The sequence below is a fragment of the Zeaxanthinibacter enoshimensis genome (assembly GCF_004362865.1).
GTDB lineage: Bacteria > Bacteroidota > Bacteroidia > Flavobacteriales > Flavobacteriaceae > Zeaxanthinibacter > Zeaxanthinibacter enoshimensis.
In genome coordinates this window covers 173,014-230,684 of record NZ_SNYI01000003.1, presented here as the reverse complement: position 1 = coordinate 230,684, position 57,671 = coordinate 173,014, and the positions used below count along the sequence as shown (strand labels likewise).

Genomic DNA, 57,671 nt, shown 5'->3' with positions numbered 1-57,671 from the left:
TAGTAAGAGGATAGGTATCCTGGCTACAAGCATACTTTGGCGGTGTTACCCGATAAAGGTACTAAATCTTACAGGATAAGGGAATAGTCCCGAAACAGCAGGTTTATTAAATGATCTCTGCATTAAGACCAGCTTGCAGCAACTTACTGCAACGAGGTTTCAGATCGGTGTATTCGCCGGTTTTAACAGTGCATTTCCCGTTGTAGTGAACGATCAGGGAGCATTGCTCTGCCTGTTCCGGGGTGTGGTCGCAAACACTGATCAGGGTATCAATCACATGATCAAATGTATTTACGTCATCGTTAAAAAGGACGATCTCGTTCTGTTTCAGGGTTTCTTCCTCGAGTAATAATTCTTCTAAAAGTTTTTCCTTGGTACTCATAGCACGGACTTTATTCACTTCCTAAATTACATATTTAGCTGAAACCCAATTGTTTTTTAAAATATTTTTTTGATGATTTAGCCCAAACTCGGCACACCTGCCGGTGATATCGTCCAGGTCTTCTTTGTAGAACCCGCTCAATAATAATATACCGTTTTCCTTCAGGCAGGAGGCATAGACGGGGATATCCTGCAGAAGGATGTTCTTATTGATATTAGCAAAGATAAGATCGTACAGCTTCTCCCCTAACAGCTCTGCATCGCCATGAAGAACACGGATATGTTCCTGCCCGTTGCGTTCTGCATTCTCCCTTGCATTTTCATAACTCCACGAATCAATATCAATGGCATCAATTTCGGCTGCACCTTTCATCGCGGCAATAATAGCCAACACGCCGGTACCACATCCCATATCTAAAACGGATAATCCATCAAAATCTACCTCCAGAGCCCATTGCAGCATCATGTAGGTAGTTTCGTGATGCCCTGTTCCGAAACTCATCTTCGGGGCGATCTCTATATCGTACTTGACATCCTTTTTTTCATGAAACGGAGCCCGTACCCTGCAAAGGTCGCCCAGCTCTATGGGATGAAAATCCGCTTCCCATTTGGCATTCCAGTTTTGCTGGGCAACACGTTTATAATTGTAGTTGATCCCTGCAGCGGCTTGTTTGAGGATATGAATTCCTGACAGTATATCCTTATGCCAGCTATCAGCCTCGATATAGGCCAGCAGGCCATCTTCATTTTCAACAAAACTGTCAAACCCCAGCTCGGACAGTTCGGCCACCAGTATATCCGAATACGGCTGTACAGGTTTCAGACTGAAGCTGTATTCAATAAAATATTCCTTTTCCATGATCTATTCCCTGTTTCCTTATCTCAATTTTTCCAACATCACAATGGGGAATCTTTAAATAGCCTCCACGATGGCCATGAAATCATCTGCCACTAAAGAGGCACCGCCAATCAATCCCCCGTCAACATCAGGTTTAGAGAAGATCTCTTTAGCATTCCCGGGTTTTACACTCCCCCCGTAAAGGATTGATATCTTTTCTGCCAGTTCTCCGTTATACTTGTCGGTGATCACTTTACGGATAAAAGCATGCATTTCCTGTGCCTGTTCGGGGCTGGCAGTTTCCCCTGTCCCGATAGCCCAAACCGGTTCATAAGCCAGGACTATCCTGTTCCAGTCATCGGCCTCCAGGTTGAACAACGCGTTGCGGAGCTGACTTTCCACAAGCTCAAAGTGTTTCCCGGACTTACGATCTTCCAGTTCTTCTCCGAAACAAAAGATCACCCTCATATTCTTTTCAAGGGCAGCGGCTACTTTTTTCGCCAGCAGTTCGTCAGTTTCACCAAAATACGCCCGTCTTTCCGAGTGCCCAAGGATCACTGTATCTATCCCGATACTGTTGAGCATTGGCGCCGAGATCTCGCCGGTAAAGGCCCCGTTATCGGCGTAGTGCATATTCTGTGCAATAACCTGTATGGTAGAGTTTTCCAGTAAACGCACCGCCTCCTGCAGGTTGACGAAGGTAGGTGCCACCATGACCTCGGCCGTGGTATCCGGAAGCTTAGCTGCCAGTTCTGCCAGCAGGACTTCAGTTTCTTCCCGGTCTTTGTTCATTTTCCAGTTCCCTGCTACTATCTTGTTTCTCATAAGTCTCGTATTAAAATTATATTCCCGCTAAACTTACTCCTACCCGTTTGATTGCCGGGTTGATTTAGCTCCTTATTTTTTAAAAGTCAGTTCATCAATATCGTTATGGTGCTTCTTCTGCACCACCGTTCCCTTATGCAACACCAGGATACCCGGGTTAGAACGGATAATGGTCTTCAGGGTAGTCTGGTCTGTAAAATAGAATTCGAAATCCAGGCCGTATTTCTTCCTGACAGTGGCCGCCTGTTCCTCATCGGAAGCCGACATCCCTATCACCTTGTAACCGGCAGATTTTGCCTCCTTAGCCATTTCGCGTACTTCCGTAAATGCATGCAGATTGCTTTTGGCCAGGTCGTAAGCGATCACCATAACCAGGCGATCTTCCTGCAACATGTTTGCCGCAAAGTCTTGCCCACCCTGCTCTATGGTAAAATCGTGGATAGGGGGTTCATAACCTTCCTGTATCTCGGTGGTTTCTACCCCGATAAATTCCCCTTCCACGCTTGGATATTCTCCCTGGGTGACTACGATCTTTTCCTGCCCGTCTACATTGAATTTCCAGGCGTACTCGTAAATTGGTTTGGGCGCATCTTCGGGAACATTCATGCCGTCCTCCAGGTTAGCACCTAGCTTATAGGGCCGGAAGTCCACCACGGGGAGATGGTTCAACACGTAATTGGCGTAGATTACTGAGGCAACCAGGGCCAGCAGGCACACCAAGCTTCTTACTTTATAGGTTGCTACTGCTGATATCAGGTCCCGTTTCACGAACAGGAATACGATGAGTATCAGCAGGATAATATCTTTAGTAAAGGATTCCCAGGGGGTGAGTTTGATCGCATCCCCGAAGCAACCACAATCAGTCACCTTGTTATAATATGCGGAATAAAAAGTCAGGAAGGTAAAGAAGATGATCATCAGGAGCAGGCTCCAGACTGTAAATTTCACCCGGAACCTAACCAGTAGCATCACCCCAAGTAAAACCTCCAGGATGACCACGAATAGAGAGATCGCCAGGGCATAAGGAGTTAAAAAATCCAGGTCCAGGACAGCAGGGCTGAAGTATTCTTCCAGTTTAAAGGAGAACCCCACAGGGTCGTTCAATTTGATGAGTCCACTGAAAATAAAAAGGATTCCAACAATCCATCGGGCTGCGCCCACCAGATATTTCATATCAGATATTTGCTTTTGAGTTTAGGTGGATCATGGCAAATACAGCGTAATTGACCATATCCTGGTAGTTTGCTTCAATCCCTTCACTTACCAGTGTTTTCCCCTTATTGTCCTCTATCTGTTTAACCCTGAGCAATTTCTGAAGGATAAGGTCTGTGAGGGAACTCACGCGCATCTCGCGCCAGGCCTCCCCGTAATCATGGTTCTTGTCTTCCATGAGCCGCTTGGTTTCCCCGACCTGTTTGTTGTAATGGGAAAGGGCCTCTTCTTCATCAAGGTCCGGTTGTTCCGCAATTCCTAATTCGAGCTGGATCAGGGCCATGACCGAATAGTTGATGATCCCGATAAACTCTGATCGCTCATCTTCGTCGATCTTGCGTACAGCGTTTTGCTGCAAACCACGGATTCGCTGTGCTTTGATAAACACCTGGTCTGTAAGCGACGGCAACCGGAGGATCCGCCAGGCACTGCCGTAATCCTTCATTTTCTTTTTAAATAACTCCCGGCACGTATGGATCACCGCGTCGTATTGTTCCGAAGTTTGCTGCATGTAGTTACTGGTAATTTGCGTAAATTTCGCTAAAATAATGAAATGTTCAAAAGTAGGGCTTTTAGAGGTCCGAAGCGCAAGAGAGCTGCACAAACTTCCACGAATATGACCCTGAATTGCCGAGGTGAACTGCTGGACCTCACCCAACCCAAGGTGATGGGAATCCTGAACCTTACGCCCGACTCCTTTTACGACGGGGGACGCTACAATGACCAAGAATCCATAGTATTACAGGCAGGTAATATGCTCAATGAAGGGGCGACCTTTATAGATCTGGGCGGCTACAGTTCCCGGCCCGGGGCTGATGAAGTGCCTTTGGAAGAAGAAATACAACGCGTGATCCCAGTGATCTCACTGCTTCGCGAAAATTATCCCGGTGTCTTAATATCTGTAGATACCTTCCGGTCTGAGGTTGCACGGAAGGCATTGGAAGCAGGAGCCGCGATGATCAACGATATCACCGCAGGCAACGGTGATGAAAAGATGATGCAGGTGGTGGGTGAGTTCCAGGCCCCGTATGTTATGATGCATATGCGGGGAAACCCGAAAACCATGCAGGAACTCACTTCTTACGACAACCTGTTCACTGCTATCGGGCACTACTTTTCGGAAAAAATAGCAGAGGCCCATGATCACGGGATAAAGGACTGTATCCTTGACCCGGGTTTTGGTTTCGCGAAGACCCTGGACCAGAACTACCATTTACTCGCCCAGCTGGAGGTTTTATCAGAATTCGGATTCCCCGTCCTTGCCGGGTTAAGCAGGAAATCCATGATCTATAAATTTCTAGGGGTGGATCCGGATCAATCCCTGAATGGCACTACTGTCCTGAATACCTATGCCTTGCAGAAAGGAGCATGTATTTTAAGGGTACATGATGTTCAGGCAGCAATGGAATGCATCACCCTGCACGAAAAGCTGAAAGAAAGCTTAACTGCTGTAAATTAACAGCTTACGACAGCGCATTTCATAACAACTCAAATTATTTTAACGGGTAAAATCTCAAATCCCTACATTTATGCGTGTAATTGCTAAATTTACCAAAAACGGCACGGATTGGATTTTCTGAACTTTCTTGATTTTAAGATCACGGACCTGATAGATATCGTCCTCGTCGCTATTCTACTTTACTACGTGTACAAGCTGGTTCGCGGTACGGTAGCCATCAATATTTTTATCGGGATCGTGATTATCTGGGCTTTCTGGAAAACCACCGAACTCCTGAACATGAAGATGATCAGCAGTATGGTGGGCGGCTTTATGCAAGTGGGACTTATCGCGCTGATAATCGTATTCCAACAGGAGATCCGGAAATTCCTGCTCATGATCGGCTCTACCAATTTTGCCAACAAGAGGCAGTACCTGCGTCATTTCAAATTCCTGAGAGAAGAGACGATCAATACCAAGGTAGACCTGGATGCCATCCTCAGCGCCTGCGAAAAAATGGGCAAGAGCAGAACCGGTGCAATCCTCGTATTTGAGCGGAGCAACTCCCTTGATTTTGTCAAGTCGTCCGGGGACAAGATGTACGCCGAGATCAACCAGCCCATCCTGGAAAGTATTTTTTACAAGAACAGTCCGCTCCACGATGGGGCAGCGATCATCCAGGACAATTATATCGTGGCCACCAGGGTTATCCTTCCTATTTCCAAAGAGAAGAATATCCCTCTCAGGTTCGGGCTACGCCACCGGGCAGCTGTGGGCATTACAGAAAAGACAGATGCTTTGGTACTCGTGGTCAGTGAAGAATCCGGGCAAATATCCTATATCAAGAACGGGGAATTTGTACTGTATAAGGATATCCCTGAGTTAACAGAGATGCTGAAGAAAGACCTGCTTTAAATTTCCAGTTAATGACCTGTAAAAATTGTTCTGCCCCACTTGAGCCCTCCAGCAATTTCTGCAACAAGTGCGGAGCAAAGGTTATACGTAACCGGTTGAATTTTAAAAACCTGTGGCAGGATATAGCAGAGCGCTATTTCAACCTTGATAACTCGATCACCCTCACCTTCATTCATTTGATCACCCAACCGGAAGTCGTAATCTCGGGATATATCGGGGGGCTGCGGAAGAAATACCTCAACCCTATCAGTTACCTGGGTATCGCCCTGACCCTGGCCGGTTTATTGCTTTTCCTGCTCCAGAAATTTTTCCAGGACCAGATGTCTTATGACATTTTTAATTCAGGAGTCAGGGAGGAAACCATGAATAAGATGATGGATGTGGTCATGGATATTTCCAGTTTTGTTTTCCTGCTGTATATACCGGTATTCAGTATTGCAGGCCGGTTGACCTTCAATAAAAAAGATTATGTGCTGACAGAACACATCATCACCTTTCTATATATCATGGCTCAATGGAGTATCCTATCCTTCCCCGTAAGTCTTGCCATTCTTATTTTTTCTCCTGACACCTATATGAAGATGGGTATTCCCATGATGCTGACGATGTTGATTTATTCTTTTTATGTACAACAAAGGATCCACCGCTATTCCACTACCGCATTCGTGGGTCGGGGCCTGTTGTTCAGCCTGCTGGCTTTTATGGGTTATATCGGGTTGATTATGCTGATGATGGTGTTCTTTTTCGCCAGTGGAATACTTTCGCTCAGCGATTTCAGACCTGCCTGAACTCAGGCAACCTCTTCGGCCAGGAACTGGGCTTCGTACAGGTTGCTGTAATACCCTCCTTTTTTCAGAAGTTCCTTATGGGTCCCGGTCTCTACGATCCGGCCGGCATCCATCACTAAGATTTTATCCGCTTTTTTAACCGTCGCAAGGCGGTGAGCAATGATGATGGAGGTACGACCTTCGGTCACTTTATCCGTGGCTTTCTGTATCAGCCGCTCTGTATAGGTATCCACGGAGGATGTTGCTTCGTCAAGAACCAGGATACTGGGGTTGCTCACATAAGCCCGCAGGAAAGCGATCAGCTGCCGCTGTCCGCTGCTAAGCATGGTGCCCCTTTCCTTTACATTGTACTGGTAGCCCCCGGGAAGGGTACTGATGAACTCGTGCACTCCGATCTGCCTGGCCGCCGCCTCGATCGTTTCCGGGGTTATATTGGGATCTTTCAGGGATATATTATTGGCGATGGTATCCGCAAAGAGGAATACATCCTGCAGGACAATCGCGATATGACTCCTCAGGGAAGCAAGCTTGTACTCCCGGGCATCGATGTCATCCACACAGATACTGCCCGACTGGATCTCGTAAAAACGGTTGAGCAGGTTGATGATCGTTGACTTACCAGCTCCGGTAGCACCAACTATGGCCATGGTCTGACCGGCCTTGACTTCGAAACTGATCCCTTTCAGCACCTCTTCATCAGGCAAGTAACCAAATCGGACATCCCTGAAGCTGATATCTCCTTTAACCTCTTCCTTGACCAGGGTCCCGGCATCCTCGATATGACTTTTGGTATCAAGGATCTTGAATACCCTGTTCGCGGCAACCATACCCATTTGGAGGGTATTGAATTTATCTGCAATCTGCCGCAATGGACGGAACAATTCACCGGAGAGCATAATAAAGGAAAAGATCATCCCGTACTCCTCCACATTAACATTGGTCACGTTCAATAACCCACCGTACCAGACGATCAGACCGACGGTTATGGAGGAAACAATATCGGCAATAGGAAAGAAGAAAGAGTTATACCAGACCGTTTTAAGCCAGGCATCCTGGTGTTTCTTATTGATTTCCCTGAACTTCCTGCTTTCAATTTTTTCACGGGTAAAGAGCTGTACGATCTTCATCCCGGTGATACGTTCCTGAACGAATGAATTCAGGTTGGAAACCTGTGCCCGCACATCGATAAAGGCCTTCTTCATGGCTTTCTGGAAAAGCCGGGTGGCATAGATGATCAGGGGCAGCAGGCTGAAAACGATCAGTGATAATTTCCAGTTGATCACAAGCATCGTAATGGCCACTACTAACATTTTCAGCAGGTCTGCCACGATCACGAAAAATCCCTGGCTGAAGATCTCCCCGATTCGCTGCAGGTCAGCCACAGACCTGGTGACGAGTACCCCGATAGAAGAATTGTCAAAATATTTCATCCGGAATCCCATCATATGACGGAACAGCCGGATCCTTACATCGCGGATCACTGATTCCCCGAGCCAATTCGCGTAGTAATTAAATAGCAATTGACTGATAACCTGGCCGATCAATACTCCTCCCAGGGCCAGCACCAGGTTAAGGAGTTCTTTCGCATCTTCCTGTTTGATGGCTTCGTCTACGATATCACCTACAAGGAGCGGGGTAAGAACAGCAAAGCCAGATATCAGGATAGCTGCCAGGGCAACACCGTAAAAGGTAAGTCGATAGGGCTTTGTATGCTCCATCAGCCTGTTAAATAACCTTAAATCAAATGCTTTCCCGCCTTCCTGGTCCATAAAAGAATATCGTCAATATGTGCTTTAACTGTGAGATTTGCCCGCCTGATCATCGCGGTAAATCATCAATGACTCCGGGTAATCGACCCGGGTCAAATATAATCCTTTTGCAGCTACGGAGGCTCCTGCCTCTCCCCTATCCTTACTTTTTATAATTGCATTAACATCTTCTTTCCCGATCTTCCCCATCCCTACCTGCAGCAAGGTACCAACTACTGCTCGCACCATGTTCCGGAGGAAACGATCGGCGGTTATATGGAATACCAGCTTTTGTTCTTCCTGTATCCATTCCGCCCTGCGGACGTCACAGATAAACGTTTTGACATCCGACTGCGACCTGGAAAAACATTCAAAATCCCGGTGTTCCAGCAACAGTTCAGCGGCCTTGTTCATCGCCCTCACATCCAGCTCCTGTTTTACCCAGAGCGCATGATCCCTCAGGAAAGGATCTTTCTGGTAACTGACCCAGTATTCGTAAGACCTTCCCGTGGCAGAAAACCGGGCATGTGCCTCGTCGGGTACCGGGAAAATTTCCCGAACCCCAATATCCTCAGGTAACAGGGAATTTAACCTGTATACCAATTGCTCACTGTCTTCTAACTTCTCTGTCTCAAAATGTGCATACATCTGCCGCGCATGTACCCCTGCATCTGTTCGCCCCGCTGCCGTAAGGGGCGTGTCTTGCCGCAGCAAGGTGCTCACAGCACCTTGCAGTACCTGCTGCACCGTAAGTGCATTGGGTTGCATCTGCCAACCGTGGTAAGCCGTACCATCATAAGAGAAGTGTATAAAATATCTCAAGGGTTATCGTTATTTTTGTGAGCCACAAAGATACCTGAATCTTTTATTTACTAACCCATCCTGGCTATGCCGTTGCTTTCCGGAAACAGTGGCACAGAGCATTTTTTAAAATATCCTGAATCAATGACCAACATCCTTCTTCTCTCCGATACCCACGGACACATGGATAAGACAATCCTTAAATATGCAAAACAAGCCGATGAGATCTGGCACGCCGGTGACATAGGCACGTTGGAGGTAACCGACGCGCTAAAGGAGCTAAAACCAGTGAGGGCCGTCTACGGCAATATCGACAACCACCAGATCCAGAGAGAATTCCCGCTGCACAACCGTTTTAAATGTGAAGAGGTTGACGTGTGGATCACCCATATCGGGGGATATCCCGGGGCCTACAATTACAGGATCAGGGAAATGCTGACCCAGGACCCCCCAAAATTATTTATTTGCGGCCACTCCCATATTCTTAAAGTGATGAACGACAAAAAATTAGGCTTGCTGCACATGAACCCCGGTGCCTGCGGTAAACAGGGATTTCACCAGGTAAGGACGATGTTGCGTTTTTCCATATCGGGAAAAGACATCCGGAACCTTGAAGTGATCGAATTAGGCAAGCGGGGCTGAAACGCAAAAAACCCTGACAAGCAATGCTTATCAGGGTCTTACGCACTAATACTACTAAGATGTTAGGTTTAACGTAAGCGATCAACAGATTTTACAAGATCTTCATCCTTCTTTATGGACTTGTTGGCCAAGACCAAGAAAACGATAGAAAATACAGGAATCAACATCCCAATACCCTTCTCTGAAACCGAAGTTTCTCCGGATAAGTTTAGCGATCGGTAAACGAAAAATCCCAGTAAAAAAAGATTCAATATGATATTAAAACGGTTTGCAATAAACTGTTTTTTTCGAAACTTGTAAAGGGAAATGGCAACTATGGCCAACAGGGCCGATCCAAAAAAGGCCGCTGAGATGAATACATCATCTTTTGCGAACATAGCATTACCATCAGCATCAGACCACAGGTTGAGCCAGAAAGGAAGTACACCTCCTAAAATCACAACGATCAGTAAATATAAGCTCTGAATTCTTTGGATCATGGTCTAAATGGTCATTCGAAGTGCAAAAATACAGGTCTTTTTGAATTTTACAGGGCAAATATTGAAAATTATTTGTAATATTGCTTTGTTATTAGATGCAACACTTACCGACTGGGATATCATTCCCTCGTAACACCCACAATAACATTACTTCATAGACTTTTTTACCAAAGTATAACTTATTCAATACTCGATGTTTGAGATTTCAGATTTAAAAGCAAAGAAGCTTCCCGAGCTTCAAAGCATTGCTAAAGATTTAAATGTTTCCAAGTACAAAACCCTGAAAAAACTAGACCTGGTCTACCAGATCCTCGATGTTCAGGCCAGCAATCCTAAAGCTGTGCAGGAAACTGTAGCTGCTGCTCCAACCGAGAACAAGGACTCTCAAAGCAAGGACTCCCAGAACAAGGAACCTCAGAACAAGGATTCCAGGAACAAACCTAAGAGAGCACGTGTCAGCAAGGACAATCCAAAGGACAGCCGCAGCAATGACAGCGCTTCACAGCAAAAATCTGAAGCTCCCACTGCCAAAGCTGAAAAACAGGAGAAGCCTGAAGAGAAACAACAGGACAACAGGCAGCAGAATACCGGTAACCGCAATAATCCCCCACAGAAATCAAGGGATAAAAGAGGTTCCCACCCTAAAGGCAACAGGGAAAAGAAAGACAATAACAATTTTGACAAAGACCTGAAGAACAAGTACAAGCAACCCGAGTACGAGTTTGACAGCATTATCGAAAGCGAAGGAGTCCTGGATATTATGCAGGATGGTTACGGGTTTTTAAGATCCTCAGATTACAATTATCTGTCTTCCCCTGATGATATTTACGTTTCCCAATCCCAGATCCGACTTTTTGGTCTGAAAACCGGGGATACTGTTTTAGGGAACGTCAGACCACCTAAAGAAGGTGAGAAGTATTTTCCACTGATCAAAGTGAACAAAATTAACGGGATGGATCCGCAGGTAGTAAGAGACCGCGTATCCTTTGAGCATTTAACCCCGTTATTCCCAAGAGAAAAATTTAAACTGGCCGAGCGCCAGAGCAATATCTCTACCCGTATCATGGACCTGTTCTGCCCTATAGGGAAAGGACAGCGTGGTATGATCGTATCCCAGCCTAAGACGGGTAAGACCATGTTGCTGAAAGATATCGCTAACGCTATCGCGGCCAACCACCCGGAAGTATACCAGATCATCCTTCTAATCGATGAAAGACCGGAAGAGGTTACGGATATGCAACGTAATGTACGCGGTGAAGTTGTTGCTTCTACCTTTGACAAAGAAGCTACAGAACACGTAAGAGTAGCCAACATCGTACTGGAGAAGGCAAAACGCCTGGTAGAATGCGGCCATGATGTCGTCATCCTGCTCGATTCCATTACTCGTTTGGCACGGGCTTACAACACGGTTCAGCCTGCATCCGGGAAAGTTCTTTCCGGAGGTGTGGATGCCAATGCGCTTCACAAACCAAAACGCTTCTTCGGAGCTGCCCGGAATATAGAAAACGGTGGATCCCTATCTATTATCGCGACAGCACTGACCGAGACCGGCTCTAAGATGGACGAAGTTATCTTCGAGGAATTCAAAGGTACCGGTAACATGGAATTACAGCTAGACAGGCGTATCAGTAACCGCAGAATTTTCCCAGCCATAGACCTGATCTCCTCATCAACCAGGAGAGATGACCTGTTACTGGACGAGAATACCATTCAGAGAATGTGGATCATGCGCAAATACCTTGCAGACATGAACCCTGTAGAAGCGATGGAATTCATGGAACAGCGTATTAAGCAGACCAAGAACAACGAAGAGTTCCTGATGACCATGAGTCAGTAAAACAGGATTCTTATAAAAAACTGATCCCGGTACTGTATGGTACCGGGATTTTTTTTATCCTGTAATATCAAAAATACAGACATATGAAAATAGTGATCATAGGAGGTTACGGAACTATCGGGAAAAAGGTTGCAGACCATTTCTCCCGTTCGCACGAGGTGATCCTGGCCGGCCGCAACAGCGGGGATGTTCAGGTTGACATCAGCAAGACCGAAAGTATCGAGAAAATGTACCGGGAGGTCCAGGATATAGAAGCTGTAATTTGTATTGCCGGGGAGGCAAAATGGGCGCCTTTCTCGGATATGGATGAAGCGGATTACACCATAGGACTACAAAGTAAATTAATGGGGCAGGTAAACCTGGTACGGTATGGTGCCAAATACCTCACAGAGGGATCATCTATTACCCTGACCACGGGAATACTGGCCGATGACCCGGTACCTATGACCACTAGTGCAGCTATGGTGAACGGGGGTATTCACAGTTTTGTAAAGGCCGTGGACCTGGAAATAAAAAAAGGAATACGGGTAAACGCAGTATCGTCAGGGCTGGTGGAGGATGCCGTAGAAAAATATGAATCCTATTTCCCGGGTCACAATCCTGTTCCCATGGATAAGGTAGTGAGGGCTTATGTCCGCAGTGTGGAAGGGAAAGGCAGGGGAGAAATTATTCGAATTTACGAATAGCTATAAACAAAAAAATCCTGGCCGAAAGGCCAGGATATATGCTTTGATATAATTTCCTTAATTAAAGGGTAGCAACCTGCTTCATCAGCTTGCTCTTAAGGTTTGCAGCCTTATTAGCGTGGATGATATTGCGCTTGGATAATTTGTCGATCATACTGACCACGGTTGGCAACAAGGTCTCGGCAGCCTTCTTGTCAGTTTCGCTACGCAATTTTTTGATCGCGTTACGGGTGGTCTTGTGCTGGTACCTGTTACGAAGGCGCACAGACTCGTTTCTTCTTATCCTCTTTAATGCAGATTTGTGATTTGCCATCTTTCTTCCTCTTATAATTTTTTCCGTCGCAAAAAAGCGAACTGTAAACTTGTAGCCCGTAGGGGAATCGAACCCCTGTTACCAGGATGAAAACCTGGCGTCCTAACCCCTAGACGAACGGGCCAATAAATAACTCCAAGTACCGCGAGCTGCAGTCCTTGGAAACTGCTAGTAGCCCGTAGGGGAATCGAACCCCTGTTACCAGGATGAAAACCTGGCGTCCTAACCCCTAGACGAACGGGCCAATAAATTACCGCTTAGCGGCGCCTAATTTTTTTCGATTAGGTGGGTGCAAAAATACAATTATTTTTTACTACCGCAAGAGGTATAGAATTTTTTTTAGTGACTTTAATACGCCTTGGCAAAAAGCACCCTCCTGGAGGAAGGTTTACCACTGATTATACACTCCCCTTCTTCCTCTTCCGCATCAATTGGAATACAACGAATGGTCGCTTTGGTCTCCTCCTTAATACGATCTTCCGTTTCCGTGGTTCCGTCCCAATGGGCTGATATAAATCCTCCCTTATTCTTCAGAACCTTTTTAAATTCCTCGTAACTGTCTACCCGGGTAATATGTTCGTCCCGGTAAGTTCTCGCCTTCTCAAAGATATTCTTCTGAATGTCTTGCAGCAGGAACTCGATCCTGTCGACAACTTCTGATGCAGCAACGGTCTCTTTGCTGAGCGTATCACGTCTCGCCACTTCGTATGTGCCGTTCTGCAGGTCTCTCTGCCCTATCGCCAGGCGGATCGGCACCCCCTTTAATTCGTATTCGTTGAACTTAAATCCGGGCTTATGGGTGTCTCGTTTATCAAATTTGACAGAAATGCCCTTGGCCCGCAATTCCTTTACCAGTGGATCTACGGTTTCCGCGATCTCATCCAGCTGCTCTATTCCTTTATAAATAGGAACAATTACTACTTGTATAGGCGCCAGCGTTGGGGGCAGTACCAGCCCGTTATCATCGCTGTGCGTCATGACCAGTGCACCCATCAGCCGGGTAGATACTCCCCAGGAAGTAGCCCAGACATGTTCCTGTACCCCTTCTTTATTAGCAAATTTTACATCAAATGCCTTGGCAAAGTTCTGTCCAAGGAAATGGGAGGTTCCTGCCTGCAATGCTTTCCCATCCTGCATCAATGCTTCTATGCAATAGGTTTCCACTGCCCCGGCAAAGCGCTCGCTCTCGGTCTTGGTTCCCTGTATTACAGGCACTGCCATATGCTCTTCTGCAAATGTGGCATAGATGTTCAATATGGTCTCTGCTTCCTCAATGGCTTCCTGTTTGGTGGCATGAGCCGTATGCCCTTCCTGCCATAGAAATTCTGCCGTCCGCAGGAAGAGCCGGGTACGCATTTCCCAGCGTACCACGTTCGCCCATTGGTTGATCAGCAGGGGAAGGTCCCTGTAAGACTGTATCCATTTGCGATAGGTATCCCATATAATGGTCTCGGAAGTGGGCCTTACAATAAGCTCCTCTTCCAGCTTGGCATCCTCATCTACGATGATACCACTGCCATCCTCTGCATTCTTCAGGCGATAATGAGTTACCACGGCACACTCTTTGGCAAAGCCTTCCACATGGCTGGCTTCTTTACTCAGGTATGATTTTGGAATAAACAGCGGAAAATATGCATTCTCATGCCCTGTTTCCTTGAACATTTTATCCAACTGTGCCTGCATCTTCTCCCAGATCGCGAATCCATAAGGTTTGATGACCATACAACCCCTAACCCCTGAATTCTCAGCCATATCGGCTTTCACAACGAGTTCGTTATACCATTTGGAATAATCTTCGCTGCGTTTTGTTAGATTTTTACCCATTAGCTATACTTTGGCATAAAACTTGTGACTTCCTTAACGGAAATAGTTCGGTAAAACTAACTATTTTTAATTGTTCAACAATATTAAATTTATCACCATGATACAATCCATACAACGCCCCATCCCACAGATACTGCTGCCAGTGGTCCTGCTAGGACTGTTGCTGCAATCCTGTGGTTCTTATCAACAGGCTTCCTATTACGACTCTGACGGTATTTATGCTGATGGAGGGGAGACTGTCCGAATTGAAAAAGGACAGCGACAGCCGGAAGTGGTAAGGAATGATACTAATGTATATGGTGACTATTTCGGGCAAAAAGCCGAGGAATACGATGAGATCCTTGAAAGCGAGGTTTTCACCGATATCGATTCCTATTACAGTGATTCCGAACAGGACAGCCTTGGTGTGGATACCAGCTATTATGCCACTGACAATACCTATAATGGTTATGGCGGCTGGGGAGACAATGCAACCAATGTAAATATCAATATCTACGATGATAACTGGGGCTGGGGCGGCTTTGGTTATGGATTGGGATTCGGCCTGGGATACCCCTGGGGATATAACAGGTTCCGCTGGGGCTGGGGATGGAATAACCCCTGGTATTACGGCGGGTTCTATGATCCTTTCTGGGGTGGTGGCTTTTACGGCTATGGATATGGCTGGGGCTGGGGTGGACGATTCTACTCCCCTTATTACTACCCGTATTACTACAATAACTATTACAGGAATTTTTACAACTGGCCATATCGCGGCAATACTTATGCCTACAACCGCACAAGGCGTGGCATCTACAGGGATTCGCGTTCCGCTACTGAACTCAGGGGACGATCTAACCTCCAGGGACGATCTGACAGCAGGTACAGGAGCAACAGTGGGAGGTCTAACCAGGACAGGTCTGCGGTATACAGGGATTCACGTAATTACCGCAGCGGGGCTACAACCCGTAGTTCCAGCCGGTCTGCCGTAGAACGGAACCGAGCCTACAGGTCTAGTCGCAGTACCCGAACTGCCCCTAAATACAATGGTAATACCCGGAGCCAAAATTACCGTAGCACCCCCCAACGCAGCGGTTCGTACCGACAAGGTACCAACCAGCGGACTTATCGCAGCACTCCCCAAAGGAGTTCCCCACAGCGAAGTTCGGGTTACAGGGGTTCTACCCGTAGCAGTTCCCGCAGTTCGGGATACCGCAGCTCTGGCCGTAGCAGCGGGAGCAGCAGGAGTTCCGGAACCATGAGAAGCTCTTCCCCGAGCAGATCGTCTTCCGGCACCAGGTCTTCCGGTAGTTCACGAAGTAGTGGCAGGCGTAATTCATAACCTGCGTGTTTCATCACCTTAATTTGAAAAACATGAAAAGAGTAAGTTTCTTATTCCTGGCTCTGCTTTGCGTTACGGCAAATGGCCAGAACATAAACGATGTGCTGCGATACAGTGGCGAAGACCTGCAGGGAACCGCAAGGTTCCAGGCGATGAGCGGTGCTTTCGGTGCCCTGGGAGGTGACCTTTCTGCCCTTAATATTAACCCTGCGGGGTCTGCGGTTTTCAGCTTCAGCACCTTTGGCGTTACAGCGAGTAACTATAACCGCGATAACCGGGCTACCTACTTTAACAGCACCAGTACGGATGAATCAAATTTCCTTGAGATCAACCAGGTAGGTGGAGTTTTTGTATTCAATAAACGGTCCGGTTCCTCTGATTGGAAGAAACTGGCCCTGGCGATCAATTACGACCTGGTCCAGAATTTTGACAATGAAATCTATGCCACGGGGAACAGCACCCAGGGTATTGACAATTATTTCCTCGAGAGTGCAGCAGGTGTTCCTTTCGGACAACTATTACTGCGTGATGGGGAATTTATAGAGGATGCTTACCTGGATATAGGTTCAAGCTTAGGATTTACGGAACAACAGGCCTTCCTGGGATATTACGGGGGAATCATCGATCCTGCTGATCCGGATGATGATAACAACACGACTTACCTGTCTAATGCCTCTTACAGTTCTGTGAACCAGGAATTCTTCCAGAGAACTTCAGGTTACAACAGTAAATTCACGCTGAATATGGCCTCCCAGTACAGGGAGCAGTTGTACCTGGGCGCATCCCTGAACTTCCATACTGTGCTGATGGACAAGGTTACCTTCTTTGATGAAAGAGGATATGATGCCGACTCGGAAATCCAGTTTACCACTTTTGATAACCTGCTGCATACCGAAGGATCTGGATTTTCATTCTCCCTTGGAGCCATTGCAAAACTCTCTGACCAGATCAGGGTTGGCGGTAGTTACCAGTCTCCCACCTGGTACAGGCTGACCGATGATACAGCCCAGAGGATCAATTCTGACCTGGCTGATACGGATATCGGGTTCATCGATTTTAATATTGTCAACCTCTTCGAGGCTTATACCATTAAAACTCCGTCTAAACTGACCGGAAGTGTTGCCATGGTCTTTGGAAAAGAAGGTTTGCTGAGCTTTGATTACGGCTACCAGGATATGTCCCAGGCAGAATTACGACCTTCTGCTGATCCCTTCTTCAGGGCGCAGAATGATGACATCCGGAACCTTCTTGGAGCTGTAAACAGTTACCGTCTCGGCGGGGAATACAGGATAGACCAGGTAAGCTTAAGAGCCGGGTACCGATTTGAAGACAGCCCGTTTGTAGACGGGAGTACTATCGGTGAACTGACAGGCTATTCCGCAGGTATAGGGTATTCTTTTGGCCCCAACCGACTGGACCTCGCTTTCAGTCGGTCCGAGAGAGACAGCAGCCAGCGATTCTTTGATATCGGGCTTACGACCCCTGCCAGTATTCAGGCGGTGAATACCAACGTATCGCTGGGATACACCCTGAACTTTTAATTTACCCAGATCTTATATACAGAAGAAAGCCGGAACCATCCCGGCTTTTTTTTATCGCCTCAGGCTGAAGTGAGATTGCAGTACTTGTGGTGTAGGGGTACCATTGAGATCGGCAGTGTATTCCAGGCGAAACCAGTAATCGGTAGAGGGCAGCCTCCGGCCATTGAAAGTACCGTCCCATCCCAGGGTAATATCATCCAATTGCTTTAGCAGCTTTCCATAGCGATCAAAAATATACACCACCGGATCCTCCAGGGTTTCTATCCCGAGGATATTCCAGAAATCATGGATTCCATCCCCGTTCGGGGTAAAGTATTTGGGATAACCCACGACTAAAAATTGTTCCGGTCCTACCGAACCACAACCATCCTTATCATTGATCAGTACAGTGTTAAGGCCGGGGGGGACATCCTGGAAGATCGGGGAATCTTGTAATTCACCCCCGTTGACAGCGTATTCGTATCTCCCGTTACCCTGCACAAATACCTGCACCGTATTGTTATCGGATAATTCGCTCAGCACTTCCACCCGGTCAAAAACAGGCGGTCCGTTAAAGGTGATCAGGATATCATCCATATAACTCTGCCCTGCAGTATTCTCCACGACTACGAAATAGCGCCCTGAATCTGGGCTGCTTACGGTATACTCGGTTTCAGTGGGTCCATTTGCCACAACGACCGGGTTGCCGTCATCATTATCATCATAGGACCAGGTAATATTGGCGATATCCGGGCCGGCGGGAGAGTTACTGACACTTAGTACAATATCGGGATCCCCTTCGCAAGCCGTAATATCCAGTCCCAGGAATTCATCCCTGATGGTACAGTCCAAAGCGTTGTTCTGGTCTGCATCCACACTGCTCCCCGTGAATGTGAGAGAATAGGGTTCCGGGTCCCCGTTAAAATTAGTATTGAAATTGTTGATCAGCAGGTAGTATACCTCCCCTGCCCTGACTTGCAGCCATTCGTCATAGGTGTTCTGGTTCTGGGTCAATGGTGGTTCACCTGCCTGGCCATTTTCTGGATTTACTCCAACCCCTGTAAACCTGGTATTATTGGTCTCGTAATTACAGCGAATCGGCTGGGCACTGCCATCACTGATCTCGGCACAGCTAACATCGGGACCGTAAAGGGCAAAATCCCATTCGGCCGTCACCGTATTTCCACTGGCCGGCAGGGCTTCAATATCAAACCCGATCTGGCCATCAGTCCCCGCACGGAAGACATACCAGGAAGTATTGTTTTCAATATTGTCAGAACTTACACTCCCTTTTTCCAGGCAACCGGTCTGGTTGATTAGGGCAGGATCAAAATCTTCTATATCTCCCATTCCATCTGCCGCAGCAAAGGTGGGAGCATCAGCACATACAGGAATAGCAGAGCGGCAATCAGCCGAATTCTGGGCACATAGGCCCCATATACTGCAGAAAAATAGGAGTAGGCTTCCCAGGTAAGTGCGCATGGAGATCGGAGCTAACTTGTTCAAACAATTTTATAGTATAACTAGCCCTTTTGACTATTTATTATGTTCAGAGGGCTTTTTTCGAGCAAGTAACAGGGTGCATTTCCTGAACTACCAAACAATCAGCGGGTTAGTGAAAAATGAGCATCCAGGTATTTGGCTTCCACCCTCTGACCCCTGGGGTCGGTATAAGTAAGCCGGAACCAGTAGTCGGCCGCCGGAAGATCGTGCCCCTGGTATGTACCGTTCCATCCGGTACTATTTTTATCCATTACCCTGAGTACTTTCCCATAACGGTCAAAAATCTGCAGCTCCGGATCCTGCAGGGCATCAAGCCCAACGATCTCCCATTCGTCGTTTACCCCGTCCCCATTAGGGGTAAAGAATTTAACATAGCCTACCACGGTGATGGTTTCGGTGACCTGGCCACATCCTTTGATGTCATTGATGGTCACCGTGTGAATGCCGGGCACCACGTCGGTAAAGCGACCATTGGGCTGGAAGGGTCCGTCATCCATTTGATATTCGAATTCCCCTGTAATGTCTGTAATTATCTCCACGGAATTCTCGGGCCTGAGGTCATCGATGATCACCTCGGTGATCTTTGGTGCAAGGGAAACTACAACCTCTACAGTAGCTGTAGTCTCACAGCCGAGCCCATCAGCCGTATTGGTAATAAGTACACTGTATGTTCCTTCGTTGGTGATACCTATAGCGGGACTGTTTTCCCCTGTACTCCAGGAATAACTGTAATCCGGGTTTGGATCCAGGTCTCCAATAACGATCGCATCCCGGCTTTCGCAGATATAGACATCGGTCTCGAAATTTATTACCGGGCTGCTCCCTACCGTCAGCTGGAACTGCGTGGAAGCGTCAAAGCAACCGGAATTCTCTACGGAGGTCGTGCGGGCAAAGATGGTCTCTGTCCCGATCATCAGGGGATACTCCCTGGGCAAAGCATTGATCCCGTCTACAGCTTCGGAGAGGCTCCGGTGGTAACTCACCCGGACCTTTTCAGGATCTTGTGTACCTAGAACTTCACTATCCTTCATTGACAGATCAAAATACAGCTCGCCGGAGCAAAGGGTTTCATCGGTTGCAGGGAAGGCTGTGGGGGCTTCGGTAAAAGCAACCTGTACGTCACTCACTAAAGAACTACCGTCATCCAGGCTCACTACCACCCTATACATGGCAGATTCGGTCACTTCATAAACTGATGTTGTCTCTCCTTCCAGCAGCTGGTATCCTGCCCCGGTATCCCTGTACCAGGCATAGGTATCAGCGTTCTCAGTTTCGGCATCGATCTCAAAAGTTTCGTTATCACAAGCGACTACGGGAGGCCCCAGCAGGTTGTCAATGATAGAACAATCCAGGGCATCATAAGGATTGGTTTCAAATATCCTTCCTGTAAATTGTATGGAAAAGCCGGAGTTGGTGTTGCTGAAATTATTGATAAGCAGGTAATAATCTTCCCCGGGTTCTACCTGCAGCCATTCCTCGTAAAGTACGGTTTCCGGGTTCCCGGTCGGGTCTTCCCCTACCCCCATATAAGCCTCCTCGTCACTGTTGTCGAAGAAATTACAGCGAACAGGTTCCCCGAGAGAACCGCAGTCGGATGCTTTATACAGTGCAAAATCCCAGTCCTCAGTGGTATCGAAGCCAATATTAAATCCGAGCTCCCCGCTTGCCCCGGTTCTGAACCGGTACCATGCAGAATTAGACTCGATCGCCCCGCTGGTCGTCTCCTCCAGGCAGCCCGTCTCCGAAGCACCGTTAAAGTCATCTGTTCCAAAACCCTGGGTGCCGCCGTTTACAGGGGTATCATTACAAATAGGGATAGCACTCGCACAATCCGCAGAAACCTGTGCTGACAGGTTTTGGATTGCGAGTATGAGGCTCAATACAAGAAGCGCACATTTCCCCTTCATAAACGGTTGGTAATCATGATATGCGTTAAATGTATGCAGGGGACAGGGTTAACACTAATTTATGTTGTGAAGGCCGTGTTTAGGGCTATAAAGTGCCATATTATGTATATCTTTGGCTTTTGAAAAAGTCTATTTGACCAATGAAAATTGAAAGCCAATTGGAAGAGCAACTGGAAAGCATGGGAGACGATCATGAATCATCTACCGGTGAGACGCCATTAAGGAAAGACGCCTTTGATCTCAGTGATGAGGAAAAGATCTCCAAGATACAGGAGAATGTAAGACAGATCATGGAAACCCTGGGGTTAGACCTTACGGATGACAGTCTCCGTGGCACCCCGCTGAGGGTCGCAAAAATGTATGTTCAGGAAGTATTCGGAGGCCTGCACCCAAAACGCAAGCCGAAGGCATCGACCTTTGAGAACAAATACAAATACGGCGAAATGCTGGTAGAGAAGAATATCACTGTATATTCTACCTGCGAACACCACCTGCTCCCAATAGTTGGGAAAGCCCACATCGCCTACATCTCTAACGGGACCGTGGTAGGTCTTTCCAAGATGAACCGTATCGTGGATTACTTTGCCAAACGCCCTCAGGTACAGGAACGAATGAACAAGCAGGTCGTAAAGGCATTGCAGGAGGTCCTCGGAACAGAAGACGTCGCCTGTGTCATTGATGCCAAACATCTCTGCGTGAATTCAAGGGGAATCAGGGATGTGGAATGCAGTACCGTTACCGCTGAATACGGTGGTAAATTCAAAGAGGACGCCACCCGCAGGGAATTCCTGGACTATATAAACCTGGATACCAACTTTTAACCGCCTACATTCCGGATGCAACTATACAAGGATCAGACTTTAAAACTTTACAACTCCCTCAGCAGTACTAAAGAAGAATTCAGACCCCTGAACGAGGGTCACGTGGGCATGTACGTCTGCGGACCGACCGTTTACAGCAATGTGCATCTGGGGAACTGCAGGACCTTCATGTCTTTTGATATGATCTTCCGCTACCTGAAACACCTGGGGTATAAAGTTCGTTACGTTCGCAATATAACCGATGCCGGACACCTGGAAGATGATGCAGAACAGGGCGAGGACAAGATCGCCAAGAAAGCCAGGCTGGAGCAGATAGAACCAATGGAAGTGGTTCAACGGTATACCGTGGATTTCCACAATATCCTGCAACAATTCAATATGCTTCCTCCCAGCATTGAGCCTACTGCTACAGGTCATATCATAGAACAGATAGAGATCATAAAAGACATCCTAGAAAAGGGATTTGCCTACGAGCGTAATGGTTCTGTATATTTTGACGTGAAGAAATTTAACGAGGAACACGAATACGGCAAGCTCAGCGGCAGGAAGCTGGAAGATATGATCGCTAATACTAGGGAACTGGCAGCCCAGGATGAAAAGAACAGTCCCCAGGACTTTGCCTTATGGAAGAAAGCAGAACCCCAGCATATCATGCGTTGGCCCTCTCCATGGGGAGACGGTTTCCCCGGGTGGCACCTGGAGTGCACGGCCATGAGCACCAAGTACCTGGGAGAAGAGTTTGATATACACGGAGGTGGAATGGACCTGAAATTCCCGCACCACGAGTGCGAGATCGCCCAGGCCGAAGCCAGCAACGGGGTGAGCCCGGTCCGGTATTGGATGCATGCCAATATGCTTACCCTGAACGGGAAAAAAATGGCGAAATCTACCGGTAACAACGTCTTACCTACAGAGATCTTTACCGGGGAGAACAAGATCTTCAGTAAACCCTTCAGCCCTTCAGTGGTGCGTTTCTTTATGCTGCAGGCACACTACTCCAGTATCCTGGACCTGAGTGACACAGCCTTGTTAGCTTCTGAAAAGGGCTACCACCGGCTGATGGAAGCCATTGAAGCCATAGAATGGCTGCCGGCATCCGATCAATCGGATTTTGATGTTGCTGCCTGGAAGCAACAGTGCTACGATGCTATGAACGATGATTTTAATACCCCCGTGTTAATTGCACAATTGTTCGAAGCGGTAAAACATATCAACCAGATCAAGGAGCGCAAGGAGACGATCAGCCAGCAGGATAAATCACTGCTGCAGGAAACCATGAATGCATTTGTGTTTGACGTGCTTGGACTGGAAACTAAAGCCGGAAGCCAGGGCGAATCCGATAAATTACCCGGGGTAGTGGAATTACTCATCTCTCTTCGTAACGAAGCGAGGGCCAATAAAGATTTTAAGACCTCAGACAAGATCCGGGATGAACTCGCTGCCATGGGCATACAGTTGAAAGACGGGAAAGAAGGCACTACCTTCAGTATGAACTGAAAATCTTATCCAGATATAGCCGCCCTATGAAAAAGATCCTGATAGCTCCGTTCGTCCTGCTGGTCAGGTTTTACCAGCGGTTTATCTCCCCTTTAACCCCTGCCAGCTGCCGCTATGCCCCCACCTGTTCGCAGTACACCCTGGAAGCCCTGCAGAAGCATGGCTTATTCAAGGGAGGATGGTTATCCCTGAAACGTATATTCAGCTGTAATCCCTGGGGTGGACACGGCTATGATCCCGTCCCCTGAGAAGGGATCTTATCCTGGCCGGCAAGTTCTTTTCCCCCATAGCTGATAGCGGCAATATATCCCCTTTCAACACCCGTTTCCCTCTGGTCAATTTTATTATCTTAGGGCCTTAAAACAACCAGCATGTACGCATTAGGTTTTACCTGGAACCCCGACGACACCCTATTCAGCTTAGGATTTATCCAGATCAAATATTATAACCTGCTATGGATCATAGCCTTCGGTTTGGGATGGTACCTGATGAAGAAGATCTTCCAGAACGAGAAGAAGACCATGGAGCAGCTGGATTCTCTCTTCATCTATACCGTAGTGGCCACCATGTTGGGAGCACGGCTGGGACACGTTTTCTTTTATGACTGGGCTTATTACCAGGATCATCTCATGGAGATCCTCCTCCCGATAAGGGAAACCGCTGATGGTTATACCTTTTCAGGCTTTGCCGGACTGGCCAGTCACGGCGCGGCCATTGGTGTGATCATCGGGATGTGGTTATATACCCGAAAATACCCGGACATGAAATTACTCTGGATACTGGACCGGCTCGTGATCCCGGTTTCCATCGGCGCCTTCTGCGTGCGACTCGGAAATTTCTTCAACTCGGAGATCAACGGGAAAGAAGCGGATCCGTCTTTTGCCCTCGCTACCAGGTTTGTCAGGGATTCTGATGACATGCCCGCTTACCGGGCCATGGAAATAACCGGCGAAAGAACAGTGAATGCTGCCTACCACGCCCTGGAAAACAAGCCCCAGTTCTCGGAATACCTCCAGGCAATTCCCTTTCGCCACCCGGCACAATTGTACGAAGGCATCTGTTATATTTTCGTCTTCTTCCTCTTGTATTATTTTTACTGGCATACGGATAAAAAGAATAAATCAGGTTTCCTTTTCGGAACCTTCCTGGTTTTACTCTGGACGGTGCGTTTCTTCGTAGAGTTCGTGAAGAAGAGCCAGGGTGGTTTCGAGGAGTCCCTGGGCCTGCTCTCCACCGGGCAGTGGCTGAGTATACCTTTTATCATTATCGGGCTTTATTTTATGTTCCGTAAAAACCGTTTAAACAAACTATCCAATGGTTAGAGGTTTAATATTACTACTGGTTCTTTGTCTTGCTTTATCATGCAAGGAAGAGCCTAAAGCAAAAGTGGTCAGCAAAACGATCAGTTTTACCAAAGAAGGTGAATTACAGGTATACCGGAATTCATCAGACAGTCTTATCGGTAATTTTGACATCGAGATCGCTGACAATGAATATGAAACCCAGACCGGGCTGATGTACCGGGCATCCATGGAAAAGGACAGGGGGATGTTGTTTATATTCCCGGATGAACGTATTCACAGTTTTTATATGAAGAACACCCAGATCCCACTTGATATATTATACCTGACCAGCGATATGAAAGTGGCATCGATCAAGGAAAATGCCGAACCCTATAATGAGACCAGTATCAGTTCCGGCGTTCCTGTACAGTACGTACTGGAGATCAACGCCGGCCTGAGCCAGGAACTGGGCATTGAGGCAGGCGACAGTATCGCTTTCAGGAAGACGGCTCCCTAGACCGGTTCACTTCTTGAAACTTTAGAATTACAGCGTGCCGGCACTTAATGCTTCAGAATATGAGCAGACTTCCACATTGGGCTGTATTTACGGATAATAATTCCCGGAAAGGAGAATTTATTTCTTCCCTGATGGATGGTGAACCCCCGGAGGATTTTAAACCTTTTGCAGGAAAAGAAGGAGCCCTGTTTTCCAAAAGTGCAGTGGACCATTTCCTGGAAGAAGAAGCCCGGCACGATCAGCATATACTATCCGGCCCGGACCAGCAGGAGCTGAGAACCATGTCTAGCGGGGAACGTAAAAAGGCCTTGCTAAACTTCCTGCTCAACAAGCAACCGGACTACCTGATCATCGTAAATCCTTTTGACAACCTTGATTCTGACTCGGCCCGTTCCCTGGCAGATCTCCTGACCGAATTGTCTGCGGAATTACCCCTTATACAGGTGTTGAGCAGAAGATCAGATATGCTCCCCTTTGCTTCCCACCAGGCTTTTTTGGAAGGCGACCGGCTGGTAAAGATCGAAAATCAAGAATATGGAGCATCCACAGGAGTGAAGCCAGCTGCTCAGAGTAAGCGAAGAATCCCTCCACCCCCTGCTCGTTCAGACCTGGAGAAGGAGCTCCTGGTTCGATTTAACAAGGTATCGGTGGCCTATGGAAAGAAACCTGTGTTGAATAATATCTGCTGGGAGATCAGGAAAGGAGAATACTGGCAACTCAGCGGGAAGAACGGCAGCGGGAAATCTACTTTATTATCAATGATCAACGGGGATAACCCGAAAGCATACGGAGAGGACATAGAGCTGTTCGGGTACCAGAAAGGAAGCGGGGAAACGGTTTGGGACCTGAAGGAGCATACGGGCTATTTCAGCCCGGCCATGGTTGATCGATTCCGGGGATACCACAGTCTTGAAAATATGATCATATCAGGGCTGACCGATTCTATCGGGCTGTATACCCAACCCTCGGCAGCACAACAGCAACTGGCACGGGAATGGCTTAAATTCCTGGAGCTCGAGTCCCATAAGGATGATTATTTCCACGAATGCTCAGAGGGGGTACAACGACTGGTCATGTGTGCCAGGGCAATGGTGAAGCATCCACCCTTATTAATACTCGATGAACCAACTGCCGGATTGGATGACCAGAGTGCTGAACTGTTGGTACGATTGGTCAATACCATGGCACAACAGAGCAGCACCGCGATCATTTACGTCTCCCACAGGAAAGAAGAAGGCTTGCGTCCTGAAAAGATTTTTGAGCTCACCATGACCCCGGCGGGCTCAACCGGGAAAGTAATACTTCCCTGACCTCATAAAAAAACCGCCGTTCCCCAGGGGCACGGCGGTTTTATTTATATCTGAAAAAGAGGTTATTCTTTTACCTTTCCTTCCCTCACTTTAGCATTAAGAGTATCGAACATCACAGGAGTTGCGATGAACAAGGAAGAATAAGTACCCACAATGATACCTACGATCATTGCGAACATAAATCCTCTTAACGATTCTCCACCAAAGATAAAGATAGAGAGTAGTACTACCAGGGTAGTAAGCGAGGTGTTCAGGGTACGGCTTAAGGTACTGTTCAGTGCCAGGTTGGTGTTCTCACCGGCTTTCCAGCCTCGCTCCCCGATGATCTCACGGATCCTGTCAAACACTACCACCGTATCGTTCAGGGAGTATCCTATCACCGTCAGGATAGCCGCGATGAACGCCTGGTCTATTTCCATGCTAAAAGGCATAAACTTGCTGGTCAGGGAGAAAATCCCCAGTACGATCATCACATCGTGGAATACCGCTGCAACAGCACCCAGTGAGAATTGCCATTTACGGAATCGCAACAGTATATAAAGGAATACGACTGCCAATGAACCGATCACTGCAAGTAATGCGTTTTTCTTGATGTCATCCGCAATGGTAGGACCTACCTTACGGTATTTCATCACCCCAATATTATCGTTGGTACCACCAGGAACAAAATCCTCGTATGTTGCACCATCCGGAAGGTACTTCTGCAGGGAATTGAAAAGAAGTCCAAGAATTTCATTGTCTACTTCAGTACCCTGTACGTCTACCTTGTATTTTGTGGTCACCATGATCTGGTTGGCGTCCCCGTAGGTCTTAGCACTAGCGCTTCCCAACACCCCGGTAAGTTCACTGGTAATTTCTGACGGACTCACCGGGTCTACAAAACGGATCTGGTAGTTTCGTCCACCGACGAAATCAACCCCCTGGTCCAGTCCCTGGGTAACGAGAGAAACCACACCGACAACTACCAGGATAGAAGAGACTACGTATGCAATCTTTCGTTTTGCCAGGAAGTTTACGTTGATATTCTTGAACAGGTTCTTGGTCAGGGTAGTGCTGAAATCCAGGGAACGTCCTTTCCCGGAAATATACCAGTCTACCAAAAGCCTGGTGATAAAGATCGCTGTGAATAAAGAGGTAAGAATACCAATGATCAGGGTCGTAGCGAATCCTTTGATCGGTCCTGAACCGAACACTAACAGGATAAGCGCGGTAAGACCGGTAGTAATGTTGGCATCAAGGATAGAAGAAAGTGCATTCTCAAAACCATCGGCTATGGCCTGTCCTTTTCCTTTTCCTTTGGCAAGCTCTTCTTTAATACGTTCAAAGATCAGTACGTTCGCATCCACAGACATACCGATTGTCAGTACGATACCAGCGATACCGGGCAGCGTAAGCACAGCCCCGAGGCTGGCCAGTACTCCGAAAATGAGCACAATGTTGAAGACCAGGGCAACATCAGCAAAGGCACCTGCCTTACCATAGTACATGATCATCCAGATTAGTACCAGTACCATCGCGATCAGGAAGGATGTAAATCCGCTGTCTATAGCCTCCTGTCCCAGGGATGGTCCTACTACGAAAGAATCAATGATATCTGCAGAAGCGGGTAGTTTACCTGCCCTGAGTACGTTTGCGATATCCTTGGTCTCGTTTACCGTAAAGGTACCGGTAATCTCTGAACTTCCCCCTGAGATTCCTCCAACTTGCGATACGCCGGGAGCAGTATATACTTTATTATCCAGGACAATGGCGATCCCTGTATTGTTCAGGTTGGCCTCGTTAGTCAATTTTTCCCATTCCTTGGCTCCACGAACGTTCATATCCATTCCTACTGCAGGGCGGTTGAACTGGTCAAACTGGGCACGGGCATCACTAACCACATCACCACTGATGCGGGGCTCGTTGTCCCTGTTAGATTTAAGTGCGTATAAGGAAGCTACTTCAGCACCCTGGGTTGGGCGTTCCCAAAGGAACTTTGTGAATTGCACTTCGGCAGGTAATAATCTCCTGATCTCAGGCATTCTTAACCACTCACCTATCTGTGCAGTATCCTTCACCGCCGCTACACCAATGGCATAACCAGGAGCATTCAGCTGTAATTTCTCGAATAAAGGATTGTTCTGCGATCCAAGGTCCAGTGTATCCTGGGCTACATCAGACAAAAGTGAATCGATCTCTGATTCTTCCTTTACTGTTTTAGCTTCCGCATCACCCACGATGTTCTTTAACCGCTCGTTAGCTTCGATAAAGAAGCCGATCAAAGCCTGGTTACCGGGCTCGTATGTTTCCCAGAATTCCAGTTGGGCAGTACTTGAAAGCAGGTCCTGTGCACGGGCGATATCCCTTGCACCAGGTAATTCTACCAGGATACGACCGGAGGTTCCTTCACGCTGGATGTTTGGCTGGGTCACCCCGAAACCATCGATCCTCTCGCGCAGTACCTCGAATGCAGATACGATAGATTCGTCAATTTTCCTTCGGATGATTGGCTTAACCTGGTCATCGGTCATCTGGAAATTAACTTCGTCACTCAGTCCCTTATTGGCAAAGATATCAGGGGATGCCAGTTTGGTATCTCCTTTGATCTCGTCAAATGCATCAAAGAACAGGTTCAGGTAAGTATCATCACTGTCTTTAGAAGCAGCATCGGCCATAGCCAGCGCCTTATTAAAAACAGGATTTTTAGTGTTGTCTGCAAGTCCTTTCAGAATGTCCTTGACAGAGATCTGGAGAGTTACGTTGATACCACCTTTCAGGTCGAGTCCCTTATTCAATTCTTTTTTCTTGGCCTCTTCGTAAGTCGTATAACCCAGGACAGGCTCAGAGCTGATGGAATCCAGGTAACGAGCCTCCAGCGACTCTCGTTTGGCAACGTAATCTTCTTCGCTTGCCGGGATCACTGAAGCTGCATAATCTGCTGCCTCGTTTTCCACCTTACTGGTAATAAATGTGTAGGAAAGTTGGTAAATACTTACAATCCCGAACAAAAAAGCAAAAAGCTTTATCAGACCTTTATTCTGCATGGGTCACTCGTTTTTTTTATTAGATGGTGTTGGTAAATAGCGTGCAAATATATGATTTACACCAAGAATTGACAATTTATTTATTTTGCTTGCGGTCGAAGATAATATTTTAACACTATGCTTAAGTGGTCACCTTATATAATAAGGTATTAATTGCACTGAAAAGTGTATCAAATTGAGCGATTTTCGACAAAAAAAGCCGGGATTTGACCCCGGCTTCCTTATTTTATTATTTCTGGAAAATCAGAATTGCAGCAGCTCATTTACTTTGCTGACACCTTCTGCACTTTCTTTCATCTTCGCTTTTTCAGCCTCATCCAGTTCTATCTCCACGATCTTTTCAATACCGTTCTTCCCGAGAAGCACAGGTACCCCTATACAGATATCGTTAAGTCCGTATTCCCCTTCAAGGAAGGCCGAACATGGGAACATTTTCTTCTGATCGCATGCGATGGCCTGTACAAGTGCAGAAACGGCTGCGCCTGGAGCATACCATGCGCTTGTACCCAGTAACTTGGTCAGGGTCGCTCCTCCTACCTTGGTATCTTCAGCGACCTGGTTAAGCCTGTCTTCTGAAAGGAACTCTGAAACTTTTACACTATTCCTGGTGGCATGCCTTGTCAGCGGTACCATCCCGGTGTCACTATGACCACCGATCACCATCCCGTCTACATCAGAAATAGGCGCTTCCAGGGCTTGTGCCAGCCTGTATTTGAAACGTGCACTGTCCAGGGCACCACCCATTCCAATGATCTTATTCTTTGGGATATCTGTGGTTTTATGGACTAGGTAAGTCATGGTGTCCATAGGGTTACTCACAACGATAAGCGTAACATCGGGGGAATGCTCTAACAGGCTGCTTGCCACAGATTGGACGATCCCGGCATTGATCCCGATCAGTTCTTCCCTTGTCATCCCCGGTTTTCTTGGAATTCCCGAAGTGATCACTGCGATATCACTACCGGCAGTCTTGGAATAATCATTGGTAACTCCTGTGATCTTGGTGTCAAAGCCATTCAGGGAAGCGGTCTGCATCAGGTCCATAGCCTTTCCTTCCGCAAATCCTTCCTTGATATCCAGCAGTACTACTTCCGATGCAAAATCCTTGATCGCGATATATTCTGCGCAACTGGCCCCTACGGCCCCTGCCCCTACGATGGTAACTTTCATGTGTGGTATATTTTTAGGTTTATATTCTTGCCTGCCAAAAATACTGATTTTTTAACTAAAACCCCGGCAGAAATGCATTATAAGACTGCAGAGTTTTGTCCTGCAGCCACCCTTTAATTAATGCAGTTTATCGAGCAAAATTTGGACAAATGTGCAGTTCAACGAAAATTTTCGTAAAACCTGTGCAGTACATCGAATCGCGGCAATACTATGGAAAAAGGGTTCGTTCTAATAGGACCCAAATCATAACTAACCTACTTTAATGAAAAAGTTATTTTCCCTCGTTATGCTTTTGACCATTGTGGCCGTGAGTAACTGTACACGCGTCCCCGACAATAATGATCCTGTTATAGGGATCTGGGTCCAGGAGCAGATCAATAACAACAGTGATACCGAAAAGGAATCCGTAAAACAGGAATGGATCTTCAACGATGTTTACCTGGGCCGTTACCACAAGTATAACGGCAGTACGCTGGAGATCAAAACCGATTTCCGCTGGGAGTATGCCGATGGATTTTACACCATCACGTATCCAGGAACCGATCTTGAGAAACAGGTGGTGACCATGAGAGAGACCCCGGAAGGAACTTACCTGGAAGATGAGAAAGGCAATGTGATTGCCTTCAGAGAATAAGGCCCCAAATTTTCCCATATATGCCAAAAAGCAGTTTTCTACGGAAGACTGCTTTTATTTTGACCAGCTTCTGACTGGCTGTCTGGTCCGGGTAAAAAAAATCCCGGCAACACCAACAGGTGTCCCGGGAATTTAGGTAGCTTGGTTAAATACGATTAACGGAATCCGAAATTGACCCCTACTGAAAGATTGTTAAATTCACCCAGGCTGTAATCAGCATTCAGGCGGAAAAAACCGAGTTTAAGTTTGGCTCCAAGGTTTGCCGTAACCCCGCTTGCTTTTTTCTCGATACTGAAAGGATCTGTGTAGGATTCCTGGAATGGGCCTGACTGTACCCGGTAAGTTCCCAGAACATCGGTAGTCGAAGTACCACTAAGGTAACCAAGGGCGCCGTAAAAATTGATCACCGGCAACCTGGTGGAGACTATCGCCTGGAAATTCCATGAATTGATAGCGGCATCAATCCGTTGGTTCTCCCCATCAATAATACTTGTGTTTGTAAAGTCGTATGTACCGTCCAGGTGGGTATACCCTATCAGCCCGGATATTGCGATCGGGAGGAGCTTGTCTGCAGGGAGATGGGAAGTAAATTCGTGCTGCAGCCCTATCCCGTAGAGCCCGATACTCACCTCGTCTGTTTGTATCTTAGGCAGGAATCTCGCTTTGATCTCTGTACCTTTGACCAGTCCCACGCTAGCCTGCAAGTAACCTGAGGGTATAAAATCGATTCCCTCCGAGCTCAGACCTGTAGGAAGTTCAAAATCCTCCCTTGCCGTTATCCCGGGAGCAACCTCTGCTTCTACAAATACCCCGATACCTTCTATATCACCCAGGGCTGTAGACACTTCCTTGGAGGTACTACCGTCCTGGAACTGCAGGTTCTCGTATTCGGAGGTGTCCAGGATAAATGACTTTTTATCTTCTTTATTTTTAAACCCGGTAAGGTTCCCGATCACGGAGATCTCGAATCCACCCAAGGGTTTGGCGCTGGCCGAATTGAACCAGCCGGAAGAAATACTATAGATGGATGCCTCGGAGACGGGAGACAGGTAATCTGTCATAAACCGTTCTGCATCTTCGACTCCTGCAGCCAGAAGGTTATTGGCACTGGTTTGTGCACTTAATGCGGAACTGCCAATAATGGCAGCCGCCAGGATCATTTTTTTCATAATTACAGTTTTGACCAAAACTAAAAAACCCACACCAGAGGTGCAGGTTTTTGTTGTGTAACTATGGATTGTTATACGTCAATGTTCGCATAAACGGCATTCTTCTCGATAAATTCCCGTCTCGGCGGCACCTCGTCCCCCATCAACATGGAGAAGATACGATCGGATTCGGTGGCGTTATCAATAGTGACCTGCCTCAGGGTCCGGAACTCCGGGTTCATGGTGGTATCCCACAATTGCTCGGCGTTCATCTCTCCAAGACCCTTATATCGTTGAATGCTGACATTTCCGCTGAAGCTTTCTGCGATCTCGTCGCGCTCTTTATTGTTCCAGGCGTAACGTTTCTTATTCCCTTTTTTAACAAGGTATAACGGAGGCGTGGCGATATAGACGTGCCCGCCTTCGATCAGTTCGCGCATATACCGGAAGAAGAAGGTGAGGATCAGTGTCTCGATGTGGCTACCGTCCACATCCGCATCACACATGATGACTACTTTGTGGTACCTGAGTTTTTCCAGGTTGAGCGCCTTGCTATCGTCTTCTGTCCCGATGGTCACCCCCAGGGCCGTGTAGATGTTCTTGATCTCTTCGTTTTCAAAAACCTTGTGCTGCATGGCCTTCTCCACGTTCAGGATCTTACCCCTCAACGGCAGGATAGCCTGGAAATTCCTGTCCCGGCCTTGTTTTGCCGTACCACCTGCAGAGTCACCCTCCACGAGGAATACCTCGCATTTGGTAGGATCCTGCTCGGAGCAATCGGATAATTTCCCGGGTAATCCCCCGATACTCATTACCGTTTTCCGCTGCACCATTTCCCGTGCCTTGGTAGCCGCATGGCGGGCCTGGGCCGCAAGGATCACTTTCTGCACTATTATTTTAGCGTCATCCGGGTGCTCTTCCAGGTAATCCGTCAACATCTCTGAAACCGCCTGGCTTACTGCTGCGGAAACCTCGCGGTTACCCAATTTTGTCTTGGTCTGCCCTTCAAACTGGGGTTCTGCTACTTTAACCGATACAATGGCCGTAAGCCCTTCTCGGAAGTCATCCCCCTGTACTTCGAATTTGATCTTATCGAGCATTCCGGAAGCATCCGCGTATTTCTTCAGGGTAGTCGTAAGTCCCCTCCTGAACCCGGAAAGGTGGGTACCCCCTTCGTGGGTGTTAATGTTATTTACGTAAGAATGAAGGTTTTCCGTGTACGATGTGTTGTAGACCATAGCTACCTCCACGGGAATATCATTCTTTTCACCTTCCATGGAGATCACGCTCTGTATAAGGGGTTCGCGGTTCCCATCCAGGAATTTTATAAATTCTTTCAGTCCTTCTTCAGAATAGAACTCCTCGTGTACAAATTCGCCCTTATCATCCTTTTCACGTTTGTCGGTGATCGAGATTCGCACTCCCTTGTTCAGGTAGGCAAGTTCCCTCATCCGGCCGGCGAGTGTATCGTACATATATTCCACAGACTGGGTAAAGATCTCCGGGTCCGGGCGAAAGGTCACCACGGTTCCCCTCAGGTCAGTCTCCCCAATGCTTTTGACCGGGTACATCGCCTTTCCGCGCTCGTACTCCTGCTGCCAGATCGTACCATCACGGTAAACTGTAGCCTGTAAGTGGGTAGACAGGGCGTTTACAACCGATACCCCAACACCGTGGAGTCCACCGGATACCTTGTAGGAATCCTTGTCAAACTTACCCCCGGCACCGATCTTCGTCATTACCACTTCGAGGGCAGAAACCCCTTCTTTCTTGTGGTGGTCTACGGGGATACCCCGGCCGTTATCTTCTACCGAGATCGAATTATCTTCATTGATAGTCACCTTAATGCTGTTACAGTGACCACCCATGGCTTCATCAATGGAGTTATCGACCACTTCATACACCAGGTGGTGCAGACCTCTGACGCCTACATCCCCGATATACATGGACGGACGTTTCCGCACGTGCTCAATACCTTCCAATGCCTGAATACTGTCGGCAGAATATGTGTTCTTTTTTGCTTCTTCGCTCATGGAAAAAATGGTGTTGTTTCGTTCTATTTATTGCAATCCCACAAATATAAGCAATACCCTATGAAATATAGCCTTTTGACCGATTTTAGTGTGTCAAGTTATCAACATAAAATGTGGAAAATTGAACACGGGGAAAGCCAGGAAAAAGAACATAAAAAAAGCACCCGGGAAAGGGTGCTTTAAATAGCTGGTAAATCTATCGGACTAAACCGTGTACTTATTTGTGGTATGCATCAGCGTGAACCGCTGCCACAGCCCTACCGGAGGGTTCGTTCATGTTTTTGAATGCCGCATCCCACTCCAGTGCTATACGGGTGCTGCAAGCCACAGAGGGTTCCTGGGGAACACTCAGCGCAGCGGCATCACTCGGGAAATGAGATTCAAAGATAGACCGGTAATAAAATTCTTCTTTGGTCGTAGGTGTCTGGATAGGATACCTGAACTTGGCGTTTGCCAACTGCTCATCGCTCACTTCCATGGCTACCACTTCTTTCAGCGTATCGATCCAGCTGTAGCCTACCCCATCAGAAAACTGTTCTTTTTGCCTCCAGGCGACACTTTGGGGAAGGTAGGATTCAAATGCCTTACGAACCACCCATTTCTCCATCCGCTCCCCGTTGATCATCTTATCCTGGGGGTTGATGCGCATTGCGACATCCATGAACTCCTTATCAAGAAAGGGAACCCGCCCTTCTATACCCCATGCTGCCAGGGATTTGTTGGCACGGAGGCAGTCGTACATATGCAGCTTATCCAGTTTACGGACCGTTTCTTCATGGAATTCCCGGGCATTGGGTGCCTTGTGGAAATAGAGGTAACCTCCGAACAACTCGTCGGCACCTTCGCCGGACAACACCATTTTGATCCCCATGGATTTGATCACCCGGGCCATCAGGTACATAGGGGTTGCCGCACGGATGGTTGTGATATCGTAAGTTTCCAGGTTATAGATAACATCCTTGATGGCATCCAACCCTTCCTGTATGGTAAATTTTATCTCGTGGTGCACCGTTCCTATATGATCGGCAACCTTTTGTGCCGCAGCAAGGTCCGGCGAACCTTCAAGCCCGACAGAGAAAGAATGCAACCTTGGCCACCAGGCTTCGGTGGTGTCATCGCTTTCTATCCTCTTCTCTGCATATTTCTTGGCGATAGCCGAGGTAACGGAAGAATCTAATCCGCCGGATAATAATACGCCGTAGGGCACGTCAGACATCAGCTGCCGGTGTACTGCAGCTTCCAGGGCATCCCTGACAGCCGCTATACTGGTCTCGTTGTCCTTCACAGCCTCGTACTCCATCCAGTCGCGCTTGTACCAGCGTTTCAGTTCCCCGTCACTACTGTGCAGGTAATGCCCTGGCGGGAACAGTTCGATCCTGGTACAGGTTCCTTCCAGGGCTTTTAGCTCGGAAGCGACATAGAAGGTGCCGTTTTTGTCCCAACCCATATAGAGCGGGATAATCCCCATATGATCCCTGGCCACGAAATATTCGTCCTTTTCACTGTCGTAAATAGCGAACCCAAAGATCCCGTTCATCTCGTCAAGGAAGTCCGTTCCCTTTTCCTTGTACAGGGCCAGGATCACCTCGCAGTCCGAGGCCGTCTTAAACTTGTACCGCCCTTCAAATTGTTTGCGGAGCTCCCTGTGGTTATAAATCTCACCATTGGCAGCGAGTACCAGCTTACCGTCTTCACTGAGCAGCGGTTGTTTTCCCGACGCCGGGTCTACAATGGCGAGCCGCTCATGGGCCAGGATCGCTTTCTCATCGGCATAGATCCCGCTCCAGTCCGGACCGCGATGCCTGACTTTTTTAGACATTTCCAATAATTGGGGTCTTAAGACCTCGCTACTTTCCTTTATATCAAAGGCACATACTATTCCACACATGCTGTTATATTTTAAACAATATATAAGCAAAGATGAACTTATCATTTATAATTACAAACATAAAATCGTTTATTGGTTATAAATCATAATATATTAAATCGTTTTACAATCAGATCATTAGTGTAAAATACCCATAAGTGAAGAAATACGTATCTTTTGTAAGCTGGAAGACCATTGCAATTTGCAAGGGTATTATATTTATAGCGACAGAACAGCTCAGTATTAACGAACACTAAATTTTAACCATGAAAAAAATTGCAAGTCTTATCCTTTTAATTGCGGCCTTTGTGGCGAGCCCGGTTGCGGCACAGGAATTCAGCGGACTCGATAAAAGTCCGGCTGACATAGCCACTTATCCCTCCAGCTACAAGATCGCAGACAAGAAAGTGAAGGTGGTCTACAGCCGGCCACAACTTAAAGGCAGGTCCATGTCTGAACTGGCCCCCGTGGGAACCGTCTGGAGAACCGGCGCCAACGAATCTGCAGAGATCACTTTTTACCAGGACACCCAGGTGGGCGGAGATTCAGTAAAAGCAGGAACGTATTCGCTGTTCACAATCCCGGGCGAAAAAGAGTGGACCGTGATCCTTAACAAGAACCTCAACCAGTGGGGAGCTTATTCCTACGACGAAGCAGGAGATGTTGCCCGGCTAAAAGCCGGTGTCAGCGAGGGCTCTGAATCCCTGGAAGCTTTTTCTATTGCTTTTAAAGAAGTAGATAATGGCGCTCACATGGTCATGGGCTGGGGCAAGACCAGGGTGGCCGTACCTCTAAGTTTCTAACTATCGTTTACAGTACAAAAAAACCGGGGCAATTACCCCGGTTTTTTTTATGTCTTACAGTCTCCTTATTTAACCCATTCACCGCCCACACTGACCTTAACAGCTTTCAATTTTGGAATCTCGTTACCCGGCACCTCCATAATGTTCTTGTCCAAAATCACGAAATCGGCAAATTTACCTGCCTCTATACTTCCTTTTTCATCCTCTTCAAAGTTGGAATAGGCAGCCCAGATCGTCATTCCCTTAAGCGCAGCTTCCCGCTCCAGGAGCTGGGATGGCATAAAACCTCCTTCAGGATATTCCTCCAGGTCTTGCCGGGTCACGGCTGCATAAAATGTGTGGAATGGATTTACCTGCTCTACCGGGAAATCTGTTCCCAGGGCAAGTAAGCCGGATTGCTGAAGCAAGTCCTTAAAGGCATAAGCACCTTTCACCCTTTCTGCACCCAGCCTGTCTTCTGCCCAGTACATATCGCTGGTGGCATGGGTCGGCTGTACCGAGGGGATGATCTTTTCCCCGAAATAATCGAAATCCCCGGGGGCGATCACCTGGGCATGTTCTATTTTCCAACGTGGATCTTCTTTCTCCGCCAGCACCTCGGCATAGGTCTCCAGGATCACGGCGTTGGCAGAATCTCCAATGGCATGTGTATTCATCTGGTACTCTGTTGCCGCAATTCTTTTAGCTAATGCCCGGATATCGGCTACAGGAGTAACCATGGCGCCAAAGTGCCCAGGCTTGTCAGAATAAGGTGCTTTAAGTGCAGCACCCCTGGAGCCCAGTGCTCCATCCCCGTAAACTTTCACGGAGCGGACATTAAGACGGTCTGTCTTCAGTATCCCCTGTTCCAGGAAATGATCCAGGTTCTCAGGCTTGTTACTCACCATGGCATACACCCTCATGCGGAGCTCCCCGGCCTGCTGCAAGCTATCTATGATTTCGATCACGGAACGGTCGAGGCCCGCATCGTTTACCGTGGTAAGCCCGTAATCAAACGAAATTTTCTCCGCAGCTTTCAGGGCCCGCACTATGGTTTCCTTATCAGGTTTAGGCATAATGGCATCCACGAGAGCCATAGGTCCATCAACCAGGACCCCGGTAGGCTTGCCGGATTCTTTTACTACCTCGCCCCCAGGCACTGCAGTGTCCGGTCCTATGCCTGCCATTTTCATTGCCGCACTGTTCACCAGGTAAGCATGACCATCGACCCGTTCCAGGGCGACCGGGGTATCAGGAAATAATTCGTCCAATTCCTTACTCGTCGGAAACTCCTTTACCTCCCAATCATTCTGGTCCCAGCCACGTCCCCGGATAAAATCTGAATTCCGTTCCTGCTGGAAAGCTTTTACTCGCGCCAGCACCTCTTCGTAACTTTTGGTTCCGGTAAGGTCTACTACTTCCTGGTTAAGTCCCAGCCCGTAGAAATGGCAATGAGCATCGATCAGACCCGGGACGATAGTCTTCCCCCCGGCATCAAATATCTCCCCTGCGCTGAATCTCTCCTGCAGCTCCTCATCGTTACCTACAGCGATAAACCGCCCATCCTTTACAGCAAAAGCAGTTGCTTTACTGAAAGCACTGTCTACAGTATAAACGTTAGCATTAATGACCAGGGTATCGGCCGTTTCCCTGGAAGGTGAGCAAGCGGTGAGCCCCAGTAGCAGGAGCACCGTGAACCATTTTAATCGAATCATGTCTTGGATGGTTTAGCAGAAATTTCTTTCCACAAAAATTAAAACCGGAAGATAGTATTTTTTGGATACCGGGCGCAAGTGCACTACCTGCGTCCCTTGGATTTCTTTTCTTTGATCTTTACGTAGATGAGTTTCTTGCGACCCTTGGAATCTTCCCGGCGTTCTATTTCGAATTCGTCAATGGAATTGATCAGCGGGGTCAGTTTCTGGAAACCGTAATTCCTGGAATCAAAGTTGGGTTGTTTCTTCTGTAGCAAACTGCCCACATCCCCGAGGAATGCCCACCCGTCATCATCCGCAACATCTTCGATGGTATCGGCGATCAGTTTGATCTGCTTCGGAGTAATTTTATCAACATCACTTTTGGAAGAGGATTTGCTGGAACTCGGGGTCGAGGTATCCTGGGCCTCTTTCTTCAGGATCTCGATATAGATGAACTTATCACAGGCCACGATAAAAGGGTTCGGGGTTTTCTTCTCCCCTATCCCGTAGACCTGTTTCCCGGCCTCCCTTAAACGGGTGGCCAGTTTAGTGAAGTCGCTGTCACTGGAAACAATGCAGAACCCGGTTACATCCCCTGTATAGAGAATATCCATGGCGTCTATGATCATGGCTGAATCCGTAGCATTCTTGCCGGTGGTATAACCATACTGTTGTATAGGGGTGATCGCATTCTCCAGCAATAACTGCTTCCATTTCCCGAGCCTGGGATTAGTCCAGTCCCCGTAAATCCTCTTGATCGTCGGGTTACCGTACTTGGCGATCTCCTCCATCATTTCCTTAACATAGGCAGAAGGGATATTATCCCCGTCTATCAATACTGCCAGTCGATTGTCCATATTTAATATATTTCCTGCAAAATACATGGAATTCCGCAATTAACAGCGCATCCGGGGATAAAGCTTTGCCGGGTAGTTATGCTTTGATTTTCTCCTGGGGATTGTCTGCTTTAAGAGCTCCCACAGCCAGGAACAGCAGGAAGCCCATGGCCGGGTAAGCCAGTAATTTATACGATCCCAGGGTAGAAAAATACCAGCTGAAAACCGGTGGTGCCAGGGCACTTCCAAGGATGAGCAGCGACATCACCTTCCCGGTGATGGCCCCCAGGTTGCTCCGACCAAAGAACCTCGGCCAGGCTATGGCATTCAGGACGGCAAAGAATCCACCCAGGATCCCGATCCCGGCGATAACCAGCACAACTCCTATGGGAGCCGAGAGTAATAGTAAGCCGGTTGCGGCACAGAAACCGCCAAGGATCATCAGGTAGAGATACCATTTTAAGCGGACGTAATCACTGAGGAAATTGAACAGGGTGGATACCGAAACTGAGACCACCGAACAGGGAAGGAAAATAGCAATGGCTTCTTCTTTTGGCATCCCGGCATCCGCAAATATTGAAATTACGTGAAAAGTAAAACCGGTAATAAAAAAACTGTTGAAGGCCAGGATCAGGGCATACATCCAGAAAGCCCTTGTACGCCTCGCTTCCTTCAGGGTAAATTGTTTCTGCGCAAGTGCCCGGGCTATTTTCTCCTGTTGCTCTTCCTCGGAACGGGTTCCGTCAGGAAACAACCCATAGGCTTCCGGGCTATTCTTATAAAATACCAGTATCAGGAGAGCAATTACGAGCAGGCCTGCAGCCAGGTAACGCCAGGCCCCCGCCCATCCCTCTGTTTCGATCAGCGCATTCAGCCATAAAGGAGAAGCAGAGAAGCCAAAGGAGAGGGCAATGCTGCTGAACATATTCACTTTGCCACGGTGTTTGTCAAACCAGATCATGATCACATTACGCGAAGCCATGGTCAGAACCCCCTGCCCGGCAAACCTCAGCATAAAGAACAGGCCGATCATCAGTACAAAGGGTACCATCCAGCTATTTACATCCAGGAGCTCTTTTACAAATTCGCTCATATGAACTGCAAAGGAACACAGCACCAGGGCCAGTGCTAAGGTAAGGGCTGCGCCAAAGGCCACGATCCTGGCACCGTACCGGTCAAACCAGACCCCTGCCTTCCCGATTACCAGTGAACTCAGGATAGTTCCCAGCATATAAGCGTTACTGAACTGGTTACGCGAAAGTCCCAGGGCATCTTTTACAGGGTCTGTAAATACAGAAACCCCGATCGTCTGCCCGGGAACGCTGGCCCAGATACCTATGGTCCCGATCAAGAGGATCAGGTATCCATAGAAAAAGGGTGTTTGGCGCGGATCTATCAAGTATTTCTTAACCTGTTCGCTCATGAGTACTGGTGAAGGGCAAAAGTAACAGATTTAAAACGTTAGACGAAGCCGGCAGTTCAAGGCATCCTTAAGTGCAGAAATTACGTATATTCTAATACTATTACATGTATTGATGAAATTTACCACCCCACTTATCTTACTGTTGTTTTTTTGCCTCGCTGATTCACTTAGTGCACAGGCAACCCGGCAATACTACTTATTGGAAGACTACAGCTATAGCAATCCTACCCAGGAGGGGCTGATAGATTTTTATATGGAAGAGGCCCTGGTCCCTGCACTCAAAAGAAACGGGATCACTTCTATCGGCGTATTCAAGGATCGCCCGGGTGATAGCGACCCAGATAGTCTGCGACATATCTACGTTCTTTACCCCCTGTCTTCCCTGGATAAAATAGTACGATTGAATGAATCCCTGCAAAAGGATGAACTCTACCAAAAGACCGCGACCCCATTCCTGGGTGCGCCTTATGACAGCCCGGCTTTCTATAAACTGACTACAACGGTGATGAAAGCATTTAAAGGGATGCCGATCATGAAACAACCTGCATTGGAAGGGCCACGGAAAGACCGCATTTACGAGCTGAGAAGTTACGAATCTCCCACGCCCGATCTATACCGGAATAAACTCCATATGTTCAACGAAGGGGGTGAGATAGCCCTGTTTGAAAAGCTGGGATTTAACGCTGTTTTCTACGGAGAGGTGATCTCCGGTTCCAGGATGCCAAACTTGATGTACATGACCACCTTCGAGGACAGGCAGACCCGGGACCAGCTCTGGAAAGAGTTCTTTGAATCTGAAACCTGGAAAGAACTGGAACGCGATCCTAAATACCAGCATAATGTGAACAAGGCTGATATTATGCTACTACATCCTACTCCCTATTCGGATTACTGAACCTGGTTAACCCGTGGCTTGTCAACCAGCATAAACTCTACCCGCCTGTTGCGTTTCCGGCCGGCTTCGGTCTTGTTATCAGCAATGGGATGAGCACCTCCTTTACCTGACCACTCTATCCTTTCCCCGGACAATCCAAGGCTCTGCAAATAATCAGCCACCACCGCGCATCGCTTCTGAGACAGCGCCAGGTTATACTCTGCCGTCCCGATATTATCAGTATGACCCTTAATGACGACCTTTAAGCCGGGCTCTTCCTGAAGGAAATTGTAGAGCTGCAGTAATTCTGTTTCTGCTGCCTGCGAAAGTGCATATTTATCGAAGTTGAACAGCACGTCACGGAATATCCTTGACTCCCCTACCACGTAATTTTCGGTATTGTTCCTGGCCTCCGGCCGGAATTCCTTATCTGCCATCTCTAGCTTCACCATATCCAGGTAGTAATAGGCTCCCTGTTTTGCCCGCTTTTTACGATGGTGGATACGGGTACGTTTATTGCTCTTCAGGTTGCCAATGGTAAGGTAACGCTCATCACCCCCGGCCACGAATTCTCCCTGTATCAGGTGCCAGTCACGGGTATCGGAAAAATACCCGCTGTGTTTTATTTCCAGGAAGGTATAGGTATTTTCCACGTCCCTGTAGAGATGCATTTTGGACAATACCTTAGAGGTCTTTGCAGTGATAGGATTAACAGAAAAACACAGGTCAAAGTCTTTTACGGCAAAGTCGGATCTTTCTGCCAGGCTCACGTAAAAAGACACCCTGTAGGTGACGCCCTCCACCAGAGCTTCGGTCAAAGCCGCCTGTATGTATTCCCGGTAATCATTAGGCGCATAAAGGTAAAGCCCCGCGTAGCCTTTCCCGAAGTCGGCCCCCTGTTTCCCGTTAAAGTTAACAGGCGTACCCATGACTTCGCTGCAACCGTTAAAATAATCGGTTGAACCATCAGTAGGAACAGACCATCCTAGCACATCAGCATGAAAATTACCCAAGCGTTCAGGGCAGCTGTGATACTTTTCAAAACTGGGGTTCTGCACCAGGTTTTGCGCACTCAGGCAGAAGCTAAAGCACAAAAAGGTGAATAAGAATGTCTTATTTTGGTTGAGTTGCATCGCTTTAAAGCGTCTTTCACTGACCAATTTAGTCAATTATCTGCCAGCCAGCCGTACCTCATCGACGTAGGGTCTAAATAGCAGGGCAAACTTCACCAACAGTTTAAACCATTACAGATCAAACTTATAGGTCAATCCACCCAGGACCTGGAGACTCTGTACCCTGAAGTTAGCCCATCGCTGGTACTGGTTATCAGCGAGGTTACTTCCGCGGACAAATACTGAGAACTGGTCTGAGAAACGATAGCCTACATGGGCATTGGCATCAAAGTAGCTGTCCAGGGTAAGCAAGACGGCATTCGGCTCGCTTGGAAAGGTAGTTGTAACTACTTCGGTGGCAAGATCCTCACGCTCTCCTACGTAGAACAGTGTTCCACCTACGTACCATTGGTCTCCTATCTGGTAATCCAGGAAGAGGCTGGCTTCTGTATTCGGGAGGTTCCAGGCAGGGTTGCCGGTCTCGGTGTTGTAATCATAGATAGCGGCATTCACCCCCAGGCTGAAATTCCGGTTTACATCTACATTCAGTTCTCCGAAGAGTCCGAGAGTCTTAACATCATCATAGAAAACTTCAAAGGAATTCCCGTAATGGTAAGATTTCTCATCATCCCGGAATTCATTGATAGCGTTTAAGAGGTACAACGGCTTACGATTCTCCGCGGTGTAGGATCCTTTAAAATTGTAACTCAGGTTAGGTAAAAGTTGTCCTTTCAGCCCCAGGAAAGCATCGTACTGCCTGTCTGTTGGCACAATTTGCAATGTTGGCGACATGTATGGGTTCTGCACCGTATAATCGTAATAAGAGTTCTGGTCCAGCTCTCCTTCAACTCCAACATACACAATGGCAGATTCCTCCAGTAGCCTGTAGGAAGCCCTGACTGAAGGATAGATATAGAAATTACTGTCATTATTTTCCAGGTCCTGCCCGTAGACAAAATTGGCCCCGAGGTTCAGGGTATAATTATCACCTTTCATCTCCAGGCTGGGATTGAGACCAACCTGCAGAAGGCTGTAATCTATCCCGGTAGTATTCTCCGGGTTATTGACATCTGCATTAGCAAAGCTGCCTCCCACATAATCCAGTTTCCCACTGATGTAAAGGGCATCGTTTTCCAGGGGAACCTGGAACCGGGGTTTAAAAACTGCACGATCCTCACCAGAATCGGCGGCATCCCAAAAACGACGGTAAAGGATATCTCCTCTTTTAAAGAAAGAAGATTCGGTTTCAATATGGGCCTGCACCCCGGCGTGGTAATACTGCTGTAATTCGTCCATTCCCTGGACTGTGGCTTCACTGAAAATATCTGAAGGGATCCCATACCAGTTATACAGGCGGTGACCTCCTTCTATCCCGGCTCCCCAACTCAGGGAACTGGCTTTCTGGGTATAGTTCAGGCCAAGACTGCTGTTATAAAAATCGGTGTCCAGAGGGGTGTTCTCTATGTCTCCCCTGGAAGAAAAATGGTTGAGACTAACATCAAAACGCTTATCTCCCTGGTCCATTTCGTGGCTGGTATAAAAATCCACCAGAGCATTATTAAAATTGCCTACAGCAGCGGTCAGGTATGAATTATATAATGATTCCGGGGCCTCCTTTTCCACCTGGGCGGCACGGCCTTTGGAAGGGCTGAAAGTAGAGGCTACAGGCACAGAAAAAATAGTGTACTCTATAGGTTTTTTCTGCAGGGTGATCGAATCTGTCAACACCGGCTCCGGTCTGATTTTAAAGGCGTCAGAAACCGTGGGCGAATATGGTTTGACCACGGTGACCGTCTCCGTTCCTATGGGTTGTTCCTCCTGTGCCAGAGCACTTTTCCCTCCAAGGAAAAGCATGGCAAGTATCAATATGTTTAATGGTCTCATTTTCATTTCCACTTTTAGTTACCCCCGTTATCTATGGAGGAATTACTTTCAGACTCTTTTTGTTTGATAGCTGCCAACTCGGTTTTCGCTTCCCTGACGATCTCCGGGAACTGGCTGAAATTGGCGATCACACTCTCCAGGATGTAGGTTGCCTGGTAAGCATCCCCGAGGGCATAGTAGTTACGGGCCATCAGCACCAATCCTTTGCCACTCCAGCGTTTGTAAGCCGCGAAGTCTTTCACCAGTTTCTGTACAGCCGTATTGGAGGCTTCGTGCTTGCCGTTCTTATTCTTAAAATACGCATCGTAAAAGGTGGCCTCGGCTGCAAGTTCACCACTGGCGATCTTAAGGACCTCGGCATAGGCCGATTCTGCCCGGTTTTCGTTCCCGGTGGCTATGGCCGACCTGGCGATCATCACCTGGGCGTCACTCCGGATGCGGTTATCGATCCCGGGCGTAGCTAATACCTGCTCGGCATAGGCGATTGTTTTTTGATAATCCCCTTGCTCATAATACCCTTTCATAAGGTTTGACCGGGCAAAGGTTCGATTCTGGCCGATCTCGGCAGTTTTTTCCAATCTCTCCAGGTAAGGAAGTGCGCTGGTATAATCGTTTTTCGCCACGTAGATCGAGGCCACCCTGGTAAGGGCCTGTTCGTTGTATTCTCCCCTGCCCCCGTCTGCAACTTGTTTATAATGGGGTAGTGCTTTCTCGGTATTCCCGGCACCGAAGTACAACTGTGCAAGGTTAAAATGAGCCTCCTGGCTGTGCAGCCCGTTAGGGAAAGAACGGAGGTACTCCTCGTATCCCCTGATGGCGGCATCATTCCTGCCTTCCAGTTGCTGTTTGCTGGCCGACTCGTAGGTAGCGTTATCCAGCTCTGCATCGGTCACCTCTACAAAATCGAGTCCTTCCACCCACTGTGCATATTCATTGACACGGCCGGTATCCACATAGATCAATTTTGCGGTGGCTACTGCCTGTATGGCTTCCTGTGAGTTAGCGTAATCGCGGACGACCGACTTAAATTTCTCAAGGGCCTGGTCGTTCCGGTTAGCATTGTAATGGATCAGTCCCTGCCTGAGTAAGGCCTGCGGTACAAGGCTGCTCATCCTGTATTCCCTTACCAGCCTGTCATAGGCTTGTAATGCCTGTTGATCAGAACCAGCCCGCACATAGGAATTCCCCAGTTCGAACAGGGCATCGTCTTTGAGGGGCGAATCCGGGTACCGGGAAATAAAGGCGTTCAGTTCCTCCATCTTCTGGTCATTCCTGTCCACAAAGCCGTAGCTCAGAGCTTTCTGGAAAGCGGCATAATCCTTTTCCTTACTGTCGGTGGCTAACACCTTGTTATACGCTTCCATAGCCGGCCAGTATTTACTGCTGACAAAATAGCTGTCTCCCAGGCGGACATTGGCATCATTGACCATGGGCCCGGAGCCCCTGTTGTTCGCGTAACGCTCAAAATAGGTACTCGCACGGTCATACTGTTTCATCTTGAAAAGTGCGTACCCCTGGTGGTAATCCAGGTCTTTGTATTCTGTTGTAGAGGCCGCTCTCGGCAACTGTCTGAATGTATTGTAATCGGCAAGTGCCTCCTCGTAGCGGTTGAGCAGGTACGCGGATTCTGCTTTCCAATACCGGGCACGTGCCTGGAACAAGGCGTTTTCAGGGTACTGCAAGGATTTGGAGAAATGCTCCAGCGCCTCCCCGTACTGTGAATCCTGGAATAGTTCCAACCCACGGTAGAAAGCCACCTTCTGGTAAGTTTCCTTGCTGGCGTAGTCCCTGTTCTTTTCGAGCAGGTCCAGAGCTCCTTTAAAGTTTCTTGAAGTGATATAAGAATCTACAAGTAACGCCTGGATCTCGCGCGTATTTGGATCGCCAGGGTATTTCTGCAGAAAAGTTGTCAGCACCTGGGGCACGGGTTCGTAAGCGTTACCCAGTTCGTAACTCAGCCTGGCGTAATTCAGGTAAGCATCTTTTGCAATTTCTGCACTGAATTCCATCTGGGAAGCATTCCTGAAAGCATTCAGGGCCTCTTGTTTCTTACCCAGTTTCAGGTAACTGTCAGCCAGGTGGTAGTAAGCGTTTTGCGAAACGCTGTTGGTACCCCCGATGATCTTATTGAACTGTTGTATGGCATTGGCAAAATCTCCCTGCTTGTAATAGCTGTATCCCAACAGGTAATAATCTGTATTACTCCACTTGCCGCGTTTCCCTTTATAAGCTTCCAGGTATGGGATGGCATTCTGGTACTGACCCAGGTTAAAATAACTCTCCCCAATGATCTTATTTAATTCAGATACTTCCTGGGGTTCAGATCTCGGGATCTGTTTTTTGGCAAGGGCAATTGCTTCTTCAAACTTACCCTGCTTGAAATTCATATCGGCCTGGTAATAGGAAAGTTTCTCATCCAGTACTTCCTGGTCCTCAATCTGGTTGAACCTGGCATTTGCCTTTTCATAATCATCCTGTTGGTAGGCGATATACCCCAGGTAATACTTGGCCTGTGAGCCGTATTTATCAGAATTGACCACCTTATTCAGGTATTTTTCGCCTTCCCCGGGTTTACCGGTCGCGAAAAGCGAATACCCCATGTTAAAGTTGAACTCTTCTTCTTCCCTGGGCGACATGCTGCCCTGGTCTACCTTGGAATACCAGCGCAGTGCATTAGGATACTTGCCATTCCTGAAGTAGTAATCGGCAACATCGCGGTAAGCGGCATTCTGCTTGGTCGATGTCGGGTAATTGGTCACGAAATCCTCCATCATCCGGTCTGCCCCGGTCTGGTTGAGACGTACGGCGGCATTGGCAGCGTAATAGGCACTATTGGCTTCTGTCTCGCCATCCTTGGTCTGCTGCTGTACTTTCTCGAAGATGGTCTGGGCAGCCTGGTATTGCCCGTTATTATACAATGCCAGGGCCTCCTGGTACTGGCGATTATCGTGAGTATATATTTTTGATTCCTGGGCTATCCCGCTTGCAGATATGGCAAGAATTCCCAGGAAGAGGACCGATTTTGTGGTTCGCATAGTGTTCTCTGATTAGTACGAATTCCCGTATTTTCCATCATAACGTGAAAAATGCCATCACAGTATGTTGACCCCCTAACAATAAATTAAGTAGTCACCGGGGAACAAACAGGTGCTGGCAATTAAGCACTTAAGGCGGGAAAGCCTTTCAAAGAAAAGAATTTTGCGAGAGGTCTCCCTGATTATACTGTGGAACTTATTACATTTATATCAACAAATACTACTATGAACGAGAGTATACTGAGTTTGGAGGATGTAGCCGTATTTCAGCAGGAAAACATGGTGCTGAACGATATCACCCTGGAGGTCCGGAGAGGAGAATTCGTCTACCTTATCGGGAAGACCGGGAGTGGGAAAAGCAGCTTTATGAAAACCCTCTACGCCGACCTTCCACTTAAGGAAGGGAAAGGTGAGATCGTGGGATTTGACCTTAAATCCCTGCGAGAAAAAGATATTCCCTACCTGAGACGCAAACTCGGGATCGTTTTCCAGGATTTTAAATTGCTACCCGACAGGAACGTCAACAAGAATATGGAGTTTGTTCTCCGGGCCACGGGCTGGAAAGACCAGGCCCAAATAGATAACAAGATCCTGGAAGTGCTGGAGAAGGTCGGGATGAAAACCAAGGGGTTTAAATTTCCCCATGAACTTTCCGGCGGCGAACAGCAGCGAGTGGCTATAGCCAGGGCCTTATTGAATGACCCGGAACTCATCCTGGCCGATGAGCCCACAGGAAACCTGGATCCACAGACCAGCGTGGAGGTGATGAAAGTCTTGCAGGATATTAATAAGTCCGGCCGCACCATACTGATGGCAACCCATGATTACGCCTTATTACTGAAATATCCCTCCAAAACCCTGAAGTGCGACGGCAACAAGGTGTTCGAGGTGGTCCAGAAAGCAGTTTAAGCAATTGTTATCGGGGTATTTTCTTACATTTATGGGTGAATTCCAGCCGCGCCATGATCCTTAAAAAACTGACCTTTCGCCCTGATCGCAAAGTACACCCCCTGATCGGGCTGCTTCTTTTCAGCATATCCGTGCTCCTGATGATCATCACAGGACCCTTTGGGTTTGTTTATGGTGTCTTTCGGAGTCTTTTCAAAGAAGGGATCAAGGGCCTGGGAGAATACCTTTTGCAAATCGCCATTTCTATTGACCAGCTGGGCAATGTCCTGATGCAGCATTTACTGAATACGCTGTGGATTAAAAGGGGCGGATATCCTTTCGGGAACAGGGACGAGACTATTTCCAGCGCATTGGGCAGGAATAAAGAAGTAAAACAACTAACCGCATTGGGCAGGGCAATTGACCGGTTGCTGGATCTGATCGATCCCAACCACAGCCTCAATTCTATCGATTATTATATAGAACCCAGTCCCGGTACTGTCGACAGGCTGGTATGGGTTAATATCCGGGAGGGAAAACTGCTGGCGCTGCAGTTTAAGGAACATGAAGCAATGGAACTTCCCGGGGGAAGACGGATACCCGGCCGTTCGGATGCTGCCAACCTGCAAAACCTCCTCGAAATTGAGCTGGGGCTGCAGCCGGTGATGAGCACATTGACTTACCTGCACACTTTTGAAGACCAGGGTTCAGCAACAAGATCCGGGGGCATACTCCGGCAGACCTGTTATTCTGCAGAATTCAAAGGAACCATTCGTCCCCACCCCTCCGTACGATCGGTAGCCTGGCTGGGCAGGGAGGAACTGGGAAAACTAGTGCCATCAAGCGGAATTATTGCCGATTACCTGGTCTCCCGAGGTCTTTTGACCTAATATCCCGGGCAGGAACGTCCGGGAATTTGATTATTTTTACGTTTATTGCTTAAAAATTAATACACGTATGGAAGTCCTAGGGATTGATATTGGAGGTTCGGGAATCAAAGGAGCCCTGATCGATATGAAAACAGGGGAAATGCTCACAGAGCGTCACCGTATCCCAACCCCGAAATCAAGAAAACCCGAAGCAATGGCTGCAGTTGTAGGCCAGATCGTTAAGCATTTTGACTACAAGGGACCTGTTGGCTGTGGATTTCCTACCGTGATCAAGAACGGGGTCTGTAAGTCTCATGGCAACCTGCACCCTTCCTGGGACGGGGTAAACGTGGAAGCCCTCTTTGAACGGGTAACCGGGAATGAATTCACGGTGATCAACGATGCCGATGCAGCCGGTTATGCGGTTATGAACTATGGCAGCGGGCAGGGCGAAAATGGTTTCGTGGTCATCATCACCATTGGTACCGGCCTGGGGAGCGGGGCATTCTTCAACGGTAAACTGATCCCCAACTTTGAACTGGGGCAGATCCCTTACAAAAAATACGATAAGATAGAGACCTGGGCAGCAGGATCCGCAAAGGACAGGGAGAACCTCAGCTATAAAAAGTGGGGAAAACGCTTTAACCGTTTCCTGGAGCTGGTAGAACTGATCGCGGCCCCGGACCTTATTTTCCTGGGTGGTGGCGCTTCCAAGGACTTTGAGGAATACAGGAAACAGATCAAAATAGAAACGCCGGTGGTACCGGCCAGGTTACAAAACCATGCTGGTATCATCGGCGCTGCCACAGCGGGACTCCGGTTTAAAAAAGAATGTATCCGGACCCCTATCTAATTCCTGATTAAACGGCTTTACTCCGTTTCCTGTCTACTTCTTTCAGGTGAATTTTACGAAGACGTAAATGTTTTGGTGTAACCTCTACATATTCGTCTTTCTGGATGTATTCCAGGGCTTCCTCCAAAGAGAATTTAACCGCAGGAACAATCTTTGCTTTATCATCAGCTCCCGAAGAACGTACGTTAGACAGTTTCTTGGTCTTGGTCACGTTAACGGTCATGTCATCACCGCGCGAGTTTTCCCCGATCACCTGGCCTTCATAAATTTCTTCACCCGGATCTACGAAGAAGCGTCCACGCTCCTGTAGCTTATCGATAGAATAAGGAATCGCTTTCCCGTTCTCCATAGAGATCAGGGAGCCATTCTGACGCTGGGGAATATCACCTTTCATCGGCTGGTACTCCAGGAACCTGTGAGCCATGATGGCTTCACCGGCAGTGGCTGTCAGCAACTGGTTCCTCAACCCGATAATACCGCGGGAAGGGATCTGGAACTCGATGACCATACGGTCTCCACGAGCTTCCATTTTCGTCATTTCTCCTTTACGGACAGATACCATTTCCACAGCCTTCCCGGATACTTCTTCCGGCAGGTCTATCGTCAGGTGTTCTATCGGCTCACAAGCCACGCCATCGATCTTCTTGATGATCACCTGGGGTTGCCCGATCTGCAGTTCATAACCTTCTCTCCTCATCGTCTCGATCAGTACAGAAAGGTGTAATACCCCACGTCCGAATACCATGAACTTATCAGCACTGTCTGTCTCTTGTACCCTAAGGGCCAGGTTCTTCTCCAGCTCCCTTTCCAGGCGTTCCTTGATGTGACGAGAGGTCACAAATTTACCATCCTTCCCAAAGAAAGGGCTGTCGTTTATCGTAAAGAGCATACTCATAGTAGGCTCGTCAATAGCAATTGTTTTAAGAGCTTCCGGGTTCTCCAGGTCGGCCACGGTATCCCCGATATCAAACCCCTCAAGACCGGTAATGGCACAAATGTCCCCGGCTTGTACTTCCTGTACTTTTATACGGCCAAGACCTTCAAAAGTAAATAGTTCTTTAATTCGTGATTTCACGATCTTCCCATCTCTCTTTACCAAAGAAACCTGCTGTCCTTCTTTCAGGACACCACGCTGCAAACGACCAATAGCAATACGGCCGGTAAAGGAAGAATAATCCAGGGAAGTGATCAGGAGTTGTGTATTCCCCTCCGTGGTTTTGAACTCAGGGATGTGCTCCACTACCATTTCCAGCAGCGGCTCGATCGAGTCAGTTTGGTTCTTCCAGTCATCACTCATCCAGTTATTCTTGGCTGAACCATAGACTACAGGGAAATCCAACTGCCATTCTTCGGCACCCAGTTCAAACATCAGGTCAAATACCTTTTCATGCACCTCTTCAGGGGTACAGTTCTCTTTATCCACTTTGTTTACCACCACGCATGGCTTAAGACCAAGGTCAATCGCTTTCTGCAATACGAAGCGGGTCTGCGGCATAGGGCCCTCAAAGGCATCTACCAGCAAAAGAACACCATCGGCCATGTTCAGTACACGTTCTACCTCCCCGCCAAAGTCGGCGTGACCGGGGGTATCAATAATGTTGATCTTAGTGTCTTTATAGGTTACAGAAACGTTCTTGGAAACGATAGTAATACCGCGCTCCCTTTCCAGGTCGTTGTTATCGAGGATCAGGTCCCCGGTTTTCTCGTTGTCGCGGAAAAGCTGGCAGTAATGTAAGATCTTATCAACCAGGGTAGTTTTCCCGTGGTCAACGTGGGCAATAATTGCAATGTTTTTTGTTTTGGACATGGCCTTAATTTAAGCGCGCAAAGATAGTCAAAAACAATTGAGTACAAGCATTAACCCATAAATTTGTAAAAGCCTTAACTATTTGACTTTCAATACCTACGAATGCTCGTCTGCAGAGGGGCCATAGGTAGCAGGTACGGATTGATCCAGCAGGCGGAGGTAAACCCCTAATTGTGCCCTGTGGTGGGGCAGCTGGTTCATCACCGATCGAAGTACTTTGTATTTCTTGTCTACCCAGATCGGTTTCCCGCCCATCAGCATTCGCCATTCCTTTTCGGTGTATTCTGAATCTTCTTTCTGCAGGGAAGCTTTTGCCTCCTTTTCATTTTTCCGCAGTTTCTGCACCATTACCTCGACGGATTCGTCCAGAGGTTCTTTATAATCATCCATGGAGATCTCATCTGTTTCCATGGTACCGGAGACCCAGCTGGGGATCTCTGCCAGGTGGCTGCCCAACTGCCGCAAGGTCATGGATTTGGTGTGCGGCTTCCAATCCAGTTTATCTCCAGGGATGCGTTTTAGGAATTTCTCGGTCAGCGCGACCTCTTCTTCGAGTTCCGGTATTAAAATTTCTTTGAATTTCATGACTAAGCATTTATTTAAAGATACTATTTTCAAAGGTAGATATCGGCCTACTTCCTAATTCTAACCGAAATTCCTTCCAATAAATTATGCCTCCAATTTCCTACCTTTGCCCAAATTAAATTTCATGGAACTCTCCCTAATACCCCAGATAAAACATACCGATAGTAATAACTTCTTTTTACTCTCCGGCCCCTGCGCCATAGAGGGTGAAGAAATGGCCCTGCGGATCGCGGAAAAGGTCGTGGGCCTGACAGACCGGTTAAAGATCCCTTATGTCTTTAAGGGCAGCTTTAAAAAAGCGAACCGCAGCCGGGTGGATTCCTTTACGGGGATCGGGGATGAAAAAGCCCTTAAGATCCTGAGAAAGGTTTCAGAAACTTTTAAAGTTCCTACGATCACCGATATCCATGAACCTGCAGATGCGGCTATGGCCGCAGAATACGTGGATGTACTTCAGATCCCGGCCTTCCTGGTGCGGCAGACCGACCTGCTGGTAGCAGCAGCAGAGACGGGGAAAGTCGTGAACCTGAAGAAGGGCCAGTTTATGAGCCCGGAGAGCATGAAACACGCAGTGAACAAGATACAGGAATCAGGTAATAAGCAGGTCTGGATCACGGATCGTGGTACCATGTTCGGCTACCAGGATATGATCGTGGATTTCAGGGGAATCCCCACGATGAAGCAATATGCCCCCGTAGTACTGGATGTAACCCACAGCCTGCAGCAACCCAACCAGGCATCCGGGGTGACCGGCGGCCGCCCGGAGCTCATCAATACTATGGCACGTGCCGGAATCGCAGCGGGGGTGGACGGTATATTTATCGAGACGCATTTTGACCCAGCCAATGCCAAGAGCGACGGAGCCAATATGCTGGCACTGGACCGAATGGAACAGTTACTCACCAACCTGGTAAAACTTCGCAGCACGGTGAATTCGCTGGTCTGATTTACCCACTTACAGACCAGGAATGACTTATAGTGGCGTTAACAGGATTTTAATGCTAATCATCAGCGAATTAACCCTTTACGATAATTTTTAACGCTATCTCAATTAGTGTTAACCATAATGCCTGTGTCATTTTAACAAGCCTTTTGGAATTAATAAATTGAAGGATAATCCTAAAATTTAAAATTATTCCAATGGAAAATCAACTTGAAAATTTTGCAGACAGGGTGGTAGATTTCTTACCCGGCCTCCTGGGTGCACTTGTGGTATTATTAATAGGCTGGCTTATTGCCAGGGGCATCAAAATGCTGGTGGTCAAATTACTGAGACGAACCTCGTGGGATGAAAAATTACTCCGGGGCAGTAATGTAGAGGATTCCAATAAATTCATAGGGAACATCTTCTATTATATCATCATGATCATGGTGATCCTGATTGTCCTTGAAATTTTAGGAGTAGACGAAGTGCTGACACCACTTGAGAACATGTTAGGAGAATTCCTGATGTTTATTCCCAACCTGGTGGGAGCCGTTCTGATCGGGTTCGTGGGGTACCTGCTGGCCAAATTCGTTTCCAACCTTGTTACCATAGGCGGGAACTTCCTTGATCGCCTGGTAGATAAAACAGGATTCAAGGATACAGACAAGCTGGTATCTATTTTAAGAAAAGTTGTTTTCATTATCATTTTTATCCCCTTCCTGATACAGGCGTTCAATGCCCTGGAAATGGAGGCGATCTCCGGACCGGCCAATAGTATTCTGGCTGGATTTACCGAAATGATCGGGCAGATCATTATAGCAGCAGCCATCTTATTCGTATTTGTCTGGGGCGGAAAATACCTGGCGCGTTTCTTAGAGGACCTCTTTAACAGCATGGGAATGGACAGGCTCGCCGCGACCCTTAAATTACAGAACATGATAGGAGCCGGCCAATCCTTCTCCAAGCTGGTTGCCAACCTGATCTATTTCTTCCTGGTATTCTTCGGGGTGATTACCGCCGTAGAGATCCTTGGGCTGGACAGGCTGACGGAAACCCTGAACCAGATCCTGGAAGTTACCGGGCAGATCTTATTCGGACTGGTGATCCTCGCGATCGGTAATTACATCTCCGTGATCATTTACGATACGTTAAGAAAAGGAAATAACAACCGCTTTATTGCCGGGCTGGTCCGATGGGCTTCACTTGCCCTTTTCATAGCAATTGCGCTAAGGACCATGGGTATTGCCAACGAGATCGTGGAACTGGCATTTGGACTGACCCTTGGTGCCATCGCGGTAGCGGTAGCCCTTAGTTACGGGCTTGGTGGACGAGAGGCAGCCGGGGAACACTACAGGGAGATCATACAGAAGTTCAAGGAACCAAAAGGTCCTGAACAGGACGATGATCAGAAATTCCCCCCTACTCCCCCTAAAGACCGGTTACCGGGCGATACATTATAAATCGCATTTAAGAAAACCCTCCCTTCCCGGAGGGTTTTTTTATGCGTTAAAGTCTGAAGATAAGTTGAAGTGTACGGGTTATTCGTGTATGCGGGGCGTGTAGGGTCTCCTTGTAAAAAGGGAGCGGGCAAAACCCAGGTTCACATCCCGGTCAAAATCGCGTTTCAGCTTGGAACTGAGGATCTCGGGCTGAACATGGTTCATGATCACCTGCTGTAATTTCATATCGATCTCGAAATAGAAACCTGAAAAATCAGGCAGACCATCAAAATCCGGATGGGCGATAAGGAAACGGGTGATCTTTGGACGGAGTTGATATTCCAATTCGACACAGAACTTCCCGAGCTCTTCATCGATGCGTTTTCCGGATATCCATTGGAATTTCATGGGTTATTGTCTTGACTAGAGGGTAAGTTACTATTTTCCAGCCAATAAAATACCCAACAGCTGCAAATTATACCATCAAATAGCGAAAACTTCCTCCATCCCATCCAAACTTGGTAGACATCGCCTATTCAATTCCACACCTATTTCTGATGGCCTTAGTTGGTATAGCTTGCTGGTAATTTATGCAGGGTTTAAGCGAGGGCACAGTAAATATTCTATCATGAATGATTAGATTTAAGGTTAAAATCTTCTGATTAATGAAATTCGACCTTGTCTTATATTTACAAAAAACCAAATCCATGCGACCTATCCTGTTTTTTCTTGTGTTGATCCTTTCTGTTAACCTGGAAGCCCAACATCACCACCGGGGAAATGACCCTATAGTGTTCCCCGATATCCCGGGATACCTGAGCCTGAAGACCGATCTGCACCAGCACACCGTTTTCTCTGATGGTTATGTCTGGCCTAACATACGGGTACAGGAAGCCCTGAGGGATGGACTGGATGTGATCTCCCTTACAGAGCACCTGGAATACCAGCCCCATTCTGAGGATATTCCTCACCCCGACCGGAATCGCTCTTATCAATTAGCCCTGCAGGAAGCTGCCTCCCATGACCTCATCATTATACACGGATCAGAAATTACCAGGGCTGCCCCAATGGGGCATAGTAATGCTATATTTATACAGGATGCCAATCCTTTACTGGCCAAGGATTCGCTTACACCTTTCCGGGAAGCTAAAAAACAGGGAGCATTCGTATTCTGGAACCACCCTGCCTGGTACCCGCAGAGTTCCATGGGAATTCCCATTCTCAGTGCCTTCCAGGAAGAAAGAATTGCAAATGGCGCACTGCACGGGATTGAAGTGATCAATGAAAAAGACTACTCCGAGGAAGCGCTTGCTCTGGCCCTGGAAAAAGATCTTACCATTATGGGCACGAGTGACATTCATGGACTGATCACCTGGGATTACGAAGAGAAAGGACACGACCGACCCATTACCCTGGTCTTTGCAAAGGAACGCAATACGGAATCCCTGAAAGAGGCACTTTTTGCCGGACGCACCGTAGCAGTTTACAATAATATCCTGGTCGGGAAAGAAGAATATTTAAAACCCCTGCTAAAAGCTTGTATCAGCATAGAGAAATCGGGGTACATAGGAAAGACCCAGATCCTGGAAGTTATTCTTAAGAACGAAAGCAGTACAGAGCTGGTGTTTGAAAATATGATGCCCTATACCTTCTACAGCAATTCCCCGGTGTTCACAGTTCCGGCCATGGGCACCACAACTCTTAAGATCAAAACAATGGAACGCCTGCCAAACATTACCCTTAAACTTAAAGCACTAAAGGCCATCACTGCGCCTAAGACTAATGCTGTGGTGGAGTGGGATGTTAAGGGGTGACAAAGGGGACAGAGGGGACAAATAAAAGGACAAATCAATATTAGCAGTGGCAGGTATAGGATACTGCTTTTTAACTGCAGCCTGGCTGTCTAAATTTGTACTCCTAAGTTATATAGCAATGACCCACAAAAATCTACTGATCTGGAAGAAAAGTATGGAATTGGTGATGGTCATTTATCAAACAACCAGGGCTTTTCCGGAATCGGAAAAATATGGTCTAATACAACACCTGAGAAAAACGGTTATTTCTATACCCTCGAACATTGCCGAAGGAGCCGGAAGAGGTACAACGCGAGAATATTTGAGATTCCTGGATATTGCCACAGGATCTTTGGCAGAATTAGAAACCCAATTGATCATTTCGAAAGAATTAGGTTACATACTACATTCAGAGACCATCAATAAAGAGATTCGCAGTCTTAATCATTTATTCCGTAAAATGAAAGATTCATTGGGCAATAAACTCAATTCATAGGGCCGTCACCTTGTCCCCTTTGTCCCCCTTGTCACCTCATTCAATTCCATCAACATAACCCTGCAAATACGCAAACCTTTCGGTGAGTTGCC

52 protein-coding genes and 2 tRNA genes (2 of these 54 only partly in view) are annotated in these 57,671 nt (G+C 47.6%); 24 read left to right on the top strand and 30 right to left on the bottom strand.

Annotated features, from left to right (window positions below; genetic code table 11):
* The 6 genes from CLV82_RS12705 to CLV82_RS12680 all read right to left on the bottom strand — a co-directional run.
* Positions 1 to 33, bottom strand: the 5' end (the start) of a protein-coding gene (locus CLV82_RS12705; RefSeq protein ID WP_133644725.1) for a triple tyrosine motif-containing protein. Its footprint begins 2,778 nt before the window's first position; 33 of the gene's 2,811 nt are visible here — the first part of the coding sequence; it begins with the start codon at positions 31 to 33; its stop codon lies off the left edge, out of view.
* Between the two features lie 73 nt (positions 34 to 106).
* Positions 107 to 382 carry an ATP-dependent Clp protease adaptor ClpS gene (locus CLV82_RS12700; RefSeq protein WP_133644724.1) on the bottom strand — a complete coding sequence of 92 codons (276 nt, stop codon included), beginning with the start codon at positions 380 to 382 and terminating at the stop codon, positions 107 to 109.
* A gap of 21 nt (positions 383 to 403) precedes the next feature.
* On the bottom strand, positions 404 to 1,240 hold the full coding sequence (gene prmA / locus CLV82_RS12695; protein WP_133644723.1) for a 50S ribosomal protein L11 methyltransferase: 837 nt from the start codon (positions 1,238 to 1,240) through the stop codon (positions 404 to 406).
* Positions 1,241 to 1,294: 54 nt separating this feature from the next.
* Positions 1,295 to 2,044 carry a triose-phosphate isomerase gene (gene tpiA, locus CLV82_RS12690; RefSeq protein WP_133644722.1) on the bottom strand — a complete coding sequence of 250 codons (750 nt, stop codon included), beginning with the start codon at positions 2,042 to 2,044 and terminating at the stop codon, positions 1,295 to 1,297.
* Between the two features lie 72 nt (positions 2,045 to 2,116).
* Positions 2,117 to 3,217 carry a BT_3928 family protein gene (locus CLV82_RS12685; protein WP_133644721.1) on the bottom strand — a complete coding sequence of 367 codons (1,101 nt, stop codon included), beginning with the start codon at positions 3,215 to 3,217 and terminating at the stop codon, positions 2,117 to 2,119.
* 1 nt (position 3,218) lies between these two features.
* Entirely contained in the window at positions 3,219 to 3,767 is a 549-nt protein-coding gene (locus CLV82_RS12680) for a DUF1599 domain-containing protein (RefSeq protein WP_133644720.1), read from the bottom strand.
* A gap of 42 nt (positions 3,768 to 3,809) precedes the next feature.
* Between CLV82_RS12680 and folP the strand changes: the two genes are divergently transcribed.
* The 3 genes from folP to CLV82_RS12665 all read left to right on the top strand — a co-directional run bounded on the left by folP (position 3,810) and on the right by CLV82_RS12665 (position 6,397).
* Positions 3,810 to 4,715, top strand: a complete 906-nt coding sequence (folP, locus tag CLV82_RS12675) for a dihydropteroate synthase (protein ID WP_317128292.1) — start codon at positions 3,810 to 3,812, stop codon at positions 4,713 to 4,715.
* 108 nt (positions 4,716 to 4,823) lie between these two features.
* Entirely contained in the window at positions 4,824 to 5,609 is a 786-nt protein-coding gene (gene cdaA / locus CLV82_RS12670) for a diadenylate cyclase CdaA (RefSeq protein ID WP_133644719.1), read from the top strand.
* 95 nt (positions 5,610 to 5,704) lie between these two features.
* The gene (locus CLV82_RS12665) at positions 5,705 to 6,397 is read left to right on the top strand and encodes a DUF3667 domain-containing protein (protein WP_243744215.1); all 693 of its coding nucleotides are present in this window, start codon (positions 5,705 to 5,707) and stop codon (positions 6,395 to 6,397) included.
* A gap of 2 nt (positions 6,398 to 6,399) precedes the next feature.
* On the opposite strand, the gene CLV82_RS12660 is transcribed toward CLV82_RS12665, so the two are convergent.
* Positions 6,400 to 8,166, bottom strand: coding sequence for an ABC transporter ATP-binding protein (locus CLV82_RS12660; protein WP_133644717.1), 1,767 nt, complete (start codon positions 8,164 to 8,166; stop codon positions 6,400 to 6,402).
* 24 nt (positions 8,167 to 8,190) lie between these two features.
* Complete coding sequence (truA, locus tag CLV82_RS12655) at positions 8,191 to 8,967, bottom strand: tRNA pseudouridine(38-40) synthase TruA (protein ID WP_133644716.1); 777 nt, start codon at positions 8,965 to 8,967, stop codon at positions 8,191 to 8,193.
* Positions 8,968 to 9,090: 123 nt separating this feature from the next.
* Here truA and CLV82_RS12650 point away from each other — a divergent pair, with 123 nt between their 5' ends.
* On the top strand, positions 9,091 to 9,588 hold the full coding sequence (locus CLV82_RS12650) for a metallophosphoesterase family protein (RefSeq protein ID WP_133644715.1): 498 nt from the start codon (positions 9,091 to 9,093) through the stop codon (positions 9,586 to 9,588).
* Between the two features lie 68 nt (positions 9,589 to 9,656).
* Here the strand turns inward: CLV82_RS12650 and CLV82_RS12645 are convergent, their stop codons facing one another.
* A complete protein-coding gene (locus CLV82_RS12645; RefSeq protein WP_133644714.1) occupies positions 9,657 to 10,067 on the bottom strand; it encodes a DUF4293 domain-containing protein in 411 nt (136 codons plus the stop codon).
* 193 nt (positions 10,068 to 10,260) lie between these two features.
* Between CLV82_RS12645 and rho the strand changes: the two genes are divergently transcribed.
* Positions 10,261 to 11,904, top strand: a complete 1,644-nt coding sequence (gene rho / locus CLV82_RS12640; protein WP_133644713.1) for a transcription termination factor Rho — start codon at positions 10,261 to 10,263, stop codon at positions 11,902 to 11,904.
* An 83-nt stretch (positions 11,905 to 11,987) separates the two neighbouring features.
* Positions 11,988 to 12,590: a short chain dehydrogenase gene (locus CLV82_RS12635; protein ID WP_133644712.1), complete on the top strand. Its 603-nt coding sequence runs from the start codon at positions 11,988 to 11,990 to the stop codon at positions 12,588 to 12,590.
* A 61-nt stretch (positions 12,591 to 12,651) separates the two neighbouring features.
* Here the strand turns inward: CLV82_RS12635 and rpsT are convergent, their stop codons facing one another.
* The 4 genes from rpsT to proS form a co-directional block, all read right to left on the bottom strand.
* Complete coding sequence (rpsT, locus tag CLV82_RS12630) at positions 12,652 to 12,903, bottom strand: 30S ribosomal protein S20 (RefSeq protein WP_133644711.1); 252 nt, start codon at positions 12,901 to 12,903, stop codon at positions 12,652 to 12,654.
* 52 nt (positions 12,904 to 12,955) lie between these two features.
* Positions 12,956 to 13,027, bottom strand: a tRNA-Glu gene (locus CLV82_RS12625).
* Between the two features lie 48 nt (positions 13,028 to 13,075).
* A tRNA-Glu gene (locus CLV82_RS12620) sits at positions 13,076 to 13,147 on the bottom strand.
* Positions 13,148 to 13,251: 104 nt separating this feature from the next.
* Positions 13,252 to 14,727, bottom strand: a complete 1,476-nt coding sequence (proS, locus tag CLV82_RS12615) for a proline--tRNA ligase (protein ID WP_133644710.1) — start codon at positions 14,725 to 14,727, stop codon at positions 13,252 to 13,254.
* Positions 14,728 to 14,824: 97 nt separating this feature from the next.
* Here proS and CLV82_RS12610 point away from each other — a divergent pair, with 97 nt between their 5' ends.
* The gene (locus tag CLV82_RS12610) at positions 14,825 to 16,048 is read left to right on the top strand and encodes a hypothetical protein (protein ID WP_133644709.1); all 1,224 of its coding nucleotides are present in this window, start codon (positions 14,825 to 14,827) and stop codon (positions 16,046 to 16,048) included.
* 32 nt (positions 16,049 to 16,080) lie between these two features.
* Positions 16,081 to 17,589: an outer membrane protein transport protein gene (locus CLV82_RS12605; protein ID WP_133644708.1), complete on the top strand. Its 1,509-nt coding sequence runs from the start codon at positions 16,081 to 16,083 to the stop codon at positions 17,587 to 17,589.
* A 51-nt stretch (positions 17,590 to 17,640) separates the two neighbouring features.
* On the opposite strand, the gene CLV82_RS12600 is transcribed toward CLV82_RS12605, so the two are convergent.
* Both CLV82_RS12600 and CLV82_RS12595 read right to left on the bottom strand, forming a co-directional pair.
* Positions 17,641 to 19,074: a T9SS type B sorting domain-containing protein gene (locus CLV82_RS12600; protein WP_317128291.1), complete on the bottom strand. Its 1,434-nt coding sequence runs from the start codon at positions 19,072 to 19,074 to the stop codon at positions 17,641 to 17,643.
* A gap of 98 nt (positions 19,075 to 19,172) precedes the next feature.
* Positions 19,173 to 20,978: a T9SS type B sorting domain-containing protein gene (locus tag CLV82_RS12595; protein WP_133644707.1), complete on the bottom strand. Its 1,806-nt coding sequence runs from the start codon at positions 20,976 to 20,978 to the stop codon at positions 19,173 to 19,175.
* A 140-nt stretch (positions 20,979 to 21,118) separates the two neighbouring features.
* On the opposite strand from CLV82_RS12595, the gene folE reads away from it, so the two are divergent.
* The 6 genes from folE (at position 21,119) to CLV82_RS12565 (ending at position 26,406) form a co-directional block, all read left to right on the top strand.
* Positions 21,119 to 21,799, top strand: a complete 681-nt coding sequence (gene folE, locus CLV82_RS12590) for a GTP cyclohydrolase I FolE (protein WP_133644706.1) — start codon at positions 21,119 to 21,121, stop codon at positions 21,797 to 21,799.
* 15 nt (positions 21,800 to 21,814) lie between these two features.
* On the top strand, positions 21,815 to 23,296 hold the full coding sequence (gene cysS / locus CLV82_RS12585) for a cysteine--tRNA ligase (protein ID WP_133644705.1): 1,482 nt from the start codon (positions 21,815 to 21,817) through the stop codon (positions 23,294 to 23,296).
* Positions 23,297 to 23,322: 26 nt separating this feature from the next.
* A complete protein-coding gene (gene yidD / locus CLV82_RS12580; RefSeq protein ID WP_133644704.1) occupies positions 23,323 to 23,544 on the top strand; it encodes a membrane protein insertion efficiency factor YidD in 222 nt (73 codons plus the stop codon).
* A gap of 123 nt (positions 23,545 to 23,667) precedes the next feature.
* Positions 23,668 to 24,618: a prolipoprotein diacylglyceryl transferase gene (gene lgt / locus CLV82_RS12575; RefSeq protein ID WP_133644703.1), complete on the top strand. Its 951-nt coding sequence runs from the start codon at positions 23,668 to 23,670 to the stop codon at positions 24,616 to 24,618.
* Positions 24,611 to 25,096, top strand: coding sequence for a DUF192 domain-containing protein (locus CLV82_RS12570; RefSeq protein WP_133644702.1), 486 nt, complete (start codon positions 24,611 to 24,613; stop codon positions 25,094 to 25,096). Before lgt ends, CLV82_RS12570 begins: the two co-directional genes overlap by 8 nt.
* 59 nt (positions 25,097 to 25,155) lie before the next feature.
* On the top strand, positions 25,156 to 26,406 hold the full coding sequence (locus CLV82_RS12565; RefSeq protein ID WP_133644701.1) for an ATP-binding cassette domain-containing protein: 1,251 nt from the start codon (positions 25,156 to 25,158) through the stop codon (positions 26,404 to 26,406).
* A 62-nt stretch (positions 26,407 to 26,468) separates the two neighbouring features.
* Here CLV82_RS12565 and secDF read toward each other — a convergent pair whose 3' ends face one another.
* Both secDF and mdh read right to left on the bottom strand, forming a co-directional pair.
* Positions 26,469 to 29,429: a protein translocase subunit SecDF gene (gene secDF / locus CLV82_RS12560; protein WP_133644700.1), complete on the bottom strand. Its 2,961-nt coding sequence runs from the start codon at positions 29,427 to 29,429 to the stop codon at positions 26,469 to 26,471.
* A gap of 243 nt (positions 29,430 to 29,672) precedes the next feature.
* Positions 29,673 to 30,599, bottom strand: coding sequence for a malate dehydrogenase (gene mdh, locus CLV82_RS12555; RefSeq protein ID WP_133644699.1), 927 nt, complete (start codon positions 30,597 to 30,599; stop codon positions 29,673 to 29,675).
* Between the two features lie 262 nt (positions 30,600 to 30,861).
* On the opposite strand from mdh, the gene CLV82_RS12550 reads away from it, so the two are divergent.
* A complete protein-coding gene (locus CLV82_RS12550; RefSeq protein ID WP_133644698.1) occupies positions 30,862 to 31,233 on the top strand; it encodes a hypothetical protein in 372 nt (123 codons plus the stop codon).
* A gap of 155 nt (positions 31,234 to 31,388) precedes the next feature.
* Here CLV82_RS12550 and CLV82_RS12545 read toward each other — a convergent pair whose 3' ends face one another.
* From CLV82_RS12545 to asnB, 3 genes are all read right to left on the bottom strand, one after another.
* Positions 31,389 to 32,402, bottom strand: a complete 1,014-nt coding sequence (locus tag CLV82_RS12545) for a DUF6588 family protein (RefSeq protein ID WP_133644697.1) — start codon at positions 32,400 to 32,402, stop codon at positions 31,389 to 31,391.
* 71 nt (positions 32,403 to 32,473) lie between these two features.
* On the bottom strand, positions 32,474 to 34,414 hold the full coding sequence (gene gyrB / locus CLV82_RS12540; protein ID WP_133644696.1) for a DNA topoisomerase (ATP-hydrolyzing) subunit B: 1,941 nt from the start codon (positions 34,412 to 34,414) through the stop codon (positions 32,474 to 32,476).
* A 217-nt stretch (positions 34,415 to 34,631) separates the two neighbouring features.
* Positions 34,632 to 36,302: an asparagine synthase B gene (gene asnB / locus CLV82_RS12535; RefSeq protein ID WP_133644695.1), complete on the bottom strand. Its 1,671-nt coding sequence runs from the start codon at positions 36,300 to 36,302 to the stop codon at positions 34,632 to 34,634.
* 245 nt (positions 36,303 to 36,547) lie between these two features.
* On the opposite strand from asnB, the gene CLV82_RS12530 reads away from it, so the two are divergent.
* Complete coding sequence (locus CLV82_RS12530) at positions 36,548 to 37,084, top strand: DUF2911 domain-containing protein (protein ID WP_133644694.1); 537 nt, start codon at positions 36,548 to 36,550, stop codon at positions 37,082 to 37,084.
* Positions 37,085 to 37,149: 65 nt separating this feature from the next.
* Here CLV82_RS12530 and CLV82_RS12525 read toward each other — a convergent pair whose 3' ends face one another.
* From CLV82_RS12525 to CLV82_RS12515, 3 genes are all read right to left on the bottom strand, one after another.
* A complete protein-coding gene (locus CLV82_RS12525; protein ID WP_133644693.1) occupies positions 37,150 to 38,778 on the bottom strand; it encodes an amidohydrolase in 1,629 nt (542 codons plus the stop codon).
* 83 nt (positions 38,779 to 38,861) lie between these two features.
* Positions 38,862 to 39,617, bottom strand: coding sequence for an NYN domain-containing protein (locus CLV82_RS12520; protein WP_133644692.1), 756 nt, complete (start codon positions 39,615 to 39,617; stop codon positions 38,862 to 38,864).
* A 76-nt stretch (positions 39,618 to 39,693) separates the two neighbouring features.
* Positions 39,694 to 41,019, bottom strand: a complete 1,326-nt coding sequence (locus CLV82_RS12515) for an MFS transporter (protein ID WP_133644691.1) — start codon at positions 41,017 to 41,019, stop codon at positions 39,694 to 39,696.
* Between the two features lie 112 nt (positions 41,020 to 41,131).
* Here CLV82_RS12515 and CLV82_RS12510 point away from each other — a divergent pair, with 112 nt between their 5' ends.
* Positions 41,132 to 41,914, top strand: coding sequence for an NIPSNAP family protein (locus CLV82_RS12510; RefSeq protein ID WP_133644690.1), 783 nt, complete (start codon positions 41,132 to 41,134; stop codon positions 41,912 to 41,914).
* Here CLV82_RS12510 and CLV82_RS12505 read toward each other — a convergent pair.
* The 3 genes from CLV82_RS12505 to CLV82_RS12495 all read right to left on the bottom strand — a co-directional run bounded on the left by CLV82_RS12505 (position 41,908) and on the right by CLV82_RS12495 (position 47,924).
* Positions 41,908 to 43,026, bottom strand: coding sequence for an OmpA family protein (locus CLV82_RS12505; RefSeq protein ID WP_133644689.1), 1,119 nt, complete (start codon positions 43,024 to 43,026; stop codon positions 41,908 to 41,910). The genes CLV82_RS12510 and CLV82_RS12505 overlap by 7 nt on opposite strands.
* Before the next feature lie 111 nt (positions 43,027 to 43,137).
* A complete protein-coding gene (locus CLV82_RS12500; protein WP_133644688.1) occupies positions 43,138 to 44,889 on the bottom strand; it encodes a TonB-dependent receptor in 1,752 nt (583 codons plus the stop codon).
* A gap of 14 nt (positions 44,890 to 44,903) precedes the next feature.
* Positions 44,904 to 47,924 carry a tetratricopeptide repeat protein gene (locus tag CLV82_RS12495; protein ID WP_133644687.1) on the bottom strand — a complete coding sequence of 1,007 codons (3,021 nt, stop codon included), beginning with the start codon at positions 47,922 to 47,924 and terminating at the stop codon, positions 44,904 to 44,906.
* Between the two features lie 225 nt (positions 47,925 to 48,149).
* Between CLV82_RS12495 and CLV82_RS12490 the strand changes: the two genes are divergently transcribed.
* The 3 genes from CLV82_RS12490 (at position 48,150) to ppgK (ending at position 50,534) form a co-directional block, all read left to right on the top strand.
* Positions 48,150 to 48,833 (top strand): cell division ATP-binding protein FtsE, encoded by a 684-nt coding sequence (locus tag CLV82_RS12490; RefSeq protein WP_133644686.1) that lies wholly within the window; start codon positions 48,150 to 48,152, stop codon positions 48,831 to 48,833.
* Positions 48,834 to 48,886: 53 nt separating this feature from the next.
* Positions 48,887 to 49,702, top strand: a complete 816-nt coding sequence (locus CLV82_RS12485; RefSeq protein ID WP_133644685.1) for an NUDIX hydrolase — start codon at positions 48,887 to 48,889, stop codon at positions 49,700 to 49,702.
* Positions 49,703 to 49,769: 67 nt separating this feature from the next.
* On the top strand, positions 49,770 to 50,534 hold the full coding sequence (gene ppgK, locus CLV82_RS12480; RefSeq protein WP_133644684.1) for a polyphosphate--glucose phosphotransferase: 765 nt from the start codon (positions 49,770 to 49,772) through the stop codon (positions 50,532 to 50,534).
* A 7-nt stretch (positions 50,535 to 50,541) separates the two neighbouring features.
* Here ppgK and typA read toward each other — a convergent pair whose 3' ends face one another.
* Together typA and CLV82_RS12470 are read right to left on the bottom strand one after the other, a co-directional pair.
* Positions 50,542 to 52,341 (bottom strand): translational GTPase TypA, encoded by a 1,800-nt coding sequence (gene typA / locus CLV82_RS12475; protein WP_133644683.1) that lies wholly within the window; start codon positions 52,339 to 52,341, stop codon positions 50,542 to 50,544.
* A gap of 96 nt (positions 52,342 to 52,437) precedes the next feature.
* On the bottom strand, positions 52,438 to 52,926 hold the full coding sequence (locus CLV82_RS12470; RefSeq protein WP_133644682.1) for a DinB family protein: 489 nt from the start codon (positions 52,924 to 52,926) through the stop codon (positions 52,438 to 52,440).
* A gap of 124 nt (positions 52,927 to 53,050) precedes the next feature.
* On the opposite strand from CLV82_RS12470, the gene kdsA reads away from it, so the two are divergent.
* A complete protein-coding gene (gene kdsA / locus CLV82_RS12465) occupies positions 53,051 to 53,872 on the top strand; it encodes a 3-deoxy-8-phosphooctulonate synthase (RefSeq protein ID WP_133644681.1) in 822 nt (273 codons plus the stop codon).
* A gap of 194 nt (positions 53,873 to 54,066) precedes the next feature.
* Positions 54,067 to 55,311: a mechanosensitive ion channel gene (locus CLV82_RS12460; RefSeq protein ID WP_133644680.1), complete on the top strand. Its 1,245-nt coding sequence runs from the start codon at positions 54,067 to 54,069 to the stop codon at positions 55,309 to 55,311.
* A 78-nt stretch (positions 55,312 to 55,389) separates the two neighbouring features.
* On the opposite strand, the gene CLV82_RS12455 is transcribed toward CLV82_RS12460, so the two are convergent.
* Entirely contained in the window at positions 55,390 to 55,698 is a 309-nt protein-coding gene (locus CLV82_RS12455) for a hypothetical protein (RefSeq protein WP_133644679.1), read from the bottom strand.
* Between the two features lie 299 nt (positions 55,699 to 55,997).
* Here CLV82_RS12455 and CLV82_RS12450 point away from each other — a divergent pair, with 299 nt between their 5' ends.
* Entirely contained in the window at positions 55,998 to 57,104 is a 1,107-nt protein-coding gene (locus CLV82_RS12450; RefSeq protein ID WP_133644678.1) for an Sb-PDE family phosphodiesterase, read from the top strand.
* A gap of 118 nt (positions 57,105 to 57,222) precedes the next feature.
* On the top strand, positions 57,223 to 57,579 hold the full coding sequence (locus CLV82_RS12445) for a four helix bundle protein (protein ID WP_166636715.1): 357 nt from the start codon (positions 57,223 to 57,225) through the stop codon (positions 57,577 to 57,579).
* A 36-nt stretch (positions 57,580 to 57,615) separates the two neighbouring features.
* On the opposite strand, the gene CLV82_RS12440 is transcribed toward CLV82_RS12445, so the two are convergent.
* On the bottom strand, positions 57,616 to 57,671 hold the 3' end of the coding sequence (locus CLV82_RS12440; RefSeq protein WP_133644677.1) for an NAD(P)-dependent oxidoreductase. It continues 1,150 nt past the right edge of the window; only the last 56 of its 1,206 coding nucleotides appear in the window; the start codon falls outside the window, past its right edge; its stop codon occupies positions 57,616 to 57,618.

Coding starts and splice junctions, on each gene's coding strand:
- CLV82_RS12610 (WP_133644709.1), top strand. CDS start 14,825: ATGATACAATCCATACAACGCCCCATCCCACAGATACTGCTGCCAGTG.
- CLV82_RS12525 (WP_133644693.1), bottom strand. CDS start 38,778: ATGATTCGATTAAAATGGTTCACGGTGCTCCTGCTACTGGGGCTCACC.
- CLV82_RS12515 (WP_133644691.1), bottom strand. CDS start 41,019: ATGAGCGAACAGGTTAAGAAATACTTGATAGATCCGCGCCAAACACCC.
- tpiA (WP_133644722.1), bottom strand. CDS start 2,044: ATGAGAAACAAGATAGTAGCAGGGAACTGGAAAATGAACAAAGACCGG.
- CLV82_RS12565 (WP_133644701.1), top strand. CDS start 25,156: ATGAGCAGACTTCCACATTGGGCTGTATTTACGGATAATAATTCCCGG.
- CLV82_RS12510 (WP_133644690.1), top strand. CDS start 41,132: ATGAAATTTACCACCCCACTTATCTTACTGTTGTTTTTTTGCCTCGCT.
- CLV82_RS12660 (WP_133644717.1), bottom strand. CDS start 8,166: ATGGACCAGGAAGGCGGGAAAGCATTTGATTTAAGGTTATTTAACAGG.
- CLV82_RS12500 (WP_133644688.1), bottom strand. CDS start 44,889: ATGAGACCATTAAACATATTGATACTTGCCATGCTTTTCCTTGGAGGG.
- CLV82_RS12545 (WP_133644697.1), bottom strand. CDS start 32,402: ATGAAAAAAATGATCCTGGCGGCTGCCATTATTGGCAGTTCCGCATTA.
- CLV82_RS12645 (WP_133644714.1), bottom strand. CDS start 10,067: ATGATCCAAAGAATTCAGAGCTTATATTTACTGATCGTTGTGATTTTA.
- CLV82_RS12605 (WP_133644708.1), top strand. CDS start 16,081: ATGAAAAGAGTAAGTTTCTTATTCCTGGCTCTGCTTTGCGTTACGGCA.
- CLV82_RS12635 (WP_133644712.1), top strand. CDS start 11,988: ATGAAAATAGTGATCATAGGAGGTTACGGAACTATCGGGAAAAAGGTT.
- prmA (WP_133644723.1), bottom strand. CDS start 1,240: ATGGAAAAGGAATATTTTATTGAATACAGCTTCAGTCTGAAACCTGTA.
- lgt (WP_133644703.1), top strand. CDS start 23,668: ATGTACGCATTAGGTTTTACCTGGAACCCCGACGACACCCTATTCAGC.
- kdsA (WP_133644681.1), top strand. CDS start 53,051: ATGGAACTCTCCCTAATACCCCAGATAAAACATACCGATAGTAATAAC.
- CLV82_RS12445 (WP_166636715.1), top strand. CDS start 57,223: ATGACCCACAAAAATCTACTGATCTGGAAGAAAAGTATGGAATTGGTG.
- CLV82_RS12505 (WP_133644689.1), bottom strand. CDS start 43,026: ATGCAACTCAACCAAAATAAGACATTCTTATTCACCTTTTTGTGCTTT.
- CLV82_RS12550 (WP_133644698.1), top strand. CDS start 30,862: ATGAAAAAGTTATTTTCCCTCGTTATGCTTTTGACCATTGTGGCCGTG.
- CLV82_RS12495 (WP_133644687.1), bottom strand. CDS start 47,924: ATGCGAACCACAAAATCGGTCCTCTTCCTGGGAATTCTTGCCATATCT.
- CLV82_RS12595 (WP_133644707.1), bottom strand. CDS start 20,978: ATGAAGGGGAAATGTGCGCTTCTTGTATTGAGCCTCATACTCGCAATC.
- rpsT (WP_133644711.1), bottom strand. CDS start 12,903: ATGGCAAATCACAAATCTGCATTAAAGAGGATAAGAAGAAACGAGTCT.
- proS (WP_133644710.1), bottom strand. CDS start 14,727: ATGGGTAAAAATCTAACAAAACGCAGCGAAGATTATTCCAAATGGTAT.
- typA (WP_133644683.1), bottom strand. CDS start 52,341: ATGTCCAAAACAAAAAACATTGCAATTATTGCCCACGTTGACCACGGG.
- CLV82_RS12570 (WP_133644702.1), top strand. CDS start 24,611: ATGGTTAGAGGTTTAATATTACTACTGGTTCTTTGTCTTGCTTTATCA.
- rho (WP_133644713.1), top strand. CDS start 10,261: ATGTTTGAGATTTCAGATTTAAAAGCAAAGAAGCTTCCCGAGCTTCAA.
- CLV82_RS12450 (WP_133644678.1), top strand. CDS start 55,998: ATGCGACCTATCCTGTTTTTTCTTGTGTTGATCCTTTCTGTTAACCTG.
- gyrB (WP_133644696.1), bottom strand. CDS start 34,414: ATGAGCGAAGAAGCAAAAAAGAACACATATTCTGCCGACAGTATTCAG.
- CLV82_RS12460 (WP_133644680.1), top strand. CDS start 54,067: ATGGAAAATCAACTTGAAAATTTTGCAGACAGGGTGGTAGATTTCTTA.
- yidD (WP_133644704.1), top strand. CDS start 23,323: ATGAAAAAGATCCTGATAGCTCCGTTCGTCCTGCTGGTCAGGTTTTAC.
- ppgK (WP_133644684.1), top strand. CDS start 49,770: ATGGAAGTCCTAGGGATTGATATTGGAGGTTCGGGAATCAAAGGAGCC.
- asnB (WP_133644695.1), bottom strand. CDS start 36,302: ATGTGTGGAATAGTATGTGCCTTTGATATAAAGGAAAGTAGCGAGGTC.
- mdh (WP_133644699.1), bottom strand. CDS start 30,599: ATGAAAGTTACCATCGTAGGGGCAGGGGCCGTAGGGGCCAGTTGCGCA.
- CLV82_RS12650 (WP_133644715.1), top strand. CDS start 9,091: ATGACCAACATCCTTCTTCTCTCCGATACCCACGGACACATGGATAAG.
- CLV82_RS12700 (WP_133644724.1), bottom strand. CDS start 382: ATGAGTACCAAGGAAAAACTTTTAGAAGAATTATTACTCGAGGAAGAA.
- CLV82_RS12685 (WP_133644721.1), bottom strand. CDS start 3,217: ATGAAATATCTGGTGGGCGCAGCCCGATGGATTGTTGGAATCCTTTTT.
- secDF (WP_133644700.1), bottom strand. CDS start 29,429: ATGCAGAATAAAGGTCTGATAAAGCTTTTTGCTTTTTTGTTCGGGATT.
- CLV82_RS12485 (WP_133644685.1), top strand. CDS start 48,887: ATGATCCTTAAAAAACTGACCTTTCGCCCTGATCGCAAAGTACACCCC.
- CLV82_RS12490 (WP_133644686.1), top strand. CDS start 48,150: ATGAACGAGAGTATACTGAGTTTGGAGGATGTAGCCGTATTTCAGCAG.
- CLV82_RS12455 (WP_133644679.1), bottom strand. CDS start 55,698: ATGAAATTCCAATGGATATCCGGAAAACGCATCGATGAAGAGCTCGGG.
- CLV82_RS12520 (WP_133644692.1), bottom strand. CDS start 39,617: ATGGACAATCGACTGGCAGTATTGATAGACGGGGATAATATCCCTTCT.
- CLV82_RS12530 (WP_133644694.1), top strand. CDS start 36,548: ATGAAAAAAATTGCAAGTCTTATCCTTTTAATTGCGGCCTTTGTGGCG.
- folP (WP_317128292.1), top strand. CDS start 3,810: ATGTTCAAAAGTAGGGCTTTTAGAGGTCCGAAGCGCAAGAGAGCTGCA.
- folE (WP_133644706.1), top strand. CDS start 21,119: ATGAAAATTGAAAGCCAATTGGAAGAGCAACTGGAAAGCATGGGAGAC.
- CLV82_RS12680 (WP_133644720.1), bottom strand. CDS start 3,767: ATGCAGCAAACTTCGGAACAATACGACGCGGTGATCCATACGTGCCGG.
- CLV82_RS12470 (WP_133644682.1), bottom strand. CDS start 52,926: ATGAAATTCAAAGAAATTTTAATACCGGAACTCGAAGAAGAGGTCGCG.
- cysS (WP_133644705.1), top strand. CDS start 21,815: ATGCAACTATACAAGGATCAGACTTTAAAACTTTACAACTCCCTCAGC.